At 27.9% G+C, this 57,671-nt stretch carries 53 protein-coding genes, 1 tRNA gene and 2 pseudogenes (2 of these 56 running past the window's edge); 17 read left to right on the top strand and 39 right to left on the bottom strand.

The features are described from left to right. The 4 genes in view from BG_RS04100 to BG_RS04750 are tightly spaced (at most 57 nt apart) and all read right to left on the bottom strand, a layout consistent with a single transcriptional unit that may run on beyond the window. On the bottom strand, nt 1-476 hold the 5' portion of the coding sequence (locus BG_RS04100) for a hypothetical protein (protein ID WP_011194107.1). 466 nt of this gene lie to the left of the window's left edge; the window shows 476 of its 942 coding nt (coding positions 1-476); it begins with the start codon at nt 474-476; its stop codon lies beyond the left edge, outside the window. Further along, nucleotides 451-1,398 carry an RluA family pseudouridine synthase gene (locus BG_RS04095; protein ID WP_011194106.1) on the bottom strand — a complete coding sequence of 316 codons (948 nt, stop codon included), beginning with the start codon at nt 1,396-1,398 and terminating at the stop codon, nt 451-453. The genes BG_RS04100 and BG_RS04095 overlap by 26 nt, the downstream gene beginning before the upstream one ends. 12 nt (nt 1,399-1,410) lie before the next feature. Continuing rightward, nucleotides 1,411-2,745, bottom strand: a complete 1,335-nt coding sequence (gene panF / locus BG_RS04090) for a sodium/pantothenate symporter (protein ID WP_011194105.1) — start codon at nt 2,743-2,745, stop codon at nt 1,411-1,413. 57 nt (nt 2,746-2,802) lie between these two features. After that, nucleotides 2,803-2,955 (bottom strand): YhdT family protein, encoded by a 153-nt coding sequence (locus BG_RS04750; RefSeq protein WP_231929927.1) that lies wholly within the window; start codon nt 2,953-2,955, stop codon nt 2,803-2,805. Between the two features lie 116 nt (nt 2,956-3,071). Between BG_RS04750 and coaBC the strand changes: the two genes are divergently transcribed. Continuing rightward, complete coding sequence (coaBC, locus tag BG_RS04085) at nt 3,072-4,244, top strand: bifunctional phosphopantothenoylcysteine decarboxylase/phosphopantothenate--cysteine ligase CoaBC (RefSeq protein WP_044007939.1); 1,173 nt, start codon at nt 3,072-3,074, stop codon at nt 4,242-4,244. A gap of 25 nt (nt 4,245-4,269) precedes the next feature. On the opposite strand, the gene BG_RS04080 is transcribed toward coaBC, so the two are convergent. The 18 genes and pseudogenes from BG_RS04080 to BG_RS03995 all read right to left on the bottom strand — a co-directional run bounded on the left by BG_RS04080 (nt 4,270) and on the right by BG_RS03995 (nt 31,531). Then, the gene (locus BG_RS04080; RefSeq protein ID WP_011194103.1) at nt 4,270-5,676 is read right to left on the bottom strand and encodes a HEAT repeat domain-containing protein; all 1,407 of its coding nucleotides are present in this window, start codon (nt 5,674-5,676) and stop codon (nt 4,270-4,272) included. Further along, a complete protein-coding gene (gene murJ, locus BG_RS04075) occupies nt 5,673-7,193 on the bottom strand; it encodes a murein biosynthesis integral membrane protein MurJ (protein WP_011194102.1) in 1,521 nt (506 codons plus the stop codon). The genes BG_RS04080 and murJ overlap by 4 nt, the downstream gene beginning before the upstream one ends. After that, entirely contained in the window at nt 7,186-8,313 is a 1,128-nt protein-coding gene (gene tgt / locus BG_RS04070) for a tRNA guanosine(34) transglycosylase Tgt (protein ID WP_011194101.1), read from the bottom strand. The genes murJ and tgt overlap by 8 nt, the downstream gene beginning before the upstream one ends. Before the next feature lie 29 nt (nt 8,314-8,342). Then, on the bottom strand, nt 8,343-9,410 hold the full coding sequence (locus BG_RS04065) for an LptF/LptG family permease (protein ID WP_011194100.1): 1,068 nt from the start codon (nt 9,408-9,410) through the stop codon (nt 8,343-8,345). Further along, nucleotides 9,407-10,696, bottom strand: a complete 1,290-nt coding sequence (locus tag BG_RS04060) for an LptF/LptG family permease (RefSeq protein WP_011194099.1) — start codon at nt 10,694-10,696, stop codon at nt 9,407-9,409. The genes BG_RS04065 and BG_RS04060 overlap by 4 nt, the downstream gene beginning before the upstream one ends. Continuing rightward, nucleotides 10,671-12,182 (bottom strand): ligand-binding sensor domain-containing protein, encoded by a 1,512-nt coding sequence (locus BG_RS04055; protein WP_044007964.1) that lies wholly within the window; start codon nt 12,180-12,182, stop codon nt 10,671-10,673. The genes BG_RS04060 and BG_RS04055 overlap by 26 nt, the downstream gene beginning before the upstream one ends. 7 nt (nt 12,183-12,189) lie before the next feature. After that, complete coding sequence (gene pnp, locus BG_RS04050; RefSeq protein WP_044007938.1) at nt 12,190-14,355, bottom strand: polyribonucleotide nucleotidyltransferase; 2,166 nt, start codon at nt 14,353-14,355, stop codon at nt 12,190-12,192. A gap of 14 nt (nt 14,356-14,369) precedes the next feature. Then, nucleotides 14,370-14,636, bottom strand: a complete 267-nt coding sequence (gene rpsO / locus BG_RS04045) for a 30S ribosomal protein S15 (RefSeq protein WP_004793474.1) — start codon at nt 14,634-14,636, stop codon at nt 14,370-14,372. Nucleotides 14,637-14,805: 169 nt separating this feature from the next. Continuing rightward, entirely contained in the window at nt 14,806-15,654 is an 849-nt protein-coding gene (gene truB, locus BG_RS04040) for a tRNA pseudouridine(55) synthase TruB (RefSeq protein ID WP_011194096.1), read from the bottom strand. 2 nt (nt 15,655-15,656) lie between these two features. Continuing rightward, nucleotides 15,657-16,019, bottom strand: coding sequence for a 30S ribosome-binding factor RbfA (gene rbfA / locus BG_RS04035; protein ID WP_011194095.1), 363 nt, complete (start codon nt 16,017-16,019; stop codon nt 15,657-15,659). A gap of 23 nt (nt 16,020-16,042) precedes the next feature. Next, entirely contained in the window at nt 16,043-18,694 is a 2,652-nt protein-coding gene (gene infB, locus BG_RS04030) for a translation initiation factor IF-2 (RefSeq protein ID WP_011194094.1), read from the bottom strand. A 2-nt stretch (nt 18,695-18,696) separates the two neighbouring features. Beyond that, nucleotides 18,697-20,145 carry a transcription termination factor NusA gene (gene nusA, locus BG_RS04025; protein WP_011194093.1) on the bottom strand — a complete coding sequence of 483 codons (1,449 nt, stop codon included), beginning with the start codon at nt 20,143-20,145 and terminating at the stop codon, nt 18,697-18,699. 13 nt (nt 20,146-20,158) lie between these two features. Continuing rightward, entirely contained in the window at nt 20,159-20,602 is a 444-nt protein-coding gene (gene rimP / locus BG_RS04020; protein WP_373584398.1) for a ribosome maturation factor RimP, read from the bottom strand. Between the two features lie 94 nt (nt 20,603-20,696). Continuing rightward, nucleotides 20,697-21,313, bottom strand: a pseudogene (locus BG_RS04015) (type I phosphoribosyltransferase). Between the two features lies 1 nt (nt 21,314). After that, the gene (gene mutS, locus BG_RS04010) at nt 21,315-23,903 is read right to left on the bottom strand and encodes a DNA mismatch repair protein MutS (RefSeq protein ID WP_011194090.1); all 2,589 of its coding nucleotides are present in this window, start codon (nt 23,901-23,903) and stop codon (nt 21,315-21,317) included. Between the two features lie 189 nt (nt 23,904-24,092). After that, nucleotides 24,093-24,626 (bottom strand): OmpH family outer membrane protein, encoded by a 534-nt coding sequence (locus BG_RS04005; RefSeq protein ID WP_011194089.1) that lies wholly within the window; start codon nt 24,624-24,626, stop codon nt 24,093-24,095. A 21-nt stretch (nt 24,627-24,647) separates the two neighbouring features. Beyond that, on the bottom strand, nt 24,648-27,113 hold the full coding sequence (bamA, locus tag BG_RS04000; protein ID WP_011194088.1) for an outer membrane protein assembly factor BamA: 2,466 nt from the start codon (nt 27,111-27,113) through the stop codon (nt 24,648-24,650). Nucleotides 27,114-27,130: 17 nt separating this feature from the next. Further along, nucleotides 27,131-31,531: a translocation/assembly module TamB domain-containing protein gene (locus BG_RS03995; RefSeq protein ID WP_011194087.1), complete on the bottom strand. Its 4,401-nt coding sequence runs from the start codon at nt 31,529-31,531 to the stop codon at nt 27,131-27,133. A gap of 105 nt (nt 31,532-31,636) precedes the next feature. On the opposite strand from BG_RS03995, the gene tmk reads away from it, so the two are divergent. Together tmk and BG_RS03985 are read left to right on the top strand one after the other, a co-directional pair. Continuing rightward, nucleotides 31,637-32,245: a dTMP kinase gene (tmk, locus tag BG_RS03990; protein WP_011194086.1), complete on the top strand. Its 609-nt coding sequence runs from the start codon at nt 31,637-31,639 to the stop codon at nt 32,243-32,245. 13 nt (nt 32,246-32,258) lie between these two features. Beyond that, nucleotides 32,259-32,888 carry a DUF8513 domain-containing protein gene (locus BG_RS03985; protein WP_011194085.1) on the top strand — a complete coding sequence of 210 codons (630 nt, stop codon included), beginning with the start codon at nt 32,259-32,261 and terminating at the stop codon, nt 32,886-32,888. Here the strand turns inward: BG_RS03985 and BG_RS03980 are convergent. The 17 genes from BG_RS03980 to BG_RS03900 all read right to left on the bottom strand — a co-directional run bounded on the left by BG_RS03980 (nt 32,885) and on the right by BG_RS03900 (nt 45,801). Further along, the gene (locus BG_RS03980) at nt 32,885-33,988 is read right to left on the bottom strand and encodes a thymidine kinase (RefSeq protein ID WP_011194083.1); all 1,104 of its coding nucleotides are present in this window, start codon (nt 33,986-33,988) and stop codon (nt 32,885-32,887) included. The genes BG_RS03985 and BG_RS03980 overlap by 4 nt on opposite strands. 107 nt (nt 33,989-34,095) lie before the next feature. Then, nucleotides 34,096-35,577 (bottom strand): hypothetical protein, encoded by a 1,482-nt coding sequence (locus BG_RS03975; RefSeq protein ID WP_011194082.1) that lies wholly within the window; start codon nt 35,575-35,577, stop codon nt 34,096-34,098. Nucleotides 35,578-35,589: 12 nt separating this feature from the next. Beyond that, on the bottom strand, nt 35,590-37,509 hold the full coding sequence (ftsH, locus tag BG_RS03970) for an ATP-dependent zinc metalloprotease FtsH (protein WP_011194081.1): 1,920 nt from the start codon (nt 37,507-37,509) through the stop codon (nt 35,590-35,592). Beyond that, nucleotides 37,506-38,828 (bottom strand): tRNA lysidine(34) synthetase TilS, encoded by a 1,323-nt coding sequence (tilS, locus tag BG_RS03965; protein ID WP_011194080.1) that lies wholly within the window; start codon nt 38,826-38,828, stop codon nt 37,506-37,508. Before tilS ends, ftsH begins: the two co-directional genes overlap by 4 nt. Continuing rightward, nucleotides 38,828-39,394 (bottom strand): aminoacyl-tRNA hydrolase, encoded by a 567-nt coding sequence (gene pth, locus BG_RS03960; protein ID WP_044007936.1) that lies wholly within the window; start codon nt 39,392-39,394, stop codon nt 38,828-38,830. Before pth ends, tilS begins: the two co-directional genes overlap by 1 nt. Before the next feature lie 4 nt (nt 39,395-39,398). Continuing rightward, the gene (locus tag BG_RS03955) at nt 39,399-39,947 is read right to left on the bottom strand and encodes a 50S ribosomal protein L25/general stress protein Ctc (protein WP_011194078.1); all 549 of its coding nucleotides are present in this window, start codon (nt 39,945-39,947) and stop codon (nt 39,399-39,401) included. Nucleotides 39,948-39,970: 23 nt separating this feature from the next. Beyond that, nucleotides 39,971-40,042 (bottom strand) — tRNA-Gln (locus tag BG_RS03950). Nucleotides 40,043-40,103: 61 nt separating this feature from the next. Beyond that, on the bottom strand, nt 40,104-40,397 hold the full coding sequence (gene spoVG / locus BG_RS03945; protein ID WP_004791087.1) for a DNA-binding protein SpoVG: 294 nt from the start codon (nt 40,395-40,397) through the stop codon (nt 40,104-40,106). A gap of 103 nt (nt 40,398-40,500) precedes the next feature. Next, complete coding sequence (rsfS, locus tag BG_RS03940) at nt 40,501-40,851, bottom strand: ribosome silencing factor (RefSeq protein WP_011194077.1); 351 nt, start codon at nt 40,849-40,851, stop codon at nt 40,501-40,503. Continuing rightward, nucleotides 40,826-42,010: an LCP family protein gene (locus BG_RS03935; protein WP_011194076.1), complete on the bottom strand. Its 1,185-nt coding sequence runs from the start codon at nt 42,008-42,010 to the stop codon at nt 40,826-40,828. Before BG_RS03935 ends, rsfS begins: the two co-directional genes overlap by 26 nt. Continuing rightward, nucleotides 41,995-42,588 carry a nicotinate (nicotinamide) nucleotide adenylyltransferase gene (nadD, locus tag BG_RS03930; RefSeq protein WP_011194075.1) on the bottom strand — a complete coding sequence of 198 codons (594 nt, stop codon included), beginning with the start codon at nt 42,586-42,588 and terminating at the stop codon, nt 41,995-41,997. The genes BG_RS03935 and nadD overlap by 16 nt, the downstream gene beginning before the upstream one ends. An 86-nt stretch (nt 42,589-42,674) precedes the next feature. Further along, the gene (gene obgE / locus BG_RS03925; protein ID WP_011194074.1) at nt 42,675-43,664 is read right to left on the bottom strand and encodes a GTPase ObgE; all 990 of its coding nucleotides are present in this window, start codon (nt 43,662-43,664) and stop codon (nt 42,675-42,677) included. 44 nt (nt 43,665-43,708) lie between these two features. Continuing rightward, on the bottom strand, nt 43,709-43,954 hold the full coding sequence (gene rpmA, locus BG_RS03920) for a 50S ribosomal protein L27 (RefSeq protein ID WP_011194073.1): 246 nt from the start codon (nt 43,952-43,954) through the stop codon (nt 43,709-43,711). Then, nucleotides 43,954-44,274: a ribosomal-processing cysteine protease Prp gene (locus tag BG_RS03915; RefSeq protein ID WP_011194072.1), complete on the bottom strand. Its 321-nt coding sequence runs from the start codon at nt 44,272-44,274 to the stop codon at nt 43,954-43,956. The genes rpmA and BG_RS03915 overlap by 1 nt, the downstream gene beginning before the upstream one ends. A 5-nt stretch (nt 44,275-44,279) precedes the next feature. Continuing rightward, a complete protein-coding gene (gene rplU, locus BG_RS03910) occupies nt 44,280-44,591 on the bottom strand; it encodes a 50S ribosomal protein L21 (protein WP_004791246.1) in 312 nt (103 codons plus the stop codon). Between the two features lie 57 nt (nt 44,592-44,648). Continuing rightward, nucleotides 44,649-45,179: an adenine phosphoribosyltransferase gene (locus BG_RS03905; protein WP_011194071.1), complete on the bottom strand. Its 531-nt coding sequence runs from the start codon at nt 45,177-45,179 to the stop codon at nt 44,649-44,651. A 61-nt stretch (nt 45,180-45,240) separates the two neighbouring features. Then, a complete protein-coding gene (locus BG_RS03900; protein ID WP_011194070.1) occupies nt 45,241-45,801 on the bottom strand; it encodes a DUF2147 domain-containing protein in 561 nt (186 codons plus the stop codon). Nucleotides 45,802-46,055: 254 nt separating this feature from the next. Between BG_RS03900 and BG_RS03895 the strand changes: the two genes are divergently transcribed. From BG_RS03895 to BG_RS03830, 14 genes and pseudogenes are all read left to right on the top strand, one after another. Next, nucleotides 46,056-46,904: a flagellar hook-basal body protein gene (locus tag BG_RS03895; RefSeq protein ID WP_011194069.1), complete on the top strand. Its 849-nt coding sequence runs from the start codon at nt 46,056-46,058 to the stop codon at nt 46,902-46,904. 12 nt (nt 46,905-46,916) lie between these two features. Further along, nucleotides 46,917-47,714: a flagellar basal-body rod protein FlgG gene (flgG, locus tag BG_RS03890; RefSeq protein ID WP_011194068.1), complete on the top strand. Its 798-nt coding sequence runs from the start codon at nt 46,917-46,919 to the stop codon at nt 47,712-47,714. A gap of 199 nt (nt 47,715-47,913) precedes the next feature. Further along, nucleotides 47,914-48,348 carry a hypothetical protein gene (locus BG_RS03885; protein WP_011194067.1) on the top strand — a complete coding sequence of 145 codons (435 nt, stop codon included), beginning with the start codon at nt 47,914-47,916 and terminating at the stop codon, nt 48,346-48,348. Between the two features lie 169 nt (nt 48,349-48,517). Then, nucleotides 48,518-49,513 (top strand): flagellar basal body P-ring protein FlgI, encoded by a 996-nt coding sequence (locus tag BG_RS03880; RefSeq protein WP_011194066.1) that lies wholly within the window; start codon nt 48,518-48,520, stop codon nt 49,511-49,513. Then, nucleotides 49,503-49,823, top strand: coding sequence for a rod-binding protein (locus BG_RS03875; RefSeq protein WP_011194065.1), 321 nt, complete (start codon nt 49,503-49,505; stop codon nt 49,821-49,823). Before BG_RS03880 ends, BG_RS03875 begins: the two co-directional genes overlap by 11 nt. Before the next feature lie 144 nt (nt 49,824-49,967). Next, on the top strand, nt 49,968-50,768 hold the full coding sequence (rpoS, locus tag BG_RS03870; RefSeq protein ID WP_011194064.1) for an RNA polymerase sigma factor RpoS: 801 nt from the start codon (nt 49,968-49,970) through the stop codon (nt 50,766-50,768). Nucleotides 50,769-50,818: 50 nt separating this feature from the next. Further along, nucleotides 50,819-51,685, top strand: coding sequence for a divergent polysaccharide deacetylase family protein (locus BG_RS03865; protein ID WP_011194063.1), 867 nt, complete (start codon nt 50,819-50,821; stop codon nt 51,683-51,685). Beyond that, a pseudogene (gene tsaD, locus BG_RS03860) lies at nt 51,682-52,720 on the top strand (tRNA (adenosine(37)-N6)-threonylcarbamoyltransferase complex transferase subunit TsaD); the annotation flags it as partial. The gene BG_RS03865 and the pseudogene tsaD, both read left to right, overlap by 4 nt. Further along, nucleotides 52,698-53,492, top strand: a complete 795-nt coding sequence (locus tag BG_RS03855; protein ID WP_011194061.1) for a PfkB family carbohydrate kinase — start codon at nt 52,698-52,700, stop codon at nt 53,490-53,492. The pseudogene tsaD and the gene BG_RS03855, both read left to right, overlap by 23 nt. 152 nt (nt 53,493-53,644) lie before the next feature. Next, nucleotides 53,645-54,736: an undecaprenyldiphospho-muramoylpentapeptide beta-N-acetylglucosaminyltransferase gene (gene murG, locus BG_RS03850; RefSeq protein ID WP_011194060.1), complete on the top strand. Its 1,092-nt coding sequence runs from the start codon at nt 53,645-53,647 to the stop codon at nt 54,734-54,736. After that, nucleotides 54,733-55,221 carry a CvpA family protein gene (locus tag BG_RS03845; RefSeq protein ID WP_011194059.1) on the top strand — a complete coding sequence of 163 codons (489 nt, stop codon included), beginning with the start codon at nt 54,733-54,735 and terminating at the stop codon, nt 55,219-55,221. The genes murG and BG_RS03845 overlap by 4 nt, the downstream gene beginning before the upstream one ends. A gap of 10 nt (nt 55,222-55,231) precedes the next feature. Beyond that, on the top strand, nt 55,232-56,278 hold the full coding sequence (locus BG_RS03840) for a DNA polymerase III delta subunit-related protein (protein WP_011194058.1): 1,047 nt from the start codon (nt 55,232-55,234) through the stop codon (nt 56,276-56,278). Next, entirely contained in the window at nt 56,275-57,423 is a 1,149-nt protein-coding gene (locus BG_RS03835; RefSeq protein WP_011194057.1) for a two-component system sensor histidine kinase NtrB, read from the top strand. Before BG_RS03840 ends, BG_RS03835 begins: the two co-directional genes overlap by 4 nt. A 2-nt stretch (nt 57,424-57,425) precedes the next feature. Further along, nucleotides 57,426-57,671, top strand: partial view of a sigma-54-dependent transcriptional regulator gene (locus BG_RS03830; RefSeq protein WP_011194056.1) — the 5' end (the start) only. It continues 1,113 nt past the right edge of the window; the window shows 246 of its 1,359 coding nt (coding positions 1-246); its start codon is at nt 57,426-57,428; its stop codon lies beyond the right edge, outside the window.

Below are 57,671 nucleotides of genomic sequence, written 5' to 3'. Positions count from 1 at the left end.
GAAATCCTTGCTTTTTCTATTTCCTGCCTGGTTGAAACATCTGTTATGTAAATGATCTTAAAAACATTTGGCAATAAAAGTCTTGAAATTATTTTATCTATCATTTTAAGACTTGTTCCTAATATTAATATTTTACTAAATTCTTCTTTTCCAAGAACTTCAAGCATTTCGCTGCAATGAGCATCATCTTCAAATACAGATCGCTTTACTGCCCTAAAAACATTATCTTCAAACTTAGCAGAACTCCCAGCAATAATTTTCATGTTTTTAATTAACACACCATCATCAATTATTAAAGGTATTGAATACTTATCTGCTACCAAATGTGATCTAAAGCTCTTACCAGTTCCAGCAGATCCTACCAACGCATACACCTTAACCCTAACAAACTTATGCTTAATACTAGTTGCAAAGTTTTTAAACTTGCTTAATATTTTTTTTAAAAAAATATTACTTGAAAAATTCTGAAAATTCATAAACGCCAAAAATATCTTTTGCTTGCTTTAGAAATTCTAAACTAGGCTTAGCATAAAATTCATTCTTTTTAAAGAATGCTTCATTAAATTTTACCAAAAAAGCATGTAAAAAGTAATCACTTTTCTTGAATTTATCATGGTATTTCTTGTCATTAATCAAAGGATGATCGTTAAACGAACACTGAGACCTTATTTGATGAGTAAAACCCGTTTCAATAACAATCTCCGCAAGAGTAGCTCTCTTAGAAGACAATATCGGATTAACCTTTGTAATTGCATTAATGAAATCTTTATCCTCTAAAACAAAAGTTTTTTTCAGTCTTTGATTTCTAAATAAATGATTTTTATAAAGAACAGTTGACTTAACCTCACCCAAAAGTATTGCAAAATATTTTTTAGTTACAGAACCGCTACTAAATGCTGTACTTAGCTTTCTTGCAGCATTTATATTTTTTGCAAAAATAATAATACCAGAAGTATTCCTGTCAAGTCTGTGAACTGCCGAAGGCTTAAAGCTTAGAGATCTTAGATCTTCCCTTAAAAGATAAGAATTCACTAAAAAATCAAGAGAATTTTTGCCTCCATGAACTAAAATGCCTCTTTGCTTATCCATAACAAGTAAGTCACTGTCCTCATAAATTATTCTTTTTCGAATACATTGAAAATCAATATTGCTTTTATAACATTCACCCATAGCTAAGTTCAAACTTTGAACTAAAGATTTATACAAATAAATTTTATCACCTTTACAAACTCTATATGAAAAATGTGGTTTTAGACCATTAAGTCTAATATCACCTTTTCTAATATGTTTTATTATTCTAACTTTAGAAAAATTTAAAATTTTAATTAAAATTGAATCTAATCGCTTGCCATTATCATTAGCAAGAACTTCTAAAAAAATATACTTATCTAAACGCAAAAAATAATCATCCTAATAAACTTTGCTATATTTTTTACAAAAAAAATTAACTATTAAAAATGTAAATATAGAGACAAAAAATGATGGAAAAACAGGGTGAAAAAACCAAATATTAAAACCAAAGCATAAAATACACAAATAAAATATCAAACCTAAAAACATAGAAGTAAATGCTGCTATTTTGCTTGCAAAATTTAAATAAAGTCCAAAAACAATGATGGGAAAAAATGAAACTTCTAAAGCTCCAAAAGCAAAAATATTAACAAAGAATAAAAAATTGGGAGGAAGGAAAGAAAATACAAGTATTATTAAAATAAAAAAAACATTGGAAATCATTATCACTCTACCAACCTTTAAATCTTCTTTTAAATCTTTTTTATAAATAAATATTGACTTTATTAAAACAGATGTTATTAATAATAAATTTGAATCTACTGTGGACATTATTGCAGATAAAAGTCCCATAAAAAAAATAAAACAAGAAAAAGGATTTAAAACTTTTAAAGCTACATTTAAAACAACTTTATCATTTGGATTTAAATCTGGAAAAAGAATAATCGCAAAAAACCCTATTAAATGCATCAAAACAATTAAAAAGCTGATAATAAAAGTAGAAATGGGAAGCGATAATTTTATAGCATTCCCATCTTTAAATGCTATAAAATTATTAATAATCTGAGGTTGTCCTAATATTCCTATCCCTATTAATATCCAAAAAGAAATTATATATTGTGGTTTTATATCAATATTCGAAGGTAGTAATAGGTTTTTATCTAAACTAGACGCTGCTGTCTTGAACAAATTATTAATACCACCTCCCAAATCCAACATTTTGGAAAACAAAATAACAGATGAAACGAGCATTAAAAATCCTTGAATCAAGTCCGTATAAGCTACTGCCTTAAATCCACCAAAAAATACATAAATAAAAACTAATAGGGCAAAAAGTAAAAGACCAACTGCATAATTAATATCCCAAAAAACTTCTATAAGCTTGGCACCACCTATTAATTGGGCAGAAATCAAAAACATTAAAAAAAAAATTAATACACATCCACTTATTAACGCCAAAAAATCACTTTCATATCTATATCTAATATAATCAATAATATTTATTGCATTAATTTTTTTCGATTCACGATTTAATCTCTCACCAACAATAATAAAAGCAATTAAAGTTGTAGGAATTTGTATAACAGCTAATAATATAAAAGATAGCCCATACTTATAAACAGCAGAAGGACCAGAAATAAAACTACTAGCACTAATATAGTTGGAAGAAAATAGCAAGGCCATAACAATAAAATTAATATTTCGATTTGCAAGAAAGTATTTATTTAATAACAAGAAATTACCTCTATTTCTTTTTTAAAAATATAAAAATAAAAAATTATTAATAATGTATCAAGTCTTGCTAATTACTAAAATAAAAAAACAAACCAAAAAAAAATTTATGCTGGGAAACAAAATTCCTGATAAAAAAAACCATAAAGGAATATTAAATATAGTAGCTGATGTATTTATAAAATAGGCACAACAACACCATAAGAAAAACATACAAATATACAATAATATAGCGTACAGAATCCTATTTCTCATCTAAAACAACCTTAGCAAAAGAATATCAAAATTTATACATTCAAATATAATGTATATTATATAATATACATTATATGCATAAAAATAAACATATATTAATTGGTATATGTGGGGGCATAGCCTCTTACAAGTCAGTTTACATAGTTTCTAGTTTGGTCAAATTAGGATACAGCGTCAAAGTTGTAATGACAAAAAATGCAACTAAATTTATTACTCCATTAACTTTAGAGACCATTTCTAAGAACAAAATAATTACTAATTTATGGGATTTAGACCATAATGAGGTTGAACATATAAAAATTGCAAAATGGGCTCACCTAATTCTTATTATTCCTGCTACTTACAATACAATATCTAAAATTGCATCAGGAATTGCTAATGATGCATTAACTACAATAATATCTGCAAGCACAGCTCCTACTTATTTTGCAATAGCAATGAATAGCGCAATGTATTCAAACCCTATTTTAAAAGAAAATATAAAAAAGCTTAAAAATTATCATTATAAATTCATTGAGCCTGATAAAGGATTTTTGGCTTGCTCATCAAATGCTTTAGGGCGCCTTAAAAATGAAGCCAAAATTATAAAACCAATATTGAACGAATTTAATCAAAAAGATTACCTAAAAAACAAAAAAATACTTATAACAGCATCCAGAACTGAAGAATTAATAGACCCAATTCGCTATTTTTCAAATACATCAACAGGGAAAATGGGATTTTGTTTGGCAAAAGAGGCTATAAAGCTAGGAGCTTGGGTTACAATTATTACAGGGCCAACTAATGAAAATGGACCTGAAGGGGCCAATATTATAAAAATACAAACTGCAATGGAAATGTATAGAGAGGTTCTAAAAATATACAATAAATTTGAAATAATAATTGGAACTGCAGCTGTTGCCGATTTTAGGCCTAAACACATTTTTAATAGTAAAATTAAAAAAAGCAAAAAAAACAGATTGTATGTAGAATTAGTAAAAAATCCTGACATAATCCAACACATAGGACATAATAAGCTTAAAAACCAAATTGTTATTGGATTTTGCGCTGATGATTCTAAAAATTTAATTCAAAAAGCCAAAGAAAAATTAAAAAAGAAAAATTTAGACTTTATTGTTGCAAATGAACTTAAATATTTTGGTTCAAGCTTAAACAAAGTCTATATAATAAACAAACAAAGCACAAAAGAGTTACCAGAAATGAAAAAATCAGAAGTAGCTAAAGAAATTTTAAAAATTTTGTACTAAGACTGTTTTAGCAGTTTATTAATAATCAATAATCTTTTAAAAGCATTTTAATATATTCAGAGTTCGTTTCACTTTTAATTTTTTTAAGTTTATCAGAAAGTGATGAAGATTTATTATAAATAGCTCCTTTTAATGCAAAATGCCTTAAATCAATATTTTTACTGTCAATGATTTTAGAATAAAAATTATCAAAATTACCCTTTTTACCAGCCAACATTGAAGCAATACCTTTTAAAACATTTGAAGGTCTATTAACATTTTCTTTGTTAACAATTTCTAAAGCAATTGACAATGCTTTTAGAGGATCCTTATCTAAAAGGTAGATAAACATTGAGATTTTAAAACTATTATCAATCTTGAAATCAAACATGATGTTTTTAATTTCAATATCCCCAAGATCCATATCAATTAAAGCCTTAGCAGAAGCCTCCCTAACTTTAAGAGATGGATCGCTTTTAACCTTATAAATCAAAATATCCCTTGCTGAAGAATCCTTATGTCCTTTAATTGCATTAATAGCTTTAAATCTAATATTATCATCAGAATCTCTTAAAAATCCTTGTAAAATCTCTTTGGACTTCAAAGAAGGATCTTTAGATAAAGAAGCAATAATAGCTAATTTAACATTTAAATTATTGTTATTACTCTGAAGATATAAATCAGCATTTATAGTCACTTTATCCGGAGAAAGATATGATAACGCTTCGATAGCAGCAGCCTTAATTGATGGACTCTCATAACTATCTAACGAAATTTCATAAATTCTATTCTGATAATCAACAGCAGCCATTTTCCCAAGAGCAATAAGTATTTCTCTTCTAGCACCATCATTTCCAGAATATTTTTCAAAAACATCTATCATATTTTTAGAATACTCAAGAGAATTAAGCTCCCCTAGATAATAAGCCGCAATAGATACCACATTGCCCTCTTTATTTTCAAGAATCTCAATAAGAGTTTTTTTTAATTTTTCCTTATCATCAAACTCCTTAAGATACGAAATTGCTAAGCCAAATAAAGCATTTGAATATCTTTTGCTCTCATAATTCTCAAGAATATAATTTGCTGTATCAATGCCTCCTGAATACTTAAGAGAAATAAACAATTCAAGTATTTCCTTTTTAATATCGGCATTAAAGGTTTTCTCAAGTCTTTTTTTAAGAGGAGAATTATATTGACTGTCGCTTGATTTTTTAAGAGCTTTTATAATGCTTATAACCTGGCTATCAAGTCCATAAAGAATTGTATCATTAACATACTTGGAATCTAAACCAACATTAGAATAATTCTCACCCTTAGAGGAATTTTCTATCTCAAGCCTATTTCCTGTAATTTCGGGCAACAAAGGGGGATTGGGGGGAGTTAGAGAGTTGACATTTTGAGCATACACATTTAAAATAAGAAAAAAAAATAAAAAATTTAAGTATTTCATAAAACATCCCTCCTAATAAACCTAAAAAGTTTATTTATTCCTAAAACAGAATAACAAATAAATAAAGTTAAAATACTAACAATTCCTGCCGTAATTAAAAAATAAAGATTTTTAAAACTAAAACCCACATTCCACTGAAACTTTTCAAAAAAGAAATAAATTAAATACAAAGGGAAAAGTGTAATAATTGACTTTAGAAGAACAAATAAAATTTCAATTAAATCAATTTTAACTCCACTTTTCAATATTATAAAATAAAAAACAATTACACAAATCATAAAAGAAATAGATTGAGCCAATGCCAAAGCATTCAAACCATAATGCTTAATACCAAAAACAGAAAGTAAAATATCAAGAATAGAAAATAAAACACTCAAATAAAATGGTGTTTTTGCATCACGAATAGAAAAATAATATTTTTGAAAAAAACTAAACATAGAATAAAAAAGTAAACCTAAAAGAAAACATTTCAAAACACCCGCTGTTTTTTGAGTATCATAAATAGAAAACTTACCTCCCATAAGAAGTAAATTTAAAATATAATCAGACCAAATAAACATCAAAAAAGACACCGGAATAAAAATTAACAATAAAATTTTAATTCCATCCACTAAAAGGGTATTTAATTTTATATTATTTCCCAAAACAGCATACTCTGCCATTTTAGGAAAAATTACCGTTGCAATAGAAATATAAAAAATTCCTATAGGAAGCTGATAATAAACTATAGCATTACTAAGAATAGAAACACTTCCTATGTCAAGGGTAGATGCTAATGCAAATGAAATCTGCTGAGTAATAATTGAAATAGAAAATCCAAAAATCATACGAACCCATCTACTTAAAAAATTTAAAAATACCTTTTCTCTAAAATAAAATGTTGGCTTAAAGACAAAACCAATCATAAGACAATTTACAAACGGAATTAGAAATTGTAAAAACCCCCCAAAAATTACGCCAATAACAGCACTATATATTCCAAAACGGCCATAAAATAAAAATATGCTCAATATTATTCCAAAAGAAAACATAATAGGTGAAAATGAAGGAATAAAAAAAATTTTATATGAATTTAGAACAGATATGAAGATTGATGATAAACTTATTAGTAAAATATATAATACCAAATAACTAAATACAGAACTTGCAAAAATTAAGTTTTCTCCCCTATAATAAGACAGAAAATACATAATAGGCTTTGCAAAAATAATCATGACTAATACAATTAAACCAATAGCAATAACATTAAAAGTTATAACGGTTCTAAAAAAAGAAACAGCTTTTTCGTGCGATTTATTTTTTTCACATGTAAATTCAGGCAAAAAAGCTGAAGTCATTGCGCCCTCTGAAAGAATTTTGCGCAAATTGTTAGGAATATTGAAAACATAGTTAAAAATATCAGCATCAAGATTTGCTCCAAAATAATAAGAGAAAATCTTTACCTTTATAAACCCCATTATTCTTGAAAAAAAGGTAGAAATCATGACCAAAACTGTAGAAATAACATATTTATTCATCGAAATTTTCCTCTTCATACTTTTTTAAATATGAAGTTCTAAAGTTTAAAAAATTATCATTTAGAATTGCGGTTCTGATCTTTGAAATCAATCGGAACATATAGTAAATATTATGCTCACTTGCCAAAATTATTCCAAAAAGCTCTTTAGATTTTATCAAATGCCTTAAATATCCTCTTGAATATCTTGTACATAAAGTACAGCCACAATTCTTTTCTACCTGGGAAGTATCATCTTTATACTCTTTTCTACTAATGCGCATTATTCCATTATCTGTTAAAAGAGACCCGTGCCTAGCAATTCTTGCAGGATTAACACAATCAAAAATATCAATGCCATGGTATATGGCATCAAGTATGTAATGGGGAGTACCAATACCCATTACATATCTTGGTTTTTCTTTTGGCATTAACAAAGAACTATACTCAAGAATTTCTAAATATTTTTCTCTTGGTTCTCCAACAGAAATGCCCCCAATAGCAATACCTGGACTGTCTAATTCTAATATATCATTGATGCTTCTTTTTCTTAAATCTTTAAAAAAGTTTCCCTGAGTTATTAAAAATAAAAGCCCGTTGTATCCCTCTTTTCTGTTTTTATAAGCCTTAAATGTGCTACGAGCCCAATTGGTTGTAATATTTGTATACAAATTGGCTTCATTATAATCAATACCATAAGAACTACAAATATCAAGTGGCATAATAATATCGCTGCCAAAAATTTCTTGCATAGCAAATACTCCCTCAGGAGTAAAATAATGATAAGATCCATCTAGATGAGATTTAAAACGCACACCTTTTAGATCAATTTTTCTTAGACTAGAAAGAGAAAACACCTGAAATCCACCAGAATCGGTTAAAAAATTTTTATTCCAAGTTGTAAAATTATGAAGACCACCATATTTTTCAATAGTTTTAATGCCCGGTCTTAAATATAAATGATACGTATTTGCAAGCATTAAATTACATTTTAACTTCTCAAGAACAGAATGCTTTAAGCCTTTCATTGCTCCTAAAGTACCAACTGGCATAAAGCAAGGAGTATCTACTCTGCCATGAGGAAGATTTAGAAATCCAACCCTTGCATTAGAATGTTTGTCATTCTTAATTACGCTAAACATATAAATATCCTAAACAATTATTATATATATTATTTCCTAACAATCCTATAAACAAAAAAATTGATAATCAAAAAAAATATAGTTGTAAAAGAGCTTGCCACATATATATGCAAATAACCAAGATCTGCTAAAAAATTAAAAATTACAATAGAAATGACATAAACAACAGCAAATGCAATGCTATTTAATAAACTGAGTATAAAAATATTTTTTTTAAGAGCAAGAGCAATAAACCCAACAGTAAAGCTAAGAAGGATTAATCTAAATGAAAAGAATACTCTATTTAACAAATCAAACAATGCATCAGAATAATTTAAATGTTCACTTTTGAGAAAACTTATCCAATTAATAAGTTTAGTAAAATTTAATGCCTTTGATGACAGCATCACAGTTCTTATGTAATCAGGCTCTAGCTTAATAATCCCTGTCCCATCAAGAATATCATAGGCATTCTCCTTGATTTTTCTACCAACCTTAACAAACTCTCTAATGCCATAAAGCCTCCATTTATTATCTTTCCATTCAGCTTTATCTATATCATACCTTGTTTGAAACTCATCTTTACTGTCTTTAATTATAATCATTAAGTTGGAAAAAGCATTCTCATTAATATCGTAAGACTTAATATTATAAATTTCTCTAGCAAGATCTCTAATTATTATAGTTTTATCACTAGATCTACTATTACCAATGCTATTCTTAATAAGAAGATCTCTTCTTGCTACAGTATCTATTACTAAATAATTATCAAAAAAGAAAAGAACAAATGAAATAAATAAACTAATCAAAATGATTGGTCTTAATATTCTGGTAAGTGAAACTCCGCAACTAAAAAGACCTATTATTTCATTTCTCATAGAGAGATTACCAATAAGATTGGAAATAGCAAAAAGAAAAGATAAAGCCACTCCATCTGAGAAAGCTTTTGGCAAATACAAATAATAAATATAAAGAATATCTTTAAAGCCAATATTCTTTTCAAGATAACTGAGAAGATTAACAAATAAATCGCCAAGTATAATTAAAATCATGAAAAGCAAGTTCATGGATAAAAAAGTAAGAATGATGCTTTTTACAAAGAGCATATCTATTTTCATTTTTTTAATAATCTCAAAAAGAGAATTGCTCCTGCAATAATTAAAATCAAATTAGGCAAAATGGTAATAATAATGGGATTTGGTGCATACTGAACAGTATAAACTTTTCCACCAATAAACATTACCCAATAAAAAACACAAATAATAATTGAAATTACAAGCTCAAGAATAATAGAATATTTCCTATTAGAATACATTCCCATTGAAAAAGCTAAAAAAATGAAAAATAAAACTGAAAGTGGCAAACTAATTTTTTGATAAAATTCAAGATTAAACAAAGCTAAATTTTGGTTCATGCTTTTATCTTGATAGGGTTTAAAATTTAAATTTAAATTATATATGTAGTCTAAATTTTCAAAGACATAAGACTCATCAATATAATAGTTTTGATTGTATAAATGATTTAAATAAAGATTTGAAAAATTTAAACTTAAAAAGTCCCCTTCTAGATTATTTCTTATATTTGAATCTGCAATTAAATTATTTTGCTTTCTAATTAATTTTATAACATCTCTCATGCTCATTTGCGAAGGAGTTACATAATTTAATAAAAAACTATCACTAAATGTAACCTGATCGATTGAATATTTCATCTTATCTGCATAAAAATAATCATAAAATCCACTCTCGCTATCTGTTAAAGCAATAGATATAACATCATTTAAAATAAAATAAACTTGAAAATTTTCTTTTTTAATATCAAGATTTTTTGCCATAAATATTCTATCAAATCCCTTAAGCCTAGTGTTATCAAAAAAAGTTACATTTTTATAACCATTTTCCGATTTCTCACCAGAAACAAAAATTAAATCTCCATATTGTTTACTTGAATAGGGTTTTAATACCAAATGGGGAACTTCTTCTTTTATTTCATTAAAAATTTTTAACCTACCAATAGATCCAAGTGGAAGTAAAATATCATTAGATATAAAAGATATAAAAACAATAACTATTCCTAATTTAAAAAATGGGAAAATCAAATCAAAAATTGATATCCCAATTGAACGAAAAGCTAAAATTTCATTATTAATCTTAAATTTATGAATAGTAAGAATTACTGAAATCAAAGAAGCAAAAGGAGGAGAAAGCGCAATTACCATAGGAAGAGAATATATGATAAAAATAAAAGCTTTTAAAAAGGGAACATAATTTTGAAGAAGTATTCTCATAAAGAATAAAATTTGATTTATAAAAAATACGAAAAAGAAAAATAAAAAAGTAATTAAAAAATATTTAAAAAATTCAGAAATTATGTAAGACTCATAACTGTTTTTTAATATTTTCATCTACAAAAACCAAACCGTTATTAAGAGTACCCAGTATAACATAATTTTCAAACCTAGAAACTTTTATTAAATTCAAATTAAGAAGTCCATTATTAGGTCCAAAATAATCCCAATTCTCATTTTCAGAGTCATAAATCAATAACCCATGATCAAAGGTTGCAAATAGCAACTTTTTATCTTTAATCTCCATGTCCATAAAATAATTAACATCAATATTGTTGGCAATAACGTGCTTTTTATAGCTATTTTTATTTAAATTTAATTCGAAAAGACCCCCGCCATATGTTCCAATAAAATAACTGTCTTTATATCTTTTTATAAAATTAATATTTTTTTCATTATCATTTTTGCTAAAAAAATCTAAATGTTCTATCTTCTTTAAATTATCAACATTGATGCTATAAATAGCCTTGTCAACCGTTCCAACTAACAATAAATTTTTTAAATTGTCAAAGCATATTGAAGAAATTTTATTAGATCCAAGCGGTATATTTTTCCACTTTTTTAAATCATAAAACCATAACCCAGAATTTAAAGTACCAACAAATATTCCATTTTTAACACCAAGCAAAACTTGCACATTGCTAAAATCAGCATTATTAGGAACATTTATTTGCTTTAAATCGCCATCAATATCATCTATATAATAAATAACATTTTTTCCCCCAATATAAATTGTTCCATTATAATCTGAAAAACCCTTAATACCATTTAAAAAAATGCTTTTTTTATCTTTAAGATAGACTCTACAGTCATTTTTTTTAATATTATACCTTAAAAGCCCACCCAATATATTAGTTACAAATATATTCCCATTAAAAACAAATATATCAAAAACGCTATTGTCAAGAAATCCTAAAGATTCTAAGTTTAAATGACTTACCCCAAGCTTATTGCTTAAAAAAGCATAAATCTCTTTATCATAACCTGAGATAGAAAATTCATCAATCTCTTTAAATACAGAAATTGCATCTGATTTTTCTTTAATAAGATATTTCAATTCAGCTAATCTTAAACTAGCGTGAGAATATTTATAATCTTTTAAGAAGAAGTCAAAATTATATTCAGAAAGATCATAAAAACCATTCTCATAATTCACATATCCAAAAAACAAATTTGCCTTAGCTAATAATTCCCTGCCATGCTGATTTTCATTAGCTACTATTTTATTTAAATAATAATTAGTCAAACCAATATTTTTCTTGGCATAACTTTCCCTAGCTTTTTTAAAATAAAAATTATTTTCCTTTAAAAAAGCATTGCTAAGAAAAAAAGATTCATTGTCTTTTAATCCCATTAAATAGTCTCTTTTAAAGGAGCTTTCATTAGTAACACTGCCATCACCAACAATGACTACTTCTTTTTTTTTCTCTCCAAGATCACTAATATGAGAATCTTGAATAGATTTATTTGTAGTAAGACAGGAAAAAAATAAGACAAAGCATATAAGACAACCTCTAAATAAATTACTCAAAACAAATTTCATATTAATTTTAATAATCTTTATCTCTAACAACTTCAAGATCAATTTTTCCAAATTTATCTATATCAATTATTTTAACTTTAATTTGCTGACCTTCTTCTAATTTTGGAGGGCGAACCAACCCTACATTACCTCTTATATTATCTCCACCACCAAATCTGGGATATCTATTACCAGTCCCAAATCTTCCAGAACCATACTTATTGTCTCTAGATTTCAAACGAGTACTTAAAAATCCTTCCTTTGTAGGAGTAAGTTCAATAAAAGCTCCAAAGCTATTAATCTTTTTAACGATTCCTTCATAAATTTCACCTACCTTTGGTTCCCTTACAATACTCTCTATTCTTTCTTTAGCCTTTTGCATCTTAAAATCATCATCACCGAAAAGAATAATTTTCCCATTTTGCTCAATTTGAACCTTAACTTCAAATTCATCTGTTATAGCCTTAACAGTTTTTCCAGTAGATCCTATTACAAGAGATATCTTGTCAATATCAATTTGCAATTGAACAATTTTGGGAGCATACTTGGATATACCAACTCTTGAATCCGAAATTACAGTATCCATAACAGACAGTATGTGCATCCTACCTATTCTTGCCTGCTCAAGAGCATCCCTCATTAAATGCTTAGTAACATTTTCAATTTTAATATCCATTTGAAATCCAGTGATTCCATTTTTTGTACCAGCCACTTTAAAGTCCATATCACCTAAATGATCCTCTTCTCCAAGAATATCACTCAAAACTACATATTTATCCCCTTCACTAATAAGCCCCATGGCTATTCCTGCAACTTGTCTTTTAACAGGAACTCCTGCAGACATTAAAGACATGCTTCCAGCACAAACAGTAGCCATTGAAGAAGATCCGTTAGACTCCAAAATTTCAGAAACTACCCTAATAGTATACGGAAAATCGTTTTTTCCAGGAACCATTGATTCTAAAGCTCTTTGGGCTAAATGACCATGACCAATCTCACGCCTACCAGTCATGAGCCTACCGGTCTCACCAACTGAAAATGGGGGAAAATTGTAATGAAGCATAAAATTAAGACGCTTGTCGCCATCAATATCATCCATTATTTGCTCATCAATGCTTGTGCCAAGAGTAGTTACTGCTAAAGCCTGTGTCTCTCCTCTTGTAAAAAGCGCAGATCCATGCGTTCTACTCAAAATATCAACTTCTGCAATAATATCTCTTATCTCATTAGGAGTTCGACCATCTGTTCTAATTTTATCGTTAAGAATAGAATTTCTAACAATCTCTCTCTCAAAATCATCAAAAGCTTTATAAAAAAGAGACTCATTACTATCAGTCAATTTCTCAAGAGAAGAAAAATGCTCATAAGATTTATTTCGCAGTAAAGTTATAGCCTTATCTCTATTAAGCTTTCCCTTAACAAAACAAGCCTCTTTAAGATCAGTATAAATAAAATCCTTAAGCTCCTCCTTAAATTCAAATATTTTTTCTTCAAAAGCTAAAGGAAGTTTTTCCTTCTCCCCTACAATATCTAAAAATTCTTTTTGAGCATTGCAAATTTGTTTAATATATTCATGTGCACCGTCTATTGCTGACAGTAAAATATCCTCACTAACCTCATTAGCACCACCTTCTACCATTGTAATTCCATTTAAACTTCCAGCAACAACAATATCAAGATCAGAATCATGAATCTCTTCAAAAGAAGGATTTACTATAAACTTACCATTTAAATAAACCATCCTAACAGCTGCAATTGGACCATTAAACGGAATATCTGATAAAAAAACTGCTGTAAAAGCAGCATTCATTCCAACAATATCAGGAGGATTGAGCTGATCTGTAGCTAAAGTCGTAGGAATTACTTGAATCTCTCGACCAAATCTTTTATCAAAAAGGGGTCTCATTGGCCTATCTATTAACCTAGAAACAAGTATTTCTTTATCCTTTGGCTTTCCTTCTCTTTTAATAAATCCTCCTGGAATCTTACCGGCTGCATAATATTTCTCATTATATTCAACAGAAAGTGGAACAAAATCTAAATCTTCTCTAACATTGTTTGAACAACAAACAGTCGCAAGAACTGAAGATCCTCCATAAGTTGCAAGAACTGATCCATTAGCCTGTTTAGCCATAAATCCCGTCTCAAACACTAACTCGTCTCTACCTATTTTCAACTTTAATATTTTCCTCAAAATTCAACCTCTTTTTATTTTCTAAGACCAAGTTTAGATATCAATATTCTATAAGCTTCTAAATCTTTCTTCTGGTAATAGCGCAATAAACTTCTCCTTTGCCCTACCAGCTTTAACAAGCCCCTTTTTGAACTATGATCTTTTTTATTTGTCTTTAAATGTTCAGTTAAATACTTTATTCTACCTGTAATAAGTGCAATCTGAACCCCAACAGAACCAGTATCACTTTCATTTTTCCCAAATTCAGAAACTATTTTTTGCTTTTGCTTTTTATCTATCATAAAGCAACTCCTATACCATTATAGCGAAGCTCTAACAAACCTCTTGCTATAATTTAAACTAACTACTATGATAGATTATAATATTTTTTCTTAAAAATCACAAAAACAATTTACCTTTCTAGGTTATTTTTAATAATAAATTATTAAATTTTTTAAAAAAAGTATAAAATTAAAATATAATAACATATTTATATTTATTAAAACCTATTCCTTCAATGACCGCTAATATTTCCCCTTCTCTGGATTTTAAAATCTTAAATTCATTAATATTGATTTGAACTTCAACGTAAGCCCCATTTTTAACAAGATTTACTTTACTAGAATCAATATAAACCTTTTTAAAACTGCTTAAAGATTCTAAACTAATTAAGGAAGATTTACTCAAATTTTTACACAATGTAGAATCTTTTAATCTAAACATACCTATTTTGGTTCTTTTTAAATTACTAACATATGCGCAAGAATTTAAAGAATAAGCCAAATCTCTTGCAATACTCCTAATATAAGTACCTTTTGAACAAGTAATTTTCAAACTAAGCGAAGAAGAACTAAAATCGTAGCTTAATCTTTGGATATCATAGACATTTACTCTTCGTTTTTTAATTTCAAAAAACTTTCCATTTAAAGCAAGTTTATAAGCCCTGATACCATCAATATGAATAGAAGAAAATCTAGGAGGGCTTTGATAAATCTCACCCACAAAGTCTTTAAGCTTTAAATCTATATCCTCTACACTAGGGATATAATCCGCTTTATTAACTATTCTTCCATTTGAATCAAGAGTATCTGTTTCTAATCCAAATCTAAATTCTGCTACATACTCTTTATCCAAAGAAATAAAATAGCCTGCAAGCTTCGTATATTTCCCTACAAGAGCAATTAAAATTCCACTCGCAAATTTATCAAGTGTACCAGCATGCCCAACATGATTTGTATTAAAATATTTTTTTATAGGAAAAAGAGTTTCAAAAGAAGTTTTGCCTTGTTCTTTGTTAATTAAAAGGAATCCATTTTCCAAATTTAATTCTCTCTTGTAGTATTTAATCCTTCAATGATTTTATTAACATAAAATGATTTAGAAAGAGAATCATCCTTAACAAATAATAATTTAGGAGTACTTCTAACTTTAATTCGCTTAATAATTTGACTTTGAATAAATCCCTTAGCATTATTTAAAGCTTTAACTGCATTATCCAAAGAAGCGCCTTCCTTAATCGAACCCATAAACACTTTAGCATTTATTAAATCTTTTGAAAATTCTACTTTAACCACGGTTAAAAATGAATGAATTCTGGGATCTTTAATTCCTCTACTCACTATTAAATTGCCAATTTCTTGAGCAATAAAACTCTCAAGTTTAAACTTTTTTATATTCTTATACATAAACACATATAAATAAAGCAATACTAAGTTTTAAAAGTTTTTTTTATCTTTTTTACCTCAAATGCTTCAATTATATCTCCTTCCTTAATATTAGCATAGTTATCAATCATAATACCACACTCATATTGCTCAGCAACTTCTTTAACATCATCTTTAAATCGCTTTAAAGATGAAATTTTACCAGAATGAATCTGCAAACCGTCTCTCATCACATTAGTAATCGCATCTCGTTTTATTATTCCCCGAGAAACATAGCAACCAGCTATTACCCCAACTTTAGGGACATTGATTACAGCCCTTACTTCAGCAAAACCAATAAATTGCTGCTCAACATCTGGTTCAAGCATCCCCTCAAGAACTGACTTAACATCACTTATAGCATCATAAATAACATTATACTTTCTAATCTCAACTTTTTCCTGATCTGCAAGTATCTGGGCTTTTGAAGTAGGTCTTACATGAAATCCAATAACAATAGCATCGCTTGCTGAAGCAAAGCTAATATCTGTTTCGGTTATTACGCCTGCTGATGAATGAACAACTCTTACTCGAACCTCATCATTTGTTAATTTTTCAAGAGAATTTTTTAAAGCTTCAACTGAGCCTTGAACATCTGCTTTTAAAATTATTTTAAGCTCTTTAAGTGCTCCTTCCTTGATTGAATCATAAAGATTTAACATAGTAACTTTCTTTACATTTTTAGAAGATTCATATTTTTTAAGATCCTGTCTTTTTGAACTGATCAATTTTGCTTCTTTTTCAGTTTTAGTTACTTGAAAAGGATCCCCAGCCTGAGGCATTGAAGAAAATCCTAAAACACTAATAGCTTTAGCGGGGCCAACGCTCTTAACAGAAACACCCTTGTCACTAATTAATGCCTTAACTTTACCATAGCACACTCCACCTACAAAGGAATCCCCTATATAAAGGGTTCCATCCTCAATAATAACAGAACAAACTATTCCGCGCCCCAAATCAATCTTGGCATCAAGTACTTTCCCAATAGCTCTTTTAGATGGGTTTGCCTTTAATAACATCATATCTGACTGCAAAAGAATCATATCAAGAAGTTCAGAAATTCCTATATTTTTAAGAGCAGAAATCAACACAAAAATAGTATCTCCTCCCCAATCCTCAGGTACCAAGTCGTATTCTGAAAGCTGGTGCTTAACCTTATCAGGATTTGAATCTGGTAAATCAATCTTATTTATAGCAACAATAATCGGAACATTTGCTTCTTTCGCATGATTAATAGCCTCAATAGTTTGAGGCATAACACCATCAATTGCCGACACAACAAGAACAACAATATCTGTAACTTGAGCCCCACGACTTCTCATCATAGTAAAAGCTTCATGACCAGGAGTATCTAAAAATGTTATTTCTCGACCATTATAAACAATAGTATAAGCTCCAATATGTTGAGTAATACCACCGGACTCTGTTTGATTTATGTCTATATTTTGAAGCACAGAAAGTAGCTTTGTTTTACCATGATCAACATGACCCATTATTGTAATAACAGGGGGCTTTTCAATTCTTTTGCTCTGATCCTCCACTTCTTCTTCTATAAACGTTTCGTCATAAATAGAAACAACATTGACTTTTGAACCATATTCTTCAACTAAAATAGTTGCCGTATCAGAATCTATCTTTTCATTAATAGTCACCATTACGCCCAAAGCCATTAATTTGGCAATCAAATCAGAAGATTTTAAATTCATCTTTCTTGCAAGATCAGAAACAGTAATGCTACCCATAATGTCAATTGATTTTGGAATAGGATTGGCTAAATTTTCTCTTTTCTTTTTTTGAAGTTGTTCAAAAACCTTTTGCTCAATTGTTTTGCTCTCAGTTTCTGCTTTTTTCCTCTTATAGCTTTTTTGACTTTCTTGCTGTTGTTTTTTCTTCTCACCAAGCTTACGATTTAACTCTTTGATATTCTCAGAATCTACTGACGATGCGCTGCTAACAATAGAGGGAACTTTGGCTTTTATAACTCTTCTAAAAGACATGGGAGTAGTAGTATATTTATTTTGAGAAGTATTTTTGCCAACATATGTTTTCTTTGTCGACACTTGATATTGAGAGGGAAAACTGTCTCTATTTTGTGAATACCCACCAGTTCTATTATCTCTATTTTGTGAATACCCACCAGTTCTATTATCTCTATTTTGTGAATACCCACCAGTTCTATTATCTCTATTTTGTGAATACCCACCAGTTCTATTATCTCTATTTTGTGAATACCCACCAGTTCTATTGTCCCTGTTTTGTGAATACCCACCAGTTCTATTGTCCCTGTTTTGTGAATACCCACCAGTTCTATTATCTCTATTTTGTGAATACCCACCAGTTCTATTATCTCTATTTTGTGAATACCCACCAGTTCTATTATCTCTATTTTGTGAATACCCACCAGTTCTATTATCCCTGTTTTGTGAATACCCACCAGTTCTATTATCTCTATTTTGTGAATACCCACCAGCTCTATTGTCTCTATTTTGCGAATATTCAACTTTATTGTTATGCTTATCTAAATTAATAGAACTATTTGAATTATTTTTACCGTTTAAATCGTTATGCGTTACGATCTTTACTACCTTCTTTCTCAGCTTAATAATCTTAATCTTTTTGCTATCTTCATTTTTAATATCATCAATATTTTCCGACAAACTTACTCCTCCTCAAACTCAAAGCTAAGCCCTATTTTACACCCCGGACAGGAGGTCATATTTTCATTAATAACAACGCCACATTCAGGACAAAGAAGTTCTTGATCTTCTTCTACCTTTTCCATAGACTCATCATTTTCATTAGCAATTATTATCATTCCCTCTTTTAATATTTTGTTAATTTCTTCTTGCTTTTCATAGCTTACTCCAAGATTAAAAAGCACTTCCTCATCTGCCTGTAAAAAATTGTTAATATCATCAAGTCCCTCTTTTGATAAATTAGAAATCACAGAAGAATCAAGTAATTTAAGATCACTTATTTTGCTGATATCCTCAAATTGTTCCTCTTCAACAACATCTTGCATAACTTTATCAAACATTTCGAGTGTTTCTTGCTTAAACTCCGAATTAGCTTTCATTTCTGCAAATTGACTGCTAGTTTTAACATCAATAGCCCAGTCAAGAAGTCTATTAGCAAGTCTGACATTTTGCCCCATTTTACCTATAGCAAGGGAAAGTTGATCATCGCTAACAACTACTAAAGCCTTATGTAAATCCTCGTCAAGAATATAGACATGATCTATTTTAGCAGGAGTCAAAGAATCCTTTATGAATTCTTTAATGTCTTTACTGTAAGGGATAATATCAATTTTTTCTCCTTCAAGTTCCTTAATTATAGATTGAATTCTAACTCCTTTTTGTCCTATACAAGGACCAACAGGATCAATCTCTTCTTTTTCAGAATAAACAGCAACTTTAATTCTGTACCCCGGATCACGAACTATTTTATGAATTTTAATAATACCTTCTTCAATTTCAGGAATTTCAAGTGCTAAAAGCTCTTCAATAAACTTTGGATGAGTCCTAGAAAGAATAACTTCAATACCATTTTTACCCTTTTTGACATTATAAACCAAAACTCTAATCTTATCATTAAGGCTATAAACCTCTCTTGGCGACTGATACTTCTTAGGTATTATGCCATCCGTATTGCCAAGATTGACATAAAGATCGCCATTTCTATTTTGTTGAACATATCCAATAACAACCTTATTTAACTTACTTTTAAATTCTGATAAAATCTCATTATCCTCAATTCCTTGCAAATCATTTTTGGTTCTTTGTTTTGCAACCTGAATAGAAAGCCTATCAAAAACCTTGGGATTAATTTCAATATAAGCATAATCACCTTCTACAATATTTTCCTTTGAGATATCTTTTTCTAATATTTCAAGTAAAGAATCTTTCACCTCTTCTACAATTTTCTTTTTTGCATAAACAACTAAATCTCCCGTATTATCATCAAACTTAACAAAAGCATTCTCATTGCTTCCAAAGTACTTTTTATAAGCTATCAAAACTGATTCTTTAATTGTTTTTCTAATAGACTCTATACTCATACTGCGATCATTTGCAATACTTACAATCATATGTCCCGTGCCCTTTATCATCCAAAGTTCCTCCTTAAACTAATCTGGCCTTCTTAACATCGCTATAAGAAACATTTAATTCTTTGCTTTCTGTTTTAAAAATAAAACTTTTTGATTTCGATTCTAATATAAAACCCTCTTCAAATTCATTGTCTAACATTAACTTAATCTTTTTACCTTCAAAAATTTGGAACTCTCTATCACTTTTTATTCTTCTGTCTATTCCTGGTGTAGAAAGTTCCAAAGTAAAACTATATTCAAGACTTGCTTCCAAAATTAATAAAATCATCTTATGTAAATCAGTCAGCAAATCAATACCTAAAGAAAAATCTTTACTATAAAGAACTATTTGAATTTTTCCACCATTTTTATTTCTAAAAATATTAACTTCTAATATTTCAATATTTAAACGTTCTGTTAAATTTTTTATCAAATTATAAACTTCATTATTTTTGTCAAAACATTTAATCAAATACATTCCTAAAAATAATAAGGTTCTTTTAAAAGAACCTTATTAAATACATAACTAAACCTTAAATCAAGGTTAACACTTAGAAAAAATAATGTCAACATTAAACCAAATCATAAGATTTAGCCAAAAAAAGCCTTATAACTTTATGAGCTCCAAATTGTATAATAAAGTCTTAACAAATACGCATAGATGTTCCTGTGGTAACAATATCATCAAGTAAAACAATCTTTTTAAATTCAAAATTTTTATACTTTAATCTTAATTTAATTTTATTTTCAAGATTTCTAAATCTAAAGGTACCTCTCATTAACTTCTGGCTTTTCCCATATTTTCTTGAAAAAATATTTACATAATTAAAACCTAAGCGGTTTAATAAAATACCAATACATTCTATGTGATCAAAACCATAAAATAATTTTCTTTTAAAGCTACAAGGAACAGTTACTATTTGATCAAAATCAATATTGCTTAAACATTTAGCAATTCCACTTGCTAAAAATCTACCAATTGATTTTTGACCATCTCTCTTATAAGACAAAATTAGAGATTTATAATGCTCTTTATATTCAAAAAAATAAATTAAATTCTCATCACATTTAATTTTAAAATTAAAAAGTGACTTACATTGGTCACAAAGAGCATTAGAAGATACATATCTTTTCCTACAAAAAACACAAAAAGGCAAAATACACTCTTTAGAACATTTAAATAGCTCATACTAACTGGACTGAGAGATAACTTTTAAAACAATTTGATTTAATAGCTCAATTGATTGAAAAGGAGTAATATTATTAATATCTATATTAGAAATAAAATTTTTTAACTCTAAATACTCATTTAATTTAACATTAACATCAGTATCATTTTTCAAGGCCTCTTTATCATTGCTGTCAGAAGAAATATAAGGAAGAAATTCTAAAAAAGAACTACCCTTTCGACTTAACAAACTTTCTAGAATAGCATTAGCTCTATCTATTACTTTTAAAGGAAGTCCTGCTATTCGAGCAACATAAATCCCATAAGAATTAAGAGATGGTTTTTCTTCAATTTCTCTTAAGAAAACAAGATCATTGCCTTGCTTTTCAATTTTCATTGAAAGATTAATAAAAGCTTTATGATTAATAGCCGACAGTTCATGAAAATGTGTGGCAAACAAACTTCTAGCTTTAATATACTCTAAAATATATTCTATAATAGAATAAGCAATAGCAAGCCCATCATTTGTACTAGTACCTCTTCCAACTTCATCCATAATTATCAAACTCTTTTCCGTTGCATTTCTCAAAATATTAGCTGTTTCGTTCATTTCAACCAAAAAAGTGGATTCCCCTTTAGCAAGATTATCACTTGCTCCAATTCTGCAAAAAATTTTATCTGTAATTCCTATTAAAGCCTTAGAAGCTGGGACAAAAGAACCTATATGTGCCATCAAAGTAATTAAAGCCACTTGACGCAAATAAGTTGATTTGCCTGCCATATTAGGACCAGTAATTAAGCAAAAATGCCTTTCCTTATTAATCCTTACAAAATTTTCAGTAAAGATTTCGGCATTTTTCACGTAATGTTCAACAACAGGATGTCGAGACTTGTCAAGAAAAATTTCTTTATCACTTGTCAACACGGGTCTTTTATATTCATTTTTTTTTGCTAAATAACCAAAATTAACAACTAAATCAATATATGCAAAAAATTCTGCAACCTTCTTAAGAACTTTATTGTGCTTAACAACATTTGCTGCTATTTCATCAAAAATTTCCTGCTCAAAAGCAACCACACTGTCTTCAGCATTATTAATATCCACTTCAAGAGAAATAAGTTTTTCTGTTTTATATCTTTTTGAAGAACTTAAGGTTTGACTTTCCATAAAATGCGATGGCACTTGAGAATAATTACTCTTTGTAACCTCAAAAAACAATCCCCTATTATTAGTTTTTCTAATCTTTAGATTATTGATTTTGCTAAGTATTCTCTCTGATTCAAGATATTCATCAATATATTTATTTGCATTAATCTTCAAATCTTTTAAATTATCAAGCTTTAAATCATAACCTCTTTTAATAAGCTCATCAGATGAATCTGAAATTGCACTATTTATCAAAAAATAAACTTTAGAAACACTGTCCTCTTCAAACTTATCAAAATTCCAATAATCAAAATTATGCTTGTCAAATAACTTTTTTACCAAAAAAAATACAGAAAGGGCTTTTTCAATAAATAAAAAATCTTTTTTAATATATCTTTTCATCTGAATTCTAGATATTATTCTCTCAATATCCCATATATTAATAAAAGCTTCTCTTAAGGTCATAGTTAAGCTAATATTTTTGTAAAAAAATTCAACATGATCTAATCTAGTATTAATTTCAGAAATATTTAAAATTGGATTTAAAATAAATTCTCGCAAAAGCCTCTTTCCCATTGCAGTTTTGCAATCATTTAAAACAGAATATAATGAATATTGAGAAGAAAAATCATTATTATTTTTTACAAGTTCAAGATTCACTTGAGTTACATCATCAAGAAACATATAAGAAGAATCATTATTAATATCTATTTTATCAATATTACTTAATAAATTTTTTAAATTATTTTTTATATGATTTATAATGAGAAAAATTGAAATGTAGTAAGGTTTCTCCTCATCAAATCCAAGAGAACTTAATCCAAGTATGTTAAAATGCTCCTTTATTGTTTTTATTGCAATATCCTTATCAAGATGCCAAGCAGGAACCCTGTTAATTAAAAACCGACTAAGATTAAGCTTATGCAAGTATTGATAATAAAAGTTTTCAGAAACTATTATCTCTTTAGGGGAGTATTTCTCAAGATCCCTTTTAAGTTTTTCAAAAAAGCTATTCTCATAAAACATTACTCCAAGACTAGAAGTAGATAAATCTATATAAGAAAACGAATAATAATTTTTATAATCACTAATAGCAACTAAATAGTTATTAACATCATCATTTAAAAAATCTTCATCAACAATGACACCTGGGGTTATTACCTCAACAACTTCTCTTTCTAAAGGCCCCGTGGAAGTAAGATTAGACGCTTGCTCACAAATTGCAACTTTTTTATCAAATAAAATTAATTTTCTTATATACTCCTTACTAGTATGGTAAGGTACTCCACACATTGGAACATTTTCTCTTTTTGTCAATGTTAAATTAAGAAGCTTACTTGCCTCAATTGCATCGTCAAAAAACATTTCATAAAAACTTCCTACTCTGAAAAAAATGATAGCATCTTTATATTTTTTTTTGATATCTAAGTACTGCCTCATCATTGGGGTAATATTTTTTTCCATATGCTTCCTAAATAATATTGAATTATAATTGATATTATAAAATAAATATAATTCAATTAAAAAGAAAGAATATAAAATGAGAAAAAGACTATAAAAGTAATATTTTTATGCAATTATACATAATCTAGTTAAAAAATTTTTTAATCTAATTGCAGCTTGAAAAAAAAGCAACACTTTAAAAGGGAAGTCTTAAGGATTTTTATTATCCTTTTCCAAAAGATACTTAACAACACTATCAGTTATATCAACCGTGCTGTTATGATAAAGAATATATGGATTATTTTTTTTCATAATTAAAGAAAATCCATTAATCTCTGCAACATATTGAATACCATGAAGTATTTTACTTAAAGATTCACTATTATTGTTTAAACTATTAATATTAGCCAATCTTTGCTGTTCTAAATTATTCTTTGCCAAACTAGACAATCTTTTTAGCTCATCAACTTTCAAATTATACTGGTTTCCAAAAGATCTTGCATTGTCTAAATCATTATCAGCAATCGATTTATCATACAACTGTCTCAAATTCTTAAGCTCTAAATTTAATGTATTTATTTGTTCTTGATAGCGATTTTTTATTTGATCAAGATTAGCTTTCAATTGAGGATTTAAAACTTCAATCACAATTCTATCAAAATCAACAATGCCTATTTTAATAACATCTATCGAAAAAACATTAAAAGATAATAAAAAAAACAATGGTAAAATCAAAAAAAACACAAATTTCTCCATAGTATTATATCAATATCTCATCTCAATTCCTAAGAAAAATTTAAATCCAGAAAAATATTTGTAATAACTGTTAACTGTATCATTATCAAAATAAAAAGGATAAGCTATTACAAAAGACAGTGGTAACTGAGGCAAAAGACTTCTGATTCCAGTTCCCCAGCTAAAAGCAAAACTACTAAAAGGTCTAAATAAAGAATTTTCTTGCCCTTCTAAAGAATAGGAAGCAAAATCTATAAAAAAAACATCCCAAACTAAAATATTTTTTAACAAAGGAATAGATATTTGCACAGTATTTACAAAGGAACTGTAAATATTTTTCAAAATCCCCCAACCTCTAGCCTGCATAAAATTTTCACTAAGGACTATGTGATGATGGGGTTGAATTTCAATTTCAAAACCATTACCAAGAGGAGGAAGTATATTTGAATAGACGCTCCTTAGGGTTAAAATAATATCAAAATAAGGAGTAAACACGTCCTCATACCCTAAGAGAGAAAAATATCTCTCAAAGGTTGTAGCAGATTTAACAAAATGACTCTGGCCAAATAAAAATCCGCCGAAAAAATCAAACTGCTGTTTAAGCAAAAATCCATTATTAGATAAAGAAGTAGAATTTCTTGTATCCCAAGCTGCGCTCAAACTAAGAGAATTTTCAAATCTCAAAGTTTTGTAATTATCTCTTAAATAATAATTTGAAGGTCTGTTAACCTCATTATCATAAAAAACATATTTTAAAGCGGTTTGCAAAGTGCCAAGAATAGTTTGTTTGCCAAGATAATTAGAAAAAGTATACCCTGTAAACCCTCCAAAACTAAGTTTAAGCAAAGAATAATTCATCGCATTAAAATCGGAAAAGCTTTTAGCATCTCGATATTCTTCCCAACTTGTAAATGGATCAGGAACTTCCCTTTTACCAGAAAAAATAGGCCCATTAATATCTTGATAAGCAGTATTAACAGAATGTGAAAAGTCTACAAATCCACCCACAGTCCATCTTTTTTGAAAAAACCAATTATCTCTAAATGTCAAACTAAGACTTTGCTCTAAAAAAGATAAATTTAACCTTGCAGCAAAATAATATCCTTCGCTCAAAAAATTAGAAAGCTCCCATTGCCCAAATATTGAGAATGGAAAGGAAGAATTTGAATTGCCTCCAAAATTCATACCAAATCCAAAATTACTTGTTGCTCGCTCCTCAATGTTTAAATTTATTTTCATAAGCCCTTCCGTATTACTTGGAACAATATCGGGGATTACGTTTGAAAAATAACCAAGCTGCTGTAAATTAACCATGCCGATCTTAAACTTATCCAAACTAAAAACATCTCCCTCTTGAAGAGGAATCTCCCTAAGTATTACATGCGAAGCTGTATTTTTATTTTTAGAAACAGTAATAGATTCAATATGAGCTTTATCCTTTTCTGAAATTTTAATTAAAAAATCAACAAACTCCCCTCTTATCTTTTGTGAAGGAATAATTTCTGTAAAAATATACCCTTCCTTAAAGTAACTTTCCTTAATTTTGGTAAAATCCTGCTCAAATTTAGAATTATTAAAAATATCACCTTCCCTAAAGGTAATAAAACTTTTTAATTCTTCTAAGCTAAAAACCGAATTGCCAAAAATTTCAAGCTTTCCAAATTTAAAAACATTGCCTTCTGAAATAAAATATTTCAAAAAAACTTCCTTTTCTAACCTTTGAGAATCTTTAAGAGAATCTTTAATATCAACAGTGCTATTTATAATCTTAATATCAATATACCCATTATTTTTATAAAAAGACTCTAATTGCCGCTTATCCTTATCAATATTACTTTTTAAATATTTACCATCTGAGAAAAGAGATACTACTCTTGATGCTAAAGATTTTCTCAAAGTGCTACTTTTAAAGCTTAAATTTCCCTCAAAATCAATTCCTTTAATAATATATTTAGGTCCGGCTGCTATATTAAAAATAATATCAACTAAATTTCCTTCTTCTTTAATTTCAAAATTTGCAGAAACCTCAAAATATCCCATATTTTTATACATCTCTTCAAGCTTGTCAATACCTTTATTAACACTTGCAAGATTAAAAGGCTCATTAGTCTTAATATTTACCTTTTCGACAAGTTCACTATTCCAAAAAACTCTACTACTATCAGAAAAAACAACAGAATTAACTAAAGATTTTTCTTTTACAATAAATGTGATAAAAAGATCCTCACCATCTATTTTAAATATAGGCTTAATAAGCCCAGAAAAATAATCAAGAGAATAAAGATCAATTTGCAATTTATCAAAAATTTCATTAGAATATGCCATACCAATATAAGGTTTCAAAATATTAATAAAATCCATCTCTTTCTTATTCTTAAGGCCTTCAAAATTAATAGCCTTTATTACTTTCCCTTTGTAATTTTCAACTTGACCAAAACTAAAAACCGCAAAAACCATTAAAAAACTTATAAAAACCAAACCTCTAATTGAACCCATCTTAACCTCTTAACAATTTAATATTTAAATTTCCAAGAAATACCTATATTATTTCCTATCCCATCTAAACCTTTTTTCATAAAATTGTAATCAAACTCATAATTAACCAAGAAAAATGGAGAATCAAACTCAATGCCCAAATTAATAACAAAATTTAAATCCTTTGAAAAAGGAGTCATTTGCTCTTTTAGAAAACCAAAGCCCCCACTAATAAAAACACCCTCAACAAGATATTTCCCAACCTTAACACTTGTATTGTCAAGAACATCAACAAAAGTAGGATTCCCAATTTTAAAAAAATTACTATTAATAGAATTCTTTAATATATCTGTCTTTATACTCAACAAATCTAAGTTTAATACAGAACGCATATAATCTTCAATGGGTTGAATTAAAAAATCAAGAGCAATGTCACTTACTATCCCAATTGCCATTTCGGCAGCATTAGTCCCTGCCGATCGCAATCCCCCCTCAGCCTCACCCATTGTTGAGCCTGAGAGTAAATATTTAATCTCCTGTTCAGTTCTAGAAGGATAAGACATAAACTCGATTTTCCATAAACTTAAAGGACTATCAATACTTATTGTAACAAGCAGTTTATCATTTCTATCTTTAATAGTATTTGTAGCCTCAGCCTTTATCCATGGATCAAATTTAGCTCTGCTCTCATTAAAAGATATATAAGCGCCACTTTTAAAGATAAATTTTTTATTATTATAATTAACGAAACCACTTGCAATGTTCAAATCTCCTTTAAGAATAAAATCATCGGTTTTTGTATCAGATTTTATTAAAAGCTTATCCCCTCTTGAAATAGTAGCTTGTAAAAACGAAATATTACTATCTGGCCAATGAAAAGTAACACCGCTGTCAAAATTTATTTCAAGATCAGTCAAAATATCAAAATCCCTGACATTAACATCAACTGTTTGCACTCTTTTTGTTTGCTTAAAGGGATTTACTAATAAATTAACAATAGAACCTTCAAGAGAATAAACCCAAGCATTTGAAATATTTAAAATTCCTTTAAACATAATTTCATCGGCATTCCCTTCAATTGAAAAATTGCCTAAAGCATAACCTGTAAAGCTTAAAGCAATTTTGTCAAACTTAATAGGAACTCCTGTTCTGCCAGTCACACTAATATCTATTTTGTAATAATCAATAATAGTATCACTTAAAAAATTTAAATTTAAGCTAGTAGAAACAAAAACTTTAGAGTATCTATCTAGGTTAAACTCATTACTAAAAATGATTTTATTATCCTGAATTTCAACTGGCATATCAAATATTTCTAAAGCCCTATCACCACCAAACTTTCTAGAAGCTCTTAAATACTCAGTACTTACTAACCCTTTTTGAATATTTAAAATTCCATTAATATTAGGATTATATAAATCCCCATCAATATCAAATTCACCATTTAAAACAAGATCATAAAGAATAAAATGATTGTCAATATTAAATAAAGAATGTGAGTCTAAAAAATCTTTAGTGATTATTTTTGAATCAAATTTAATATCTCTGACATTCCCAAGAATTTTATTCTTAATTATTTTGCCTGACGAATTAAAACTAAGAGGTAAATAATCTTTTAAAATAAAGCTATATTCTCCACTGCTATAATGGTATAAAACATTAATAAGATCATAATCAATTGAAGTCATGTTAAATTTTTCAAAATCATTACTAAATTCAACAGTAAGATTGGATAAAAACTCATCTTTATATTTAATATCTCTAAAGGAGAATTCACCTTCTATTTTGGTTTTCAAAACTCCAAATCGCTCTTCATCTCTACTTTCAAAGTTTCTAAAATTTGCATTAAACTTATAAGAAAACAAGTTGCTACTAAAAACCATATTAGATACACCTATAGAACTGCTTAAATCATACCTTAGACTACCAGTGAGAAACTCTTTTTTATTGCGCTTGGCTTTTATGTCATATATGTTAAGTTTATTATCTAATAATCCCAAATTTAAAGAAAGCTGTACAGGTATGCCCAATAAAGTTAACTTATCGGCCTCAAGATATCCACTCAAAGAATAATTTTTTAAATCATTCTTTTTAAAATTTAGCAAAAAATTACCATTAACCTTTCCCTCTAAAAGGGACAAAGAATTAAAATTGTAAAAATCTAAGTCTTGGAATTTAAGCAAAAAATAACTACCATATTCATCGGAATTAATACCTAAAAAATATCGTTCTGAATTTAAGCTGGAAAATAGATTCAAACTTCCATTAAGATTATCTTTTAAATTAAATTGTCCATATCCTTGCAAATTTGAAAGCTTGTTTACAAGCCTAACATCGAAAATGTGCAATTTATCATATTCATATAAACCCTTAAAGCCAAAATTAAAATTATAAGAGGGTATTTTAGAGGCTTTTACTATATTAAACTTATCTATTTTAAATTTTAAATCATCATTAAGACCTAAATAGCTCCCATTAAAATTTATATTTATCAAAAGATCAGAAGTTTTATTGCAAACCTTAAAACCATTAACATTAAGGGCATAAATTATTTTAGGATCAAAATAATTTAAATTGAATTTGATGCCAAGAGGAGATTCGGCAATAATAAGCTTGTTTTTAAGATTGACATTAAAATGTAAAGGATAATTTTTATCCAAATAAGAAAAATTCGTGCTAATATTAAATCCACTTTCAAATAGCTCAATAAACAAACTGGAATGCAAATTGTGATCATTGTACTGCAACTCAAAGTTGTTTGATTTGTAAAAATTTTTTTCTCCACTAGCATCAAATATAAAATTGAAATTATCTAACTTTGAAAATACCATGAAATTGAATGTTTTTAATCTATTTTTATGATAATCAAATTTATTTAAATTAAAATCAGAAACTAAATTTAAATATTTGCCCGACAATAAAGTCCTGGGAAAAAAATTTATTAAGTAAGAACTAGGAATAACTTCTTTTAAAAAAAGCAAAGGAAGCTCTTTAATACCTAAATTAAAAGCAAATTCCTCATCTTTAAGATCGCCTTTTAAAGAAATTTGAGAATTTTTATTTTCCAAATAAATCAAATAGTCAATAAAAATTTTATCCTTTAGAAAATAAGTTTTTAAACTTAAATTTTGAAAATTAAGATTCCCAAGACTAAAATTATCAGAATTAACTGAAAAAATATTTTTATCTTTCTTGAAATCTAAATATCCATTTAGGTCATTAAAGTTTAAAATTTTTGAAGACTTAAAGTTAAGACGCCCTATTGGAAGCAAGTCTTTTAAAGAATAATAACCTTTATAGGTTACAACTCCCCTTTTAAGCTTTAAAATAGCATTCTTAACACTTACAATGCTATCATCCCCTTTGATTTCAAGTTGTAAGCCTTGAATTTCTTTGCCTATAGTATCTACATTTAAAGAAGAATCTATTATTCCTGCATATCTTAAATCTTTATCTTTAAAATCATAAGAAAATGCCAACTGACCATTTAAACTTATATCAAAATAATCTTTATAAACTTCAAAGTCTTCATTTAAGTTAATCCAATCTAAAAGATTAACATTAAAAAATAAAGCATCTAATCGAATAAAACCATTGGCTTTGTCATAACTTAAATTAAAATCAAAATTCTCTCTTCGTAAATTAAAAATTTTTAAATTTCCTTTTGAATAATTTATTTGGAATCCTTGCTCAAGCAAAGAAAAATATTTTGTTTTAAACTCAAAAAAACTAAAATTAACATAACCATCCTCAAAGCCTTTTTTGAATTTCCCCTCAAAATAGAAAGTTGAATCTAAAATTCCATCATCAACTCTTTCAGACGGTAAATTAATTTCTAAATTTTTAACAGCACTAAAATCAACTACAGAGCTAAATAAAAAATCTTCATCTACGGTGCTTAAGGAAAAATTTTTAACTTTAAAATTCAACCAACTATTATTCTTATTAAGCTTAATATTAATATTGATATTTTCTAAATTAATATTTAATCTGTAAAGATAGTTTATAATTTTATTTAAAATTACATTTTCATTGTCGTAGGCACTGCTAGAATTTAAATCATTCGATATACTAAAATCGTTTATATCAAAATTTAAATTACTACCTTTAACATAAACATTTAAAATAATATTTTCATCGCCTAAAATTAATTTAAACAGATTTAAATCTACCCTAACAACATCCATTAAGATTTTATCTTTTCCATATAAGCTTAGTTCCAAACCATCTATTTTAATGGATGATAAAAAATACGGTGAAATTTTATCATATTTAATCCTAAAGCCAAATTTGGATTCAAGATATTTTACAACAAAAAACTTTGCAGAATAAATTTGAATTTGAACAAATAGATTAATGGAAAAAATTATTAAAACAAAAACAAAAAATGGTAGAGTAAACAATAAAAATGTCTTATTTCTCAAAAACCCCAAATTCATACACTTATATACACTTATATACACTTATATATTGATAATTATTATTATATAATAATTATCAATAACCTAATTATTGGCATCAAAAGAAAGGAAGAAAAAATATTTGTGATCAAAATATTAAAAAACTTTTATTGCATAGAAGGAATTGATGGAAGCGGAAAAACAAGTATTTCTAATAAACTAAAAACTCTTTGCAACGATGAATCAAGGTATTATTTCACAAAAGAGCCGTCAAACGGAATAATTGGAAAAATGATAAAAGAGCAACTAATGAATTTTAAAAATCCTTTAAAAGAATCTACATTTGCATATCTTTATGCAGCAGATCGACACGATCATTTATATAAAAAAGGTGGAATACTAGAAATTTTAAACACAAAAACCAAAAAAATAATAACTGATCGCTATTTATTCTCATCAATCGCCTATCAAGGAAATTTGGGATATGAATTAAATAAAAATTTTCCATTACCTGAAAAAGTATTTTTTATTAAAACAGATCCAAACATAGCTTATGAAAGGATTCAAAAAAATAGAACACAAAGTGATCTTTTTGAACTTGAAAAATATAAAACTTTTGAACAAATTGCTCTTAAGTATTTAAAAATATTTAAAGAACTAGAAAAAAAAATTAATGTGATTTACATTAACAATTCAATAAAAGATAATTTAGATGAAACCGCAAAAAAAATTTTTAATCTAATAAAATTCTAATATAATTAATCATATGCTTAATTATATTTTTAAAAGTGTCACTTTCAAAATAAATTTAGTTTTACTTCTTTTGATATCAGTTGCAAAAATAAATGCATCGTCCAAATTTTATTATGCAGAACAATGGTATGTAATCTTTAATGCTCAAATGAAAAAAAAACCTGAAAACTACAAAAAAAATATATTTTTTCTTCAAAAAGCCTTGAAATATCCATTTGGAAATCCAAAATACTCACTAACTAAAATAGAAACAAAAGAGCAGTGGGAAAAATATAAACTTCTTTTCAAAATGCATGTAAATCTGCTCCTAGTTAAGCAAAATTTATATTTGGGAGATTTATTTGATACAAGAAATTTATATTTTTTCAAAACTCCAGAAAAAAATGGAATTATTCTCAATCTAGAAAAATCAAAAAAATTATATAAAATGGCTATTAACTACTACAATGAGGCGCTAAAATATCATAAAAAACTTGAAAATTACAAATCTGTTAAACTAGAAAACGATGGAATAACAAACTGGGAAAACGAATATAATAAAATTTCTCTTAAAGAGTTTGATTACTATGACATTATTAAAAAAGAATTGCTGAGAATTGACGAAACCAAAGCATTTTTTGAAAAAAGTTCAAACTATTATTAAAAAAATTCTTTACCTTCTTTGGAAAAAAAAATTTTATTTATATAATCCTTATTTAAAGAAAACTTAAAAACAAGATCTTTAAAATTATCTTTACTCAAGATACTATATTCTGAGAAAAGAGTTATTAACGCTCTTTCCGCTAAAAAGGGTAATTCTAAAATATTTCTTAAAATTTCAGCTCTTAATTCACATGCTTTTTCATTATCTAAAGAATTTACAAAATTAGAATTTTCAACATCAGTGCTTAAAGCTACAATTTCATTTTCAAGGAATTTCTTATCTCCTTGTGAATACAACAAGGCAAATGGCTTTAAAAAAGAAAAAAAATATTCTTTACCCACAAGATAATGGTGCATTGAACATCTTGTAGCATAATTTGGATAAACAGCAGATTCAATCCCTTTATCACCACCAACAATAAACAAAGGATCAAAATAAGGAGCTGGGATTTCTTTGTTGTTGTAAAAATAATACCTATACGAAAAAAAAGATTCTTCCATGCAATCAATGTGCTCACAATAAGCTCCGAGCTTATAAATTTTATCTGAATATTCTACCAAAAGTCTAGCAGTATCATTAAAAGATTCCTTTCTAAAATTATAAAGCAATGTGGGTAATATAAATAAAATATTCTCATTTAACGAAATTTTATTTAAAACAAAAATTAAACGCTCATCATAAAAACACGCCTCATCAATAATAAAAGTACCACAACTAGGATTAGAGGCTATTAAGTTTTCAATATCAAAAGAGTTGCTGGCAAAACCAATCTCATCAATTTTATCTTTTCCACCACCTCTATATGGTATTACATTTTCTGGATAATCCTGAAACCTCCTCTTGTCAAAAAAATTTCTAATAAAAAATACATTAACCCTACTCCTATTTCCTTTAATAACATTACCCAACACCTTGAAAGATTTTTTTCTTACAATAAGCGAATCTTTATAGATTTTTGCCGCATATTCTGTTTTCCCACTTCCCATAGGTCCAACTACAAGAATTAAATTTATTTTTACTTTAAAATCAAAATGGCTAATAGACACAATGTTACTTAATTTAGCATCTTCTTTATTAGCAAAGTCTAAACAAAAGCCCAAAAATCCTCCCTGAAGTAAATTCAAATTCAATTATACAAATAAAGAATAGCAAAAAACATTAACATTAAAAACCTAAAAATTAATAATTGAGGATTCTATTAAAGCCATCATTCAAAAGAATGATAACTTTCAAAACAATCATCATCTAATAAAGCTTTCTTTATTTTTAATTTATCCTGCTCATAAATCTCAATATAATTAAATTTTTTAGAACCATTAACTTTTCTATAAATTGAAACCAAACTTCCAACTATATAATTTTTAATTTCTACTAAATTAAATCCAAAATATTTTTTTTTACTTATTAAGCTTGATCTAATATCTAAAACAGAAATTTTTTCAAAAAATAAATTTAAAGCAGTAGGTAGAAAAAAATCTTTGATGTTAATCAAGAACAACTCCTTGATCCCAAGACTATTAAAATTGTAACCCAAATTGTTTAAAAGATTACACTTAAAAGAATGTGGAGCGAAAGTATAAACATCCCTTTTATCAGGATATTGAACCTCAATCATATCAACGTAAGGGTAAACAGAATAATTTATTTTATAGCCAAGCAAGCCATTCTCATAATAAACTGGAGACTTGTCTTTAAAATAAATTTTATTAAAATAGCTGTTATTTAAACTAAATTTGTTACCAGAATCTAATATTCCTGAAAAAATACCTACTAAAACTCCATCTTTTAGTATGGCAATATTATTTTTATTATCAATACAATAAATTCCTGACAACCTTTTATAATCCTCTAAAAATTTAATCTTCATGTCAGGATCCTCTAAAAGATCATAAAACATTTTATATTCATTTATTGTCTTAGGAGGAAATTTTTTAAAAACCATATAGGCTTCAACGGGATCTAAAAGCTTGTATTTTAAAAAATAAATGCCATGAATTCCATTAAATTCTTTAATTTTACCCTTAAGGAAAGAAAATAAAGAAACAGAATTGTCATAATTAAAATCTGAATTTCTAAATATATAATTAATATTTTCGGTTGTAAAGAAAAAATCTTCTTTTGATCTAATGGTATTAAAAATGCTAAAAAAAAACTTATCTTCTTTTAAAAACCACTTAAAAAATAAAAAATCATTACCATATAAGGAAAAAGCTTTAAATAAAATTTTTTTAAAATCATCTCCAAAACTTTCAAGTCTTCCAGAAGCTTCAAGTCTCATGCAAATTAAATCTTTATCTATTTGTAATTCTTCATTTAAGTTCCCATACAAAGTAATAATTTCTTTATACATATTTTTATTATTATTTTGCCTTAAAATCAACGCAAAATAATAAGTGTATATTTCTTTAGGAGTCGCCACTTTAAAGTTATTAATATTAATTGCTTCTTTTAATAAATAAATTTTATCTATTAAGGCAATATCCTCTTTTAATGCAAGCTCATAAAGAGAGTCTGAAGATAGCAAGTTGAAATCGAGGGATCCATAAATTAAATCTTTTCCTTTTTGAAAATTAGAAAAATTTTTAGACTCATTGAAAAGAATACTTGAAATATCTTCATCTTCTTTAATTAAAACTGCACATAGGTTTATAGAAATAAAAAGTATTAAGCCCATCTTTAAATAAAACATAAGCGTTTACCCCTAACCTTTTTTATCTTCCCCCTCTACTTCTTTTGCAATAGACTCTACTACAAATAAATCGCATTCATCTTTACTAACTTCAAAACCTAAAAGTTCTCTCACTTCTTTGTCTGTCAAAGTTTCCTTCAAAACAAGTTCTTTTGCAAGCTTAACAAGTTGATCCTTATGCTTTACAAGAATATCTGATGCCTCTTTTAAACATTCTTCAAGTATTCTTTTTACCTCTCTGTCAACTTTATCGGCAGTGTTCTCAGAATAAGCCTTAGCCTTTGAAAACTCTTTTGGAAGAAAAATGGGTGCTTCATCATCTACTAGAAATATTGGCCCAACTTCTTCACCCATACCCCACTCTGTAACCATTTTTTTAGCTAAGCTAGTAGCTTGCATTAAATCATTTTGAACGCCCGCTGTTGTAACACCTAAATTTATTTGCTCACTAGCATAACCACCATAACATATCTTTATTTTATCAAGAATTTGGTGCTTATTTATTGAAAGCCTATCTTCCCTTGGAAGCGAAAATGCAACGCCAAGTGCTCTGCCTCTTGGAATAATGGTAACCTTATGAAGTGGATCGGCGTGTTTAAGATAATAGTGAAGCAAAGCATGACCTGCCTCATGATACGCCGTCTCAAGCTTTTGCCTATCAGTAATAGTCATAGATTTTTTTGCAACTCCCATCAATATTTTATCTCTAGCCTCTTCCATATCCTTCATTAAAATTTCATCTTGATTATTCCTTGCAGCTATTAAGGCTCCTTCATTAATTAAATTTGCAAGATCAGCGCCACTAGCCCCAGGAGTAGCTCTTGCTATTACCTGTAAATTAATATCTTTTGAAAGCTTTGTTTTTGAAGAATGAATATTTAATATCGCCTCTCTTTCCTTAATATCAGGCAAAGAAACTGTTACTTGCCTATCAAATCGTCCAGGCCTAAGCAAAGCAGAGTCAAGAACATCAGGACGATTTGTAGCAGCCATAACGATTACATTAACATGCGTTCCAAATCCATCCATTTCAACCAATAGTTGATTAAGAGTTTGTTCTCTTTCGTCATGCCCGCCACCAAGCCCTGCTCCACGACTTCGACCAACAGCATCAAGCTCATCAATAAAAATAATGCATGGAGAATTTTTCCTAGCATTATCAAATAAATCTCTAACACGACTTGCTCCAACTCCAACAAACATTTCAACAAAATCTGAACCTGACATGTGAAAAAAACTAACCCCAGCCTCTCCAGCAACGGCTTTGGCAAGCAAAGTCTTACCAGTGCCCGGAGAGCCAACTAAAAGCACTCCTTTGGGAATTTTTGCACCTATTTTTTCAAATTTTTTGGGATTTTTAAGAAATTCAACAACTTCACGAAGCTCTTGCTTAACCTCTTCTTGGCCGGCAACATCTTTAAAGGTGATTTTATTCTTTCCAGCCTCATACTTTTGAGCATTGCTCTTCCCAAAGGTAAAAACTTTTCCACCACCACCTTGGGTTTGACGAAATATAAAGAAAAAGAAAATAAAAAATAAAATCCATGGTAAAGTTTGTAATAAAACCCCAATCAAAGAAGCTTGACTTTTCCCTGAGCTAAGCTCAACTTTTTTATTTTTTAATTCTGCAAGCAGATTTATATCAAGATAAGGGATACTGGTAGAAAAATAAGATTTTGCAAAGTTAGAACCCTTAACAACGAATTGAATCAAATTTTTATCAATTATTACTACAGACTCAACTAGGCCATTGTCCAAATAATTCTGAAAAGTGCTATAAGGAACATTTTTATAGCTTTCCCCTCCCCTTATAAAATATGACATAAATATTGCTGAAATTAAAAAAATAACAACAAATCCTAAAATCCAATTTTTATTCTTCTTTTTATTATTAGATTTGCCATTATTATTCATATTATTATTGCCATTCATTCCTTTAAAAGCCCTCCAATCAAAGATATACTAATTTTTTTAAGAATGCTTTTTTCACTCCATACTAAGTTTAAAGTATTTAAATCAATAATTCCAATTAACCTATTATCTAATGCCAATAACATTAAATAAATCGGATTACACCTTATAAACTTAGAAAAAAATTTTTTTGCTTTAAACCTATCCTTAAAAAATTTATATCTAAACTCATAAGAACAACATTTTAACCTTGATACAGAAGATGTATTGCACTCTAAACATTTTAGCAAAATCTTACCTAAAGATAAACTATGCCATTTACCAACTTCTAAAATAAAATCAAAAGGTTTATAAAATTTTTCATCCCTTTTAAAAATTAAATTAATTTTATTATGCCTCTTTTCTAAAAAAAAATCATTGGTTTTTAATAAAACATTATTTTTCTTTCTATTAATCTCTACTTTAAATGCTTCATTAAGAGCTTTATAGGAAACTTTAGCTACAATTCCCTCTGAATTTAAAATTTTAAAAATTAATCTAAACACCAAATATTTGGGAAAATTTAAAAAAGTTTTCAAATCAAAAGAATAATAGTATTTACCTTTCTCAACGGGGAAAAATTCATCTTTTTCAAAATAATCTACAAATTCCTTTGAAAATTCAGATATTCTTTTAAGACATTTTTGATACCCTTTAAAAATCTTCTCTATAGAAGGTAGTAAATTATTTCTAACCCTATTTCTTAGATATAAATCTTGAGCATTTGTACTATCAACAAAAAAACTAATATTATTTAAAGATAAAAAATTTTCAATTTCTAGTCTTGAAACCTCGAGCAAAGGTCTTATAATATTTTTATTGACACCAGGAATACCTGAAAGACCATCCAAAAAAGATCCTTGAAAAAATCTCATAATTATTGTCTCAATTTGATCGTTCTCGTTATGAGCAAGCGCAATATAATTTGCATCATTTTCTTTAAGAGCATTTTCTAAAGCATTATATCTACATTTCCTTGCAAGTTCTTCAATAGATACTCCTAACCTAACTGACTCACTTTTTATATCTATATCACATTTTTTTACTTGTAAAGCAATATTGTAAAGATCACAAAACCCCTTTACATGCTCTATCTCTTTATTTTGCTCATTGTCAGTTCTAATAAAATGAGCAAAATAAAATGCAACAATATTATTGCTCAAATAATACTTTAAGTTCAATAATAAGGTTGTGGAATCGGCCCCTCCAGAAAAAGCAACAATAACCCGATTTTTATTTAAAGAATTTTTTTTATAAAATTTATCTATTTTAATTTGTATATTATCGTCTAAAAAATGCATTAAAAATTACTAGAATTGATTTTTTGAACCTTATTTTTAAAATTTGCCTCGCTAATATCAATTAACTCATCACTTAAAAAATCATATAATTTCTCAAGCCTATCTATTTCGTCCTTGCAAAATCTAGAAAGAACAAAACTCTTTATATCTCGCATAACATTGCTTCCAACTCCAATATAAAGCCTACTGTAATTAGAGCTTCCAAGAATACTTGAAATTGACTTAAGGCCATTATGAGTAGATGCACCACCTCGCTCTTTAAGCCTGCATTTCCCCAAGGGAAGATCAACATTGTCGAGAACCACTAATAAATTCTTTATACACATATAAAAATCTGAAAATATTGAAGGAAATAAAGATCCGCTTAGATTCATATAAGTCAATGGCTTAACCAAAATTACTCTTCCAGAAATCATTCTCATCTCTGAATATTCATATTTTTTTTTTCTCTTTAAAAAAAGGCCATTCTTAGAAATAATTCTATCTAAAAGAGAAAAGCCGACATTATGCCTAGTTAAAGAAAATTCTAATCCAGGGTTTCCTAATCCAAGTATCAACAACCCCATAAAATCACTTTATAGTAACAACTTCCAAATTCTCATCATTTTCTGCAAGCCTAACATTAGAAGGCAACACAAGATCTTTAAGGAAAACACTATCCCCTTTGTTAACAGGGGTTAAATCAAGCTCTATAAATTCTGGCAAATCCAAAGGCAAAGATTTTACCCTAACCTGCTCTTTTAAGACAGTCAAAATTCCACCCTCTTTAACCCCAACAGAAGCTCCAATAAGCTTAATAGGAACATATTTTTCAAGCTCAACGCGCCTATCTACTTCGTAAAAATCAATATGATAAATAAGCTTGCTTGCAATATTTTCAGAAACATCTTTAATAAAAACACATCTTTCAAGCTTACCGTCATCTAATATTAAGACAGTATTATCTGTAAACTTTGCAAATTTCTTATTAAACTCATTGCTCTTAATTTTCAAGTGTAAAACATCATTGCCCTGTCCGTAAACAACAGCCGGTATTTCATCTTTAGATCTTATTCTGCGAGCATTGGAAGACCCAAAGCTTGTTCTATATTTACAACTTAAAATCCTGCTATTTTCCACCAAAAAACTCCTAATGTAAAATACTGGGACGGAAGGATTCGAACCCTCGAATGACTGGACCAAAACCAGTTGACTTACCGCTTGTCGACGTCCCAAATACCTTAATACTTACAATTGACAAGCATACAAGATACAACACGCTTTGTCAATAATTATTTAAAAATCTAATTCAAGCTCAAGATCGGCTGGATTTTCTCTTATATATTCCTTAAAAATAGAAGTTTGCAAAGTTTTCCTAAAATCCTGACTAATAGGATGTACAATGTCTTTATACTCACCAACTCTAGTCCTTCTGTTAGGCATAGCAATAAATACTCCCTTTTGCCCTTTAATAACTCTAATATTGTGAAGAACTAAGCAATTATCAAAAGTAACTGCAACATATGCTAATAATTTAGAACCAGAATTTTTACTTTCAACTTTCTTAATCCTTATGTCTGTAATATCCACTTATAAGCCTCCCGCAAAAAGTACATAACTTAAATCTAAAATATTTTCTATTTTTTGTAAACATATTTTTATGATATTTTTAGTTTTTTTAATTAAACAGCGATTAAGGATAAATAATAATTCCTTTGGACCATATTTTTTCAAGTTCATAGTATTCTCTAGACTTTTCGCTCATTAAATGAATTACTAAATTTCCACCCGAAACAACAGTCCAGTCATAAACCAATCCTTTTCCTTGAACGTTAAGATTAATTTTTCTTTCTTTAAAAAATTTAACTATCTTATCATGATACAAAGCTTCCATTTGTTTAAATGATACAAAAGTAGCTATTATAAAAAAATCAGTCCAATTGCAAATATTGCTAACATTAATACCTATAACGTCAATTCCATTAAAATCGGTTATTATTTTACATAAAGTATTAATATCATTTACTTTTAACATATCTTCCATTAAAATCATCTCCTAAAACAACTATTACATCAGGATTAATATCAAGATTATCAAGCTCTAATAATCTTTTAGTTTGAACTTCAGAAATTGGCTTAATATTTGTAGCTTTAATTACCTCGCCAACTCTAACAGCCATTTCTAAATTATCCGAATTATTAATAATCAAGGTATTTTTATAAGAATTTTTATCTGCATTGTCAAAATTTAAAACTTTAAATTTTAAAGAATTAAAAATATTTGCTGTTTTTTTTGCAAGTCCAGCAACTTTTGTTCCATTTAAAACGACAATCTTTACTATCTCTTCTGGGCCTTCATTAACCAACTCTTTATTCAATTTATCCACCGATTCTTTTAAAATAGCGCCCCCATATTCTGGAAGAACAACTTTTATCAAATTATTATGATTATCCTTAAAAATCTCTTCTTGCCCTTTAATATTAATAGAAATAATTTTATCATTATTGATTTTATAATTTTTAAAAATATACTTAAAAACAACCTCTGAAAGATTAGTATCTATCATGGAATATATTTTGAAAAAATTGTCATTTTCAATACCAAAATCTGAAATTTGAAAAAGAAGTTTTTTAAAAAACTCTTTAAAAAACTCAACTCTCTCTTCAAACTGATTAACATCATTAAAATATCTTAAATAATCATAAGCTTTATCACCATCAAAATTAGAAGTACCAGAGGGTATTAAAATAGAATCCTCAAAACTATAAACTTTTACTGGATTTTTAACAAGAAGTCTAACACCTCCCAAGTAATCAATAAGTTTAACAAAATTTTCTTTTTGAAAACGAATATAATAATCTGATTCATGAGATAATTGCGTATGAATTTTAGACAAAAACTTAGTAAAAGAATTCTTTTTATAAAGATCTTTAAACCAAGATATATTGCCTTTTAAATCTTCATATCCAGTATGGATTGGAATATCTAAAAAACCAAGATTTCCTGTTTTTATATTAATAAAAATTTCTTGCATGCTTACAAGGTTTTTATTAAGATCTTCTACTAAAAACAAAAAACTAATATTGTTCTTTGTATTAAGCTCGAAGTAAACTAGCTCTTTTTTAGAGCTTCTAATAAAAAAAATTACTACACTCGCTATTATTAAAACGATTAAAACTAAAAAAATTAAATCCTTTCGCAAATATTTACCTTTTTAACATATAAATTATTATCTTTAATGTATTTTAACACACTACAGGGTAGTAAATAGCTAACAGGAAGTCCATTTGCAATTCTATTTCTAATCTCTGATGAGGAGATTGGTATTATTTTATTATCTATATAAATATGCTTAAAAGAGCTTTTTAGCCTCTCTTTGTAGATCCTGTGAGCAACAACAAGATCAACAGAACTTACAATACTTTGGGGATCTTTCCATGAATCAAAATTTTGAAAAAGATCATCGCCAATGACCAAAAAAAGTTTATCGTTTTTATATTTTTTTTTAACACAGGAAATAGTATCAACGGTATAAGTTATGCCACCATTTATTATATCACAATCATCTATTAATATTTTATTTTCATTCTCTAATGCAAGCTTTAGCATATCTATTCTATTTTGAACAGTAACATCCTCACTAATCAATTTATGAGCAGGATTACAAGTGGGAATAAATATTACCTTATCAATATTTAATAAAAACTCTATCTCTTTGGCCAAAAAAATATGTCCAATATGAATTGGATTATAAGTGCCCCCTAATATTGCAATTCTCATGAATTATTTTTCCCTAAATTAAATGAATTTGACATCCAAAAACCAAATCTTAAAAACAAAAAAACCCACAATAAAAATCAATTTTATTAAAAAGCTTTAGCCAAAATAAAAAATTCTTTAATAAGTTCATCAATCCCTCTATTCTCATAAATAGAGATGCCGATAATCTTTTCTTCTTTTCCTAAGGCCTTTATCAAGCAATTAAAATTTTTCTCAGAACTGTCCAAATCGAGCTTATTGGCAATAATAATTTTTTTTTTATTAAAAAGCTTATAGCTATAAGATTTTAATTCATTCAAAAGAATGTTATATGATTCTAAAAAATTTGCTTCAGAAATATCAATCACTAAGGCTAAAATTTTAGTTTTAGTAATATGTTTTAAAAATTTAGTCCCAAGCCCTACTCCAAAGCTAGCACCTTTAATTATTCCCGGAATATCTGCAATGATTAAATCATCATAAGAATATCTAAGTACACCAAGATGGGGAATCTTTGTTGTAAAAGGATAATTTGCGACCCTAGATTTTGCTGAAGTTATTCTATTAAGAAGAGAAGATTTGCCGGCATTAGGAGGTCCAACAAGCCCAATGTCCGCCACCAAAAAAAGTTCAAGACGAACATTTAAGCTATTGCCTGATTCTCCGGGTTGAGCAAACCTTGGCGCCCTTCTAATTGAAGTTTTAAAATTCCAATTACCAAGACCACCTCTACCACCTTTTAAAATAACAAATTCGTCATTTAATTTTTCAAGCCTACACAAAAGAGCTTCATCGTTTTCATTATAAATGTCCGTATTTGGAGGAACAAAAAGAATTAAATCTTTGCCATTAGCTCCGCTTCTCTTAAAACTCATTCCAGGTCTACCATTTTTGGCACAAAGCACATGGCCATTTTTATAAGAAGATAAAGTGCGAAGATTTTCTTTCACCTTGAAAATTACACTCCCACCGCTCCCGCCATTTCCGCCATCCGGACCACCCTTTGCATTAAACTTTTCTCGCAAAAAAGAAACGCACCCAGAACCACCATTGCCCGAAATTACCGTTATACTTACAGAGTCTTTAAAGTTATACAAACTTTCTCCAATTTTTCAATTAAAGCCAAAATATTATTTATATGCTAAATAATATTTACATATTTTTTTCCCTTTAAAGTTTTAAACTCTACCTTGCCAGATGAAAGCGCAAATAATGTATAGTCTCTTCCAAGGCCGACGTTTCTACCCTTATGAAATTTTGTACCTCTTTGTCTAACAATTATTTCTTCAGCCTTAACAAACTGACCACCACTTCTTTTAACTCCAAGTCGTTTAGATATAGAATCTCGTCCATTTTTTGAACTACCACCACTTTTACTTGTTGCCATTAATTTTCCTCCAAAACTAATTTAATATCATTAGGATATTCAAAGCACAAATCATTTATGCCTCTAATTAAAAATCTACTATAATAAAAAAGACTTTCTCTGCTCAAATCCTTAAAAAAGGGCTTAAATTCTAAATAACCTCTTTTTGAATTTTTTACAATAAAAACCTCGCCCTCAAGATCAAGAACGCTGAAAAAGGTTCTCAAAATAAAAGAAAAAGAAGAGCAGACAACATTAACATTATTCTTACTTATAGCATGACCATTAGCTAAAAGATAAATGATTACATCGTCTTTTACTTTTACTAAAACATTAATCAATAAACTTAAAAAACTATTTCATCAACCAAAATATAAGAATAGGTTTGTCTGTGTCCAACTTTTCGCTCACTTGATTTTCTTCTTCTATATCTGTAAGAAACAACCTTTTTATCTTTTTTATCTTCTTTATAGGTACATCTAATAAGAGAATTTGCAACATAGGGCTTTCCTATTTTAATCTCTCCATCTTTATTAATAAGCAAAACACTATTAAATTCCAGCTTATCTTTTTCAATAGGAGAAATTTTGTCTATTTTTAAAAATTCACCCTCAATAGCCTTATATTGCTTTCCATTTATTTCTACCAATGCATACATTACATTACCTCAACTAAACATTGTAAATTTAATAAAAAAGAAAAGTCAAGCATTAAGTTAATTGTACCTTACAAGAGAATTAACATCATAGTCTTCAAGAATGCGTCTACCATTAATACCACAAAGCTCAATAAAACAAAAAATATCCTTAACCCTGCCCCCAGCTCTCTCTAGCAAAATTGCAGACGACTTTAAAGTTCCACCGGTAGCCAATATATCATCTATTAAAAGAATATTGGAATACATCCTAACATCATCTTTGTGTACTTCTATTTTCCCAAAGCCATATTCAAGCTCATACTCTTCGCCAAAAACCTCTCTGGGCAATTTACCCTCTTTTCGAATTAAAACAAGAGGAAGTTGCATTTTTAAAGACAAAGGAGCACCTATTAAATACCCCCGGGACTCAACAACAGCAATGCAATCAATCTTTTTAAGATTATAAAAAGAATATGCCTCATTTATTAATGAAGTATAAACTTCCGGTTTTAACAAAACACTAGTAATATCGTAAAAAAGAACACCCTTTTTAGGGAAATCGGGTACTTTTGCAATAAACTGATCATAATACTCTGTTTTATTTTTCATAACCTACTTATCCCATCATATGTTTATGTATTTTTCAAAATAGTAAAACCAAAAGCCAAATTTACTCTTTTAAAGGAGGCGATGGAACAAGATTAAGCAAGTCTACTTTTGGTATTTCATCAACTTCAGCTCTTGTCCAAATTTTACTTCTGCCAAAAATCCAAACTTTCCCCTTGGTGATAAGATTCCCAGTTTTAATGTCAACGCTCATCTCAGAATTATAAATTTTACCGTTTTTAGGGTCTATTATTTTACCTCTATCCCATTTTTTAGAAGAAGGAGAATACTTAAGGCCCCACATAAAATCAAGACCCTCTATTGCAAGATTTTCAAACCCAACCACAGTATCTCCTGAGGGATTTTCAGCATTATATTTTTTGCCATCTTTTATTACGGTTAAAATTCGCCCATAAACTTCTCCATTATATTTATAAATACAAATAATAGAATTTTTTATATTGCTCACATCATTATAACCAACCCAATACCCTAAAACTTCGTTTCCAGAATCAAGGTTTTCAGCCTTATTAATAATTTCCTTTTCATTTGTATTTTCTGAATTTGCAAATAAAAACATTGCAAAACAAAAAAAAAGAAAAAACTTTGACAAAATCTTATTCATCAAATCTCCTTAAAACTAATAATTCTAAATTATAGCTCTTTTTTTAAATTACTCATTTAAGATGGCTAATTTAAAAATTAGTCACAAACATCATTATACAACTTATTCTATAATTTTGATTATCAAGATTAAAACCTAAACAAAAACTAGATAAAAAAATATAAAATTAAGCAAAAAACAATAGGTCAATTAATTGTTATATAAGATAATTAATGCTAGTATTAATAAAGTTAATTGTCTTTAAGGATTTGATCGTGGTAAGAGGAATTTATACAGCTGCTAGCGGAATGATGGCAGAAAGACACAAGCTTGACGTGGTGTCAAATAATTTGGCAAATATAGATCTTATTGGATACAAAAAAGATTTATCCATTCAAAAAGCATTTCCAGAAATGCTAATAAGAAGACTAAACGATGATGGCCTTTATAAATTTCCCAAAGGACATCTTGAAACAGCTCCTATTGTAGGCAAACTGGGAACAGGGGTTGAAGAAAATGAAATATATACACTATTTGAACAAGGTCCATTAAAAACTACTAGCAACCCATTAGATTTGGCACTAACTGATCAAGGATTTTTTGTAATACAAACTTCAGATGGAGAGAGATATACAAGAAATGGTTCTTTTACTATTGGGAAAGAGGGAATCCTTGTTACAAAAAGCGGATTTCCCGTTCTAGGAGAAAAAGGATATATATATCTTAAAAAAAATAATTTTAAAATAACACCTCAAGGACAAATCTTCCACAATTCAAGCTTTGAATCAAACCCTAAAAGACTTGTTAGCGAGCATGAAAATTCTTGGGAAAATTACGAACTTCTTGATACCATCAGAATTGTAAATTTTGAAAATCCCAGATTTCTCAAAAAACAGGGAAATTCTTTATGGGTTGATACAAAAACATCTGGCAAGGCACAAGAAATTGATATATCATTAAGGCCTAAAATAGAAACAGGAGCACTTGAGGCTTCCAATGTTAATGCCGTCAAAGAAATGGTTTTAATGATTGAAATCAACAGAGCTTACGAAGCTAATCAAAAAACAATACAAACTGAAGATAGCCTTTTAGGGAAGTTAATAAATGAAATTGGAAAATATTAAGGAGTATGTTTTATGATGAGAGCATTATGGACAGCAGCAAGTGGGATGACTGCACAACAATATAATGTAGACACAATTGCCAATAATCTTTCAAATGTGAATACTACAGGATTTAAAAAAATAAGAGCAGAATTTGAGGATTTGATTTATCAAACCCAAAACAGAGCAGGAACTCCTGCAACTGAAAATACTTTAAGACCGCTCGGAAATCAAGTTGGCCACGGAACAAAAATTGCTGCTACTCAGAGAATATTTGAACAAGGTAAAATGCAATCCACCAATTTGCTCACTGATGTTGCTATTGAAGGAGATGGATTTTACAAAATTCTTCTGCCTGATGGAAGTTATGCATATACTAGAGATGGATCATTCAAAATCGATTCTAATCGAGAGCTTGTAACAAGCCAAGGATACAAGGTATTGCCTAATATATTCTTCCCAGAAGAATATATCCAAAACTCAATTACAATATCTGAACAAGGAATAGTATCGGTAAAAATTGATAACAGCAACGAACCAATAGAACTTGGACAAATTGAAATATCAAGATTTGTTAATCCTGCGGGCCTAAGTGCCATTGGTAGCAATTTATTCAAAGAAACAGCCGGATCAGGCCAAGAAATAGCAGGAATACCGGGAAGTGAAGGCATGGGGATACTAAGACAAAGTATTCTTGAAATGTCAAATGTATCTATTGCTGAAGAAATGGTAACAATGATAGTAGCTCAAAGGGCTTATGAAATAAACTCAAAGGCTATTCAAACTTCTGACAATATGCTAGGAATTGCAAATAATTTAAAAAGGCAATAAAATTAAAAAAAAAATATTTTTTGTTATTTTATTTTTCACAACAAGCTCAATTATAAGCGCTGCTTATGATTTGTGCTTCAATATTACTCCTAGTAAAGCATATTTCTTTTCGAAAAAGTATTCAAAAATATGCAACAATCAAAGCTTATCAAAAATATATATCCCGCCACATTTAACTAAAAAATCAATAATTTTTAAAATGATTTATTACATAACAAAAAATTTATCAAATGAAAATATCTATATACTTCAATTCAACTTTGATGAATCTGAAATAAACATAGACGACAAATTTTTCAAAAAAATAAAATTCAAAGTAAAAAGCAATAATTCATACAAAAATATTCCAATTCAAAAAACTCTGGTTTATTATGCAAAAAACTTTGAAAGTTACAAAAGACACAATTACATTAATATGTATATTGATATAATTGAGCCCATTGTATTTGCAAAAGAAAATCTAAAAAAAAATGAAATCCTTAATGAACAAAACATCTACTTTAAATATAAAATTAACACAACAAGGATAAATGATGTTTTAAGTCTAAATGAATTAAACGACAGTAAATATAAAGTTATACGCAAAACAAGCAAAAATGAAGAGATAAGATTAAATAAGGTACAAAAAGAATAATGTTTTTTATCGCCCTCAATCTAAAAATTATTAATTTTAATCTGTCTTAATAAAAACAATATTTAACAAATCAAGGATTAATTGGCGATTTACCTAAAAAAGTTTCATTAATTGCAATAATTGATATAAAATAATAAATATTAAGGAAATAAAATAAATAGAGTAAAGAATGAACAAACTAATGTTAATTGCATTTGCAACAACAAATCTATTGGCCCAGACAAACAAAGCTTCAACAGACCTAAAAGCAGAACAATCATTTAACGATAAGTTGTCTGAAAGCGTAAAATTAAAAGAAATTGCAAATATTTGTCCCACAAATACAAATTTTTTAACAGGCATTGGAATAGTAGTAGGTCTTGCTGGAAAAGGAGACTCTTTAAAACAAAAAGACCTTATAAGTAAAATTTTAAAAGAAAACAATACAATAGATGAAATAAGCCCTAATAGCATAGAAAGCAAAAATATTGCGCTAGTAAGTGTAAGCCTCCAAGTAAAAGGAAATGCCATTAAGGGCTCAAAACATAAAGCTTGTATTGCATCAATATTAGACTCAAAAGATTTAACAAATGGAATACTTTTAAAAACAAATCTTAAAAATAAAGAGGGAGAAATAATAGCAATTGCATCAGGAATTATAAAGACCAATGGCAAATTAAAAGGATCTGAATACACCTTGGATAGTATAATAATAAATGAAAATCAAAATGCCAGCTACAGTTATAATATAATTCTTGAAAAAGGAAATTATACATTAATAAATAGAATTCATAAAATATTAACCTCTAAAAAAATCAACAACAAAATTAAATCAGATAACATAATAGAAATAGAAGCAAAAAACATGGGCCTATTAGAAGAGATTGAGAATATTAAAATAGAAACTAATCCTAAGGTACTAATAGACAAAAAAAATGGTATTATCCTAGCAAGTGAAAATGCAAAAATAGGAACTTTTACATTTTCTATTGAACAAGACGATCAAACTATTTTAAACAGCAAAACTAAAACAACAATTCAAGTAAACTCAATGAAATTAAACGAATTCATATTAAAAAATTCTAATAATCTTAGCAATAAAGAATTAATTCAAATAATTCAAGCTGCAAAAAAAATCAATAAATTAGATGGAGAACTTATCTTGGAGGAAATTAATGGAAGCTAAAATTAATTCACAAAATCTAAAATTTAAAAATCAAATAAATAGTTTTAAAAATCCCGTAGAAATAAAAAAATCTTTTAAAAAAAACGAAGAACTTCAAAAAGCTTCTTTAGAATTTGAGGCTATATTTATCAAGCAAATGCTTGAAAGCATGAAAAAAACTCTTAACAAAAATCAAAATCTGCTAAGCGGTGGCCAAATAGAAGAAATTTTTGAAGATATGCTTTACGAACAAAGGGCAAAAGAAATGGCACAATCTCAAAGCTTTGGAATTGCCAATTTGATTTACAATCAATTACAAAAAGATAAATAATTCTAAAACACCTCCCCAAACTTAAAATTATATCCAATTTAATTTTAAGACAGTCTTAAACTAAATTGGCACAATTTTTGCATGGAGGTTAAGTAGTAAAAAGTTAATCACAATATTCAAGAAAGGGGAGAAAAATATACTACTATGAATATATTTAGCAATGAGGATTTAAACATATATTTAAAATCGGTAAGAGAACACAAGCTGATTACTCACGAAGAAGAAATTAAACTTGCAAGCCAAATACAAAGAGGTAACGCACAGGCAAAAAACAAGATGATAAACGCAAATTTGCGACTTGTTTTAAAAATAATAAAAAGATATGCCGGCAAAGGACTAAAAATTGAAGACTTAATACAAGAAGGCAACTTGGGATTAATAAGAGCTGCTGAAAAATATGATCCGAATAAAAACACTAAATTTTCAACTTATGCATCATTTTGGATCAAGCAATCACTACAAAGAGCATTAAATACTAAAACTAGATTGGTAAAAGTCCCATACAGAAAAGAAAATCTAATACTACAAATAAACAAATATTTAACAGAAGAAGAAAAATCGCCTAAAAAAGAAGAAATAATGAAAAGATTTAATCTATCTCCTGCTCAGTATATAAAAATTATTCCTTATCTTGAAAAAGAATATTCTCTGGATAAAGAAATAGAGGGATCTGAAAATTCAACACTCTTGAATCTATACGAGGATAATTCGTTTAACCCTGAAATTACTCTTGAACAAGACTCAACTATAAAACATTTGAATTATGTACTTGAAACAAAATTAAATGAAAAGGAAAGATATATAATCAAAAAAAGATACAATCTAGACAATAATCCTAAAAAAAGCACCTTAAAAGACATTTCAACAGAACTCGGGATATCATCAGAAACTGTAAGACAAATTGAAAAAAGAGTTCTTAAAAAACTAAAAGAAGAGATAAATTAACATTGACATTCATGACATGTTCTGATCTACTTGTAAATCAGTGGTCATGAATGTTTATATTTTATATTAAAAAAAACAAATTTATTATTGTAATTTCTATTGCTATTGCAATAACTCAAGCATTTGCAAGTTTTTTATATTTTAACGACAATTTAAAGGTTGCAAATGCACTACTTAAGGATAGGTTTCAAAAAACACAAAAAGACAGCTTAATAATAAATAACAAAGAAAATAAAAAATCCAGAATAAAGCCTAAGTTTTACTTAATCATCGATGACGTAGGTTATGATGAATTTATGTTAGAACAATTTATAAAACTTAATTTTGAAATAAATTATGCCATTATTCCATTTCTACCAAAATCAATGAATTTATACAAAAAGCTAAAAAATAATAACAAAACAATAATAATACATTTCCCAATGCAATCAAAACATAGAAATTCAATCGAAAAATTTCATATAAACATAAAAGATAAAAAGGAAGAAATATACAAAAAAATCGAAAAAACATTTAAAATGTACCCCGATGCAAAAATAATGAATAATCACATGGGTAGCTTAATCACTTCAAATAAAGATTTGATGAAAATCATTTTGATAAAGCTTAAAGAGATTGATAGATATTTTTTCGACAGCGTAACTATTGCAGGAAGCGTACCAGAAATAATAGGCAAAGAAATTGGAGTTAGAGTAGAAAAAAGAGATGTATTTCTTGATAACAAAGATACAGAAGAATCCGTACTCAAGGAACTTGAAAAAGCAAAAAATATTGCCAGAAAACATGGAATAGTAAAAGTAATCGGGCATATTTGGTCTAAAAGCACGCTAAAAGTCCTCGAAAAAGAAGGACCTAATTTAAACCAGGAATTTGAATTTGACAACTTATTAAATCTGTACGAGGAAACAATCAGATGAAAGTACTTGGAATAGAAACCTCTTGTGACGACTGTTGCATAGCTGTAGTAGAAAACGGCATTCATATTTTAAGCAATATAAAATTAAATCAAAAAGAACATAAAAAATATTACGGAGTAGTACCCGAAATTGCCTCAAGACTTCATACTGAAGCTATTATGTCTGTTTGTATAAAAGCACTAAAAAAGGCAAATACTAAAATATCTGAAATTGACTTAATAGCTGTAACATCTAGACCCGGACTTATTGGATCTTTAATAGTTGGATTAAACTTTGCCAAAGGTTTGGCAATTTCATTAAAAAAACCTATTATTTGCATTGACCACATCTTAGCCCATCTTTACGCTCCTTTAATGAGCTCAAAAATAGAATATCCATTTATATCATTATTATTAAGCGGTGGACATACATTGATTGCTAAACAAAAAAATTTTGATGATGTTGAAATACTTGGAAAAACTCTAGATGATTCTTGTGGGGAAGCTTTCGACAAAGTAGCAAAGCATTATAATATGGGATTTCCAGGAGGTCCAAACATCGAACAAATATCTAAAAATGGAGATGAAAACACATTTAAATTTCCAGTTACCACCTTTAGAAAAAAAGAAAACTGGTATGATTTTTCATACTCTGGGCTAAAAACGGCCTGCATACATCAACTCGAAAAATTCAAAAGCAAAGATAATCCAACAACAAAAAATAATATAGCTGCAAGCTTCCAAAAAGCTGCCTTTGAAAATTTAATCACCCCGCTAAGAAGAGCAATCAAAGATACTCAAATCAACAAATTGGTAATAGCAGGCGGTGTTGCAAGCAATTTATACTTAAGAGAAAAAATAAATAAATTAAAAATACAAACTTACTATCCTCCTCTTGATCTTTGCACAGATAATGGAGCAATGATTGCGGGACTTGGATTTAATATGTATTTAAAATATGGAGAAAGTCCAATCGAAACCGATGTAAATTCAAGAATAGAAAATTATAAGAACCAATACAGGAGAAGAAAATAGTGAAAAGAATTTTAGCAATGCACGATATTTCAAGTATGGGAAGAACATCTCTAACAATATGTATACCAGTAATATCTTCGTTTAATATGCAAGTATGCCCTTTTGTAACAGCTGTCCTTTCTGCTTCCACAGCTTATAAAAAATTTGAAATAGTCGATTTAACTGATCATTTGGAAAAATTTATCAAGATATGGAAAGAGCAAAATGAACATTTTGACATACTCTATACGGGATTTCTAGGAAGCGAAACACAACAAATAACAATAGAAAAAATAATTAAATTAATAAAATTTGAAAAAATTGTCATTGACCCTGTATTTGTTGACAATGGGAAAATTTACTCTATATTTGATAATAAAATAATTAGTGGCTTTAAAAAAATCATAAAGTATGCAAACATAATAACACCCAATATCACAGAACTTGAAATGCTAAGTAGAAGCTCACAACTTAACAACAAAGATGATATCATAAAAGCAATATTAAATCTTGATACAAAAGGAGTAGTAGTTGTTACAAGCGTCAAAAAAGGAGATCTTTTGGGAAACATTTGCTACAATCCTAAAAACAAAGAATACTCAGAGTTTTTTTTAGAAAAATTAGAACAAAATTTCAGTGGAACAGGAGATTTATTTACTAGTTTGCTTATAGGATACTTAGAAAAATTCGAAATAGAACAGGCCCTAGAAAAAACAACAAAAGCTATTCACTTAATAATAAAAGATTCAATTAAAGACAATGCTTTAAAAAAAGAAGGGGTTCGGATTGAAAAATTTTTAAAAAATACATTTTGAATTTAAATTTCATTAAATTCAATTTTAAAGATTGAATCGATTTTTTAGTACAGAGGCAATATTTGAATTGCAATATATTTTTAAAACAAAATGTACAAAGAATCTATTAGAAAGCAAGTGCTTTATTGTTTTTATGGGTAAATAAATAATATATGTCAAATAAAAAAAGAATATTTTTTACAGGGGGAGGGACTGGAGGCCACGTATTTCCAGGTATATCTATAATACAAAAATTAAAAGAATTGGACAACGAAATTGAATTTTTTTGGATAGGCAAAAAAAATTCTATAGAAGAAAAATTGATAAAAGAACAAAATAATATTAAATTTATTTGGGTTCCATGCGGGAAACTTAGACGCTATTTTTCTTTTCAAAATTTTACTGACTTTTTTAAAGTAATACTTGGAATAATAAAAAGCTTCTACGTTTTAAAAAAATATAAACCTCAGATTGTCTATGCAACCGGAGGATTTGTCTCAACTCCTACAATTATTGCATCTAGTTTGTTAAAAATAAAAAGAATAACCCATGAAATGGATTTGGATCCTGGACTTGCAACAAAAATTAATTCTAAATTCGCAAATAAAATATACACAAGCTTCAAAGAAAGTGAAAAATACTTTAAAAACCATAAAAACATTATTTACACAGGATCTCCCATAAGAAAAGAATTCTTAACTCCAAATCCCAAAATCATCAAACAATTAACTCAAAACACTAACAAACCAATTGTTAGCGTACTTGGAGGATCTCTTGGTGCTAATGCTTTAAACAACCTTGCACTCTTTATTAAAAAGTATGCTGAAATCTACTTCATCCATCAATCAGGAAAAAACTTAAATGACCTGAGAGAAGACAATTACCTAAGAAGACAATTTTTTAACGCAGAAGAAATGGCAAGCATAGAAAAATTTTCTAATATAATAATAAGCAGAGCTGGAGCTGGAGCAATAAAGGAATTTGCAAATGCTTGCACATGTGTAATTTTGATTCCATTTAAAAAAGGCTCTAGAGGAGATCAAATTAAAAATGCAAAATTACTAAAAAATCAAAATGCTTGCATTTACATAGATGAAGATGAAATATTAAATACAAATATTTTGAAAGTGATAAAAGAAACTTTAAACGATAGAGAAAAAATCAACTCTCTAAAAGAAAATATCAAGAAATTTAATAATAAGCATTCTTCAACTTTAATAGCTAAATTACTAATAGAAGATATTAAGGAGACAAAATCTAAATGATAGTAAACGATCCTGTAAAAATAACCGGAATAGTGGACATACTAATAATAATAATTTTCACATCTTTAGGATTTAGAGGATTTTTAAGAGGATTTATTAAAGAAATTAGCGGGTTTGCCGAGGTTTTTGTTTTAATAATACTGCTTTACAAAAAAACTGAAGAGTTTAGAATATTAGTTAAACCTATTGTTGAGCTGTCCTACATCCAAGCACTTCTTGTATTTTTTCTGCTCATACATATAGGATTTTTAATACTACAATCCTTAATAGAATCAATAATGAGCCAACTTAAATTAGTATTCTTCAATAGAATGCTAGGCTTAGTGCTCGGTCTACTTGAAGCTTTTGGAATAATTGCAATTGTGGTTTACATAATACACTCACAACAAATATTTAAGCCTGAATATTTCCTAAAAGAAAGCAAGCTCCTTGATTATTTAAACCCTGGAATAAGCTATCTCTTTAAAATCTCAAAAACAAAATAAGGAATCAATAATGACAATACTTCCAAAGATTGCCAAAGACATAATAAAAGCATATGATCAAAAAATATTGCCAAATGCAATTCTTTTACTAGGAGAAAAGTTTTCATCAAAAAAGACCAGCGCAATTGAGATTGCAAAAAAAATATTAAACGAAAAAAACTTAACAAACCCTAATTTGCTCATTTTTGCAAATCTCGATACAATAGAAGCAAAAGCACATCTTTCTACGAATTCGTATAAGATAATAAATAAATACCTAGAATACATTAAAACTGTAATTTTTACCAAATGTTATTTCAGTAATGAAAAAAATTTAAAAAAAATAGAAAAAAATATCAACTACATTAATTCTGTTTATTATAAAAAAGAATATAATATAAACATAAAAAATGAGTTTATAAAAAATATAGAAAATATAAACAAAGAACTAAATCGTAGTATTACTGTTTATGATGTAAAAAAAATTCAAACTTGGATTTTTTCTGAAAAAGAAAAACCAAAGGTAATTTACATAAACGAAATCGAAAATTTATCATTTAATGTACACAACTCACTTTTAAAAATACTAGAAGGGCCTCCTTCAAATATTTACTTTATCTTAGCAGCAAGAAATAAAAACAAAATACCAAAAACAATACTTTCAAGACTTAGAGTCTATAATTTCACAAAACCAGAAAAAAGATTGGGAATTCAAATATTCAAAGAAAGCTTTCTAACAAACAAAGACATAACAATTGAGGAGTATTTCGCCTCATTTTACGAAGAAGAAAGCAAAAAAATAAAAAAAGAATTAATAAAAATTTTAAATATAATAAAGGAAAAAAAATCCATATTTAATCTTGAAGAAATCGACTTTATAAAAGATGATCAAAGCTTTAAAATATTTTTAAACGAACTTACAATTAACATTAGAAAAGATTTTTTAGAAAACAAGATAGATATTAATCAATATCTCAAATACACAGAACATTTAAAAAATATTTATAAATATCGCCCTTATAATCAAAATAAAAAATTAATAATAGAAAACTTGATGCTAAATTACGAGGAGATATGAATAATTTTTTTAAAAAAGCTTTAACAAAACTAAACAAATTATCTAATGAACAAAAAACTAAATTTATTGAACAAATTTACAAAAAAATAGAAATATATGACGGAATATTCGCATCAATTAATGAAGGAATCATTGTCCTTGACAAACAAAACAACATAATCTATTCAAATAAAATTTTATACCAAATTTTAGCTTTAACAGCTAAATCAAAAATAGAAATTCTTGATGATATTCAAATTCCAATCTTAATAAATTTAATAAAAGAACTAGTTAGAACAGAAGATAAAATAATAGGATTAGAAGTCCCAATCTCAAACAATATATATATTAAAATTTCATTTATGCCTTATGTAAAAAGAAAAAAACTTGAAGGCAACATTATTTTGATCGAAGACATTAAAGAGAAAAAAAAGAAAGAGGAAATGTTTAGAAGAGTTGAGGCTTTGGCCTCTTTTACAAGGCATGCAAGAAATATTGCTCATGAAATCAAAAACCCACTTGGAGCAATCGATATAAATTTACAACTGCTAAAAAAGGAAATTAAAAAACAAAAAATAAAAAATGGTAAAGCTGAAAATTATTTCAAAGTAATAAAAGAAGAAATAAACAGAGTAGATAAAATAGTAACAGAATTTTTATTAACTGTAAGACCAATAAAAATTAACTTACAAGAAAAAGATATTAAACAAGTAATAAACAGTGTATATGAATTGTTAAATCCTGAATTAGAAAACAAAAACATAAAACTATTACTTAATTTAAATAAAATAAGCAATATCCTTGTTGATGAGAAACTATTAAAACAAGTTATTATAAATATCGTTAAAAATGCAGAAGAAGCACTGCTTGAAACAAAAAAAGAAATAAAAAAAATAGAAATTTTTCTTTTAGAAAAAGACAATAAAATACATATCAACATAAAAGATAATGGAATCGGAATAAAAGATGAAGTAAAAGAGGAAATATTTAAACCTCAATTTAGCACAAAAGAAAAAGGGAGTGGAATAGGACTTACTATTTCTTATAAAATAATAAAAGAGCTTGGAGGTGAAATTTTTGCAGAAAGCAAAGAAGATAAAGGTACTATTTTTACAATTACACTTCCTAAACTAAATAAAAAAAATATTTTAATTGAAGGGTATTGAAAATGAGCAAAATACTTGTAGCTGATGATGAAAAGAATATTAGAGAAGGAATTGCTACCTATCTTGAGGATGAAGGATATTTTGTTTTCACGGCTAGCGACGGAGAGGAAGCTCTTGAAACAATTGAAAATGAAAATCTTGATGTAATAATATCTGACCTTAGAATGCCTCAGATATCAGGAGAAAAATTGCTCAAAATAGTTAAAGAAAAAAACTTAAAAATACCTTTTATTATTTTAACGGCTCAC

Origin of the sequence: Borreliella bavariensis PBi (assembly GCF_000196215.1) — a bacterium.
GTDB lineage: Bacteria > Spirochaetota > Spirochaetia > Borreliales > Borreliaceae > Borreliella > Borreliella garinii.
The sequence above is the reverse complement of the archived record's forward strand: the minus strand, read 5'-3'. Positions and strand labels throughout refer to the sequence as shown.

Bases quoted from the DNA above. Each gene is read 5' to 3' on its own strand.
- BG_RS04750 (WP_231929927.1), bottom strand. From the start codon at position 2,955: ATGTTTTTCTTATGGTGTTGTTGTGCCTATTTTATAAATACATCAGCT.
- coaBC (WP_044007939.1), top strand. From the start codon at position 3,072: ATGCATAAAAATAAACATATATTAATTGGTATATGTGGGGGCATAGCC.
- BG_RS04080 (WP_011194103.1), bottom strand. From the start codon at position 5,676: ATGAAATACTTAAATTTTTTATTTTTTTTTCTTATTTTAAATGTGTAT.
- murJ (WP_011194102.1), bottom strand. From the start codon at position 7,193: ATGAATAAATATGTTATTTCTACAGTTTTGGTCATGATTTCTACCTTT.
- tgt (WP_011194101.1), bottom strand. From the start codon at position 8,313: ATGTTTAGCGTAATTAAGAATGACAAACATTCTAATGCAAGGGTTGGA.
- BG_RS04065 (WP_011194100.1), bottom strand. From the start codon at position 9,410: ATGAAAATAGATATGCTCTTTGTAAAAAGCATCATTCTTACTTTTTTA.
- BG_RS04060 (WP_011194099.1), bottom strand. From the start codon at position 10,696: ATGAAAATATTAAAAAACAGTTATGAGTCTTACATAATTTCTGAATTT.
- BG_RS04055 (WP_044007964.1), bottom strand. From the start codon at position 12,182: ATGAAATTTGTTTTGAGTAATTTATTTAGAGGTTGTCTTATATGCTTT.
- rpsO (WP_004793474.1), bottom strand. From the start codon at position 14,636: ATGATAGATAAAAAGCAAAAGCAAAAAATAGTTTCTGAATTTGGGAAA.
- rbfA (WP_011194095.1), bottom strand. From the start codon at position 16,019: ATGTATAAGAATATAAAAAAGTTTAAACTTGAGAGTTTTATTGCTCAA.
- nusA (WP_011194093.1), bottom strand. From the start codon at position 20,145: ATGATAAAGGGCACGGGACATATGATTGTAAGTATTGCAAATGATCGC.
- rimP (WP_373584398.1), bottom strand. From the start codon at position 20,602: ATGTATTTGATTAAATGTTTTGACAAAAATAATGAAGTTTATAATTTG.
- mutS (WP_011194090.1), bottom strand. From the start codon at position 23,903: ATGGAAAAAAATATTACCCCAATGATGAGGCAGTACTTAGATATCAAA.
- bamA (WP_011194088.1), bottom strand. From the start codon at position 27,113: ATGGGTTCAATTAGAGGTTTGGTTTTTATAAGTTTTTTAATGGTTTTT.
- BG_RS03995 (WP_011194087.1), bottom strand. From the start codon at position 31,531: ATGAATTTGGGGTTTTTGAGAAATAAGACATTTTTATTGTTTACTCTA.
- BG_RS03985 (WP_011194085.1), top strand. From the start codon at position 32,259: ATGCTTAATTATATTTTTAAAAGTGTCACTTTCAAAATAAATTTAGTT.
- BG_RS03975 (WP_011194082.1), bottom strand. From the start codon at position 35,577: ATGTTTTATTTAAAGATGGGCTTAATACTTTTTATTTCTATAAACCTA.
- ftsH (WP_011194081.1), bottom strand. From the start codon at position 37,509: ATGAATGGCAATAATAATATGAATAATAATGGCAAATCTAATAATAAA.
- tilS (WP_011194080.1), bottom strand. From the start codon at position 38,828: ATGCATTTTTTAGACGATAATATACAAATTAAAATAGATAAATTTTAT.
- pth (WP_044007936.1), bottom strand. From the start codon at position 39,394: ATGGGGTTGTTGATACTTGGATTAGGAAACCCTGGATTAGAATTTTCT.
- rsfS (WP_011194077.1), bottom strand. From the start codon at position 40,851: ATGGAAGATATGTTAAAAGTAAATGATATTAATACTTTATGTAAAATA.
- nadD (WP_011194075.1), bottom strand. From the start codon at position 42,588: ATGAGAATTGCAATATTAGGGGGCACTTATAATCCAATTCATATTGGA.
- rpmA (WP_011194073.1), bottom strand. From the start codon at position 43,954: ATGGCAACAAGTAAAAGTGGTGGTAGTTCAAAAAATGGACGAGATTCT.
- rplU (WP_004791246.1), bottom strand. From the start codon at position 44,591: ATGTATGCATTGGTAGAAATAAATGGAAAGCAATATAAGGCTATTGAG.
- BG_RS03905 (WP_011194071.1), bottom strand. From the start codon at position 45,179: ATGAAAAATAAAACAGAGTATTATGATCAGTTTATTGCAAAAGTACCC.
- BG_RS03900 (WP_011194070.1), bottom strand. From the start codon at position 45,801: ATGAATAAGATTTTGTCAAAGTTTTTTCTTTTTTTTTGTTTTGCAATG.
- flgG (WP_011194068.1), top strand. From the start codon at position 46,917: ATGATGAGAGCATTATGGACAGCAGCAAGTGGGATGACTGCACAACAA.
- BG_RS03885 (WP_011194067.1), top strand. From the start codon at position 47,914: ATGATTTATTACATAACAAAAAATTTATCAAATGAAAATATCTATATA.
- BG_RS03880 (WP_011194066.1), top strand. From the start codon at position 48,518: ATGAACAAACTAATGTTAATTGCATTTGCAACAACAAATCTATTGGCC.
- BG_RS03875 (WP_011194065.1), top strand. From the start codon at position 49,503: ATGGAAGCTAAAATTAATTCACAAAATCTAAAATTTAAAAATCAAATA.
- rpoS (WP_011194064.1), top strand. From the start codon at position 49,968: ATGAATATATTTAGCAATGAGGATTTAAACATATATTTAAAATCGGTA.
- BG_RS03865 (WP_011194063.1), top strand. From the start codon at position 50,819: ATGTTTATATTTTATATTAAAAAAAACAAATTTATTATTGTAATTTCT.
- murG (WP_011194060.1), top strand. From the start codon at position 53,645: ATGTCAAATAAAAAAAGAATATTTTTTACAGGGGGAGGGACTGGAGGC.
- BG_RS03845 (WP_011194059.1), top strand. From the start codon at position 54,733: ATGATAGTAAACGATCCTGTAAAAATAACCGGAATAGTGGACATACTA.
- BG_RS03840 (WP_011194058.1), top strand. From the start codon at position 55,232: ATGACAATACTTCCAAAGATTGCCAAAGACATAATAAAAGCATATGAT.
- BG_RS03835 (WP_011194057.1), top strand. From the start codon at position 56,275: ATGAATAATTTTTTTAAAAAAGCTTTAACAAAACTAAACAAATTATCT.